The 57671-nt window shown below is 60.9% G+C and carries 44 protein-coding genes and 3 pseudogenes (2 of these 47 cut by a window edge); 22 read left to right on the forward strand and 25 right to left on the reverse strand.

Annotated features, from left to right (window positions below; all coding sequences use genetic code 11):
* The 6 genes and pseudogenes from ACZ0A4_RS13510 to ACZ0A4_RS13535 all read left to right on the forward strand — a co-directional run.
* Positions 1-451: the 3' end of an ABC transporter permease gene (locus ACZ0A4_RS13510; RefSeq protein ID WP_150731467.1), read on the forward strand. It extends 572 nt beyond the left edge of the window; 451 of the gene's 1023 nt are visible here — the last part of the coding sequence; its start codon lies beyond the left edge, outside the window; the stop codon is at positions 449-451.
* A 1-nt stretch (position 452) separates the two neighbouring features.
* The gene (locus ACZ0A4_RS13515; protein WP_463575121.1) at positions 453-2138 is read left to right on the forward strand and encodes an ABC transporter ATP-binding protein; all 1686 of its coding nucleotides are present in this window, start codon (positions 453-455) and stop codon (positions 2136-2138) included.
* 114 nt (positions 2139-2252) lie between these two features.
* Positions 2253-2774, forward strand: a complete 522-nt coding sequence (locus ACZ0A4_RS13520; protein WP_158953310.1) for a DUF3455 domain-containing protein — start codon at positions 2253-2255, stop codon at positions 2772-2774.
* Positions 2775-2939: 165 nt separating this feature from the next.
* Entirely contained in the window at positions 2940-3473 is a 534-nt protein-coding gene (locus ACZ0A4_RS13525; RefSeq protein ID WP_463575122.1) for a sigma-70 family RNA polymerase sigma factor, read from the forward strand.
* A complete protein-coding gene (locus ACZ0A4_RS13530) occupies positions 3470-4162 on the forward strand; it encodes an anti-sigma factor (protein ID WP_463575123.1) in 693 nt (230 codons plus the stop codon). Before ACZ0A4_RS13525 ends, ACZ0A4_RS13530 begins: the two co-directional genes overlap by 4 nt.
* Before the next feature lie 132 nt (positions 4163-4294).
* Positions 4295-4576: pseudogene (locus ACZ0A4_RS13535) on the forward strand (hypothetical protein); the annotation flags it as partial.
* 72 nt (positions 4577-4648) lie between these two features.
* On the opposite strand, the gene ACZ0A4_RS13540 reads toward ACZ0A4_RS13535, so the two are convergent.
* A complete protein-coding gene (locus ACZ0A4_RS13540) occupies positions 4649-5731 on the reverse strand; it encodes a DUF1615 domain-containing protein (protein ID WP_463575124.1) in 1083 nt (360 codons plus the stop codon).
* A gap of 219 nt (positions 5732-5950) precedes the next feature.
* On the opposite strand from ACZ0A4_RS13540, the gene ACZ0A4_RS13545 reads away from it, so the two are divergent.
* Positions 5951-8155: a TonB-dependent receptor gene (locus tag ACZ0A4_RS13545; protein ID WP_463575125.1), complete on the forward strand. Its 2205-nt coding sequence runs from the start codon at positions 5951-5953 to the stop codon at positions 8153-8155.
* 535 nt (positions 8156-8690) lie between these two features.
* Complete coding sequence (locus tag ACZ0A4_RS13550; protein ID WP_463575126.1) at positions 8691-10226, forward strand: FAD-dependent oxidoreductase; 1536 nt, start codon at positions 8691-8693, stop codon at positions 10224-10226.
* Positions 10227-10351: 125 nt separating this feature from the next.
* Here the strand turns inward: ACZ0A4_RS13550 and hemB are convergent, their stop codons facing one another.
* From hemB to ACZ0A4_RS13565, 3 genes are all read right to left on the reverse strand, one after another.
* Entirely contained in the window at positions 10352-11326 is a 975-nt protein-coding gene (gene hemB, locus ACZ0A4_RS13555) for a porphobilinogen synthase (protein WP_463575128.1), read from the reverse strand.
* Between the two features lie 254 nt (positions 11327-11580).
* Entirely contained in the window at positions 11581-12279 is a 699-nt protein-coding gene (locus ACZ0A4_RS13560) for a glutathione binding-like protein (RefSeq protein WP_463575129.1), read from the reverse strand.
* Positions 12280-12363: 84 nt separating this feature from the next.
* Positions 12364-13770: a hypothetical protein gene (locus ACZ0A4_RS13565; RefSeq protein ID WP_463575131.1), complete on the reverse strand. Its 1407-nt coding sequence runs from the start codon at positions 13768-13770 to the stop codon at positions 12364-12366.
* Between the two features lie 405 nt (positions 13771-14175).
* Between ACZ0A4_RS13565 and ACZ0A4_RS13570 the strand changes: the two genes are divergently transcribed.
* Positions 14176-14850, forward strand: coding sequence for a hypothetical protein (locus ACZ0A4_RS13570; RefSeq protein ID WP_016985322.1), 675 nt, complete (start codon positions 14176-14178; stop codon positions 14848-14850).
* A 119-nt stretch (positions 14851-14969) separates the two neighbouring features.
* On the opposite strand, the gene mnmH is transcribed toward ACZ0A4_RS13570, so the two are convergent.
* The 3 genes from mnmH to ACZ0A4_RS13585 form a co-directional block, all read right to left on the reverse strand.
* Positions 14970-16073 carry a tRNA 2-selenouridine(34) synthase MnmH gene (gene mnmH / locus ACZ0A4_RS13575; protein WP_463575134.1) on the reverse strand — a complete coding sequence of 368 codons (1104 nt, stop codon included), beginning with the start codon at positions 16071-16073 and terminating at the stop codon, positions 14970-14972.
* Positions 16073-17107, reverse strand: coding sequence for a selenide, water dikinase SelD (selD, locus tag ACZ0A4_RS13580; RefSeq protein WP_463575135.1), 1035 nt, complete (start codon positions 17105-17107; stop codon positions 16073-16075). Before selD ends, mnmH begins: the two co-directional genes overlap by 1 nt.
* A 244-nt stretch (positions 17108-17351) precedes the next feature.
* Complete coding sequence (locus ACZ0A4_RS13585; RefSeq protein WP_463575137.1) at positions 17352-27875, reverse strand: autotransporter-associated beta strand repeat-containing protein; 10524 nt, start codon at positions 27873-27875, stop codon at positions 17352-17354.
* A gap of 510 nt (positions 27876-28385) precedes the next feature.
* Here ACZ0A4_RS13585 and ACZ0A4_RS13590 point away from each other — a divergent pair.
* Together ACZ0A4_RS13590 and ACZ0A4_RS13595 are read left to right on the forward strand one after the other, a co-directional pair.
* Positions 28386-29345 carry a nucleoside-specific channel-forming protein Tsx gene (locus tag ACZ0A4_RS13590; RefSeq protein ID WP_463575138.1) on the forward strand — a complete coding sequence of 320 codons (960 nt, stop codon included), beginning with the start codon at positions 28386-28388 and terminating at the stop codon, positions 29343-29345.
* A gap of 15 nt (positions 29346-29360) precedes the next feature.
* Complete coding sequence (locus ACZ0A4_RS13595) at positions 29361-30383, forward strand: purine-nucleoside phosphorylase (protein ID WP_463575139.1); 1023 nt, start codon at positions 29361-29363, stop codon at positions 30381-30383.
* A gap of 138 nt (positions 30384-30521) precedes the next feature.
* Here the strand turns inward: ACZ0A4_RS13595 and ACZ0A4_RS13600 are convergent, their stop codons facing one another.
* From ACZ0A4_RS13600 to ACZ0A4_RS13610, 3 genes are all read right to left on the reverse strand, one after another.
* Positions 30522-31478, reverse strand: coding sequence for a quinone oxidoreductase family protein (locus ACZ0A4_RS13600; RefSeq protein ID WP_463575141.1), 957 nt, complete (start codon positions 31476-31478; stop codon positions 30522-30524).
* A 30-nt stretch (positions 31479-31508) separates the two neighbouring features.
* A complete protein-coding gene (locus ACZ0A4_RS13605) occupies positions 31509-31682 on the reverse strand; it encodes a DUF1427 family protein (protein ID WP_463575142.1) in 174 nt (57 codons plus the stop codon).
* Positions 31683-31906: 224 nt separating this feature from the next.
* A complete protein-coding gene (locus ACZ0A4_RS13610) occupies positions 31907-32689 on the reverse strand; it encodes an AraC family transcriptional regulator (RefSeq protein ID WP_463575143.1) in 783 nt (260 codons plus the stop codon).
* Between the two features lie 136 nt (positions 32690-32825).
* Between ACZ0A4_RS13610 and ACZ0A4_RS13615 the strand changes: the two genes are divergently transcribed.
* On the forward strand, positions 32826-33053 hold the full coding sequence (locus ACZ0A4_RS13615) for a DUF6555 family protein (protein ID WP_187677607.1): 228 nt from the start codon (positions 32826-32828) through the stop codon (positions 33051-33053).
* 38 nt (positions 33054-33091) lie between these two features.
* Complete coding sequence (locus ACZ0A4_RS13620) at positions 33092-33364, forward strand: hypothetical protein (protein ID WP_463575144.1); 273 nt, start codon at positions 33092-33094, stop codon at positions 33362-33364.
* A 25-nt stretch (positions 33365-33389) separates the two neighbouring features.
* Here the strand turns inward: ACZ0A4_RS13620 and ACZ0A4_RS13625 are convergent, their stop codons facing one another.
* The 3 genes from ACZ0A4_RS13625 to ACZ0A4_RS13635 form a co-directional block, all read right to left on the reverse strand.
* Complete coding sequence (locus tag ACZ0A4_RS13625; RefSeq protein WP_077573617.1) at positions 33390-33554, reverse strand: metallothionein; 165 nt, start codon at positions 33552-33554, stop codon at positions 33390-33392.
* 962 nt (positions 33555-34516) lie between these two features.
* Positions 34517-34972 carry a DMT family transporter gene (locus ACZ0A4_RS13630; protein WP_463575145.1) on the reverse strand — a complete coding sequence of 152 codons (456 nt, stop codon included), beginning with the start codon at positions 34970-34972 and terminating at the stop codon, positions 34517-34519.
* A 3-nt stretch (positions 34973-34975) separates the two neighbouring features.
* Positions 34976-35461 (reverse strand): DMT family transporter, encoded by a 486-nt coding sequence (locus tag ACZ0A4_RS13635; RefSeq protein ID WP_463575146.1) that lies wholly within the window; start codon positions 35459-35461, stop codon positions 34976-34978.
* 113 nt (positions 35462-35574) lie between these two features.
* Between ACZ0A4_RS13635 and ACZ0A4_RS13640 the strand changes: the two genes are divergently transcribed.
* Complete coding sequence (locus ACZ0A4_RS13640) at positions 35575-36510, forward strand: LysR family transcriptional regulator (RefSeq protein ID WP_463575147.1); 936 nt, start codon at positions 35575-35577, stop codon at positions 36508-36510.
* 207 nt (positions 36511-36717) lie between these two features.
* On the opposite strand, the gene ACZ0A4_RS13645 is transcribed toward ACZ0A4_RS13640, so the two are convergent.
* The 3 genes and pseudogenes from ACZ0A4_RS13645 to ACZ0A4_RS13655 form a co-directional block, all read right to left on the reverse strand.
* Positions 36718-37539: a methyl-accepting chemotaxis protein gene (locus ACZ0A4_RS13645; protein WP_409077500.1), complete on the reverse strand. Its 822-nt coding sequence runs from the start codon at positions 37537-37539 to the stop codon at positions 36718-36720.
* An 84-nt stretch (positions 37540-37623) separates the two neighbouring features.
* A pseudogene (locus ACZ0A4_RS13650) lies at positions 37624-38400 on the reverse strand (cache domain-containing protein); the annotation flags it as partial.
* Between the two features lie 198 nt (positions 38401-38598).
* Positions 38599-39915 carry a Na+/H+ antiporter family protein gene (locus tag ACZ0A4_RS13655; RefSeq protein WP_463575149.1) on the reverse strand — a complete coding sequence of 439 codons (1317 nt, stop codon included), beginning with the start codon at positions 39913-39915 and terminating at the stop codon, positions 38599-38601.
* 1398 nt (positions 39916-41313) lie between these two features.
* Between ACZ0A4_RS13655 and ACZ0A4_RS13660 the strand changes: the two are divergent.
* Positions 41314-41460 (forward strand): annotated as a pseudogene (locus ACZ0A4_RS13660) (HAMP domain-containing protein); the annotation flags it as partial.
* A gap of 102 nt (positions 41461-41562) precedes the next feature.
* Positions 41563-42318, forward strand: coding sequence for a methyl-accepting chemotaxis protein (locus ACZ0A4_RS13665; protein WP_430947413.1), 756 nt, complete (start codon positions 41563-41565; stop codon positions 42316-42318).
* Between the two features lie 249 nt (positions 42319-42567).
* On the opposite strand, the gene ACZ0A4_RS13670 is transcribed toward ACZ0A4_RS13665, so the two are convergent.
* Genes ACZ0A4_RS13670 through ACZ0A4_RS13685 form a run of 4 tightly spaced genes read right to left on the reverse strand, consistent with a single transcriptional unit; the run spans position 42568 to position 45169 of the window.
* A complete protein-coding gene (locus tag ACZ0A4_RS13670; protein ID WP_122597046.1) occupies positions 42568-43881 on the reverse strand; it encodes a sensor histidine kinase in 1314 nt (437 codons plus the stop codon).
* Positions 43878-44546, reverse strand: coding sequence for a response regulator transcription factor (locus ACZ0A4_RS13675; RefSeq protein ID WP_007915592.1), 669 nt, complete (start codon positions 44544-44546; stop codon positions 43878-43880). The genes ACZ0A4_RS13670 and ACZ0A4_RS13675 overlap by 4 nt, the downstream gene beginning before the upstream one ends.
* A gap of 3 nt (positions 44547-44549) precedes the next feature.
* On the reverse strand, positions 44550-44861 hold the full coding sequence (locus ACZ0A4_RS13680) for a PepSY domain-containing protein (protein ID WP_039770259.1): 312 nt from the start codon (positions 44859-44861) through the stop codon (positions 44550-44552).
* Positions 44861-45169: a PepSY domain-containing protein gene (locus tag ACZ0A4_RS13685; protein ID WP_463575150.1), complete on the reverse strand. Its 309-nt coding sequence runs from the start codon at positions 45167-45169 to the stop codon at positions 44861-44863. The genes ACZ0A4_RS13680 and ACZ0A4_RS13685 overlap by 1 nt, the downstream gene beginning before the upstream one ends.
* 246 nt (positions 45170-45415) lie before the next feature.
* Here ACZ0A4_RS13685 and ACZ0A4_RS13690 point away from each other — a divergent pair, with 246 nt between their 5' ends.
* From ACZ0A4_RS13690 to codA, 5 genes are all read left to right on the forward strand, one after another.
* Complete coding sequence (locus tag ACZ0A4_RS13690) at positions 45416-46495, forward strand: patatin-like phospholipase family protein (protein WP_463575151.1); 1080 nt, start codon at positions 45416-45418, stop codon at positions 46493-46495.
* Positions 46496-46580: 85 nt separating this feature from the next.
* The gene (gene queD, locus ACZ0A4_RS13695) at positions 46581-46937 is read left to right on the forward strand and encodes a 6-carboxytetrahydropterin synthase QueD (RefSeq protein ID WP_463575152.1); all 357 of its coding nucleotides are present in this window, start codon (positions 46581-46583) and stop codon (positions 46935-46937) included.
* Between the two features lie 207 nt (positions 46938-47144).
* Complete coding sequence (locus ACZ0A4_RS13700; protein ID WP_463575153.1) at positions 47145-47957, forward strand: alpha/beta fold hydrolase; 813 nt, start codon at positions 47145-47147, stop codon at positions 47955-47957.
* Between the two features lie 245 nt (positions 47958-48202).
* A complete protein-coding gene (codB, locus tag ACZ0A4_RS13705) occupies positions 48203-49474 on the forward strand; it encodes a cytosine permease (RefSeq protein WP_463575154.1) in 1272 nt (423 codons plus the stop codon).
* Positions 49475-49489: 15 nt separating this feature from the next.
* Complete coding sequence (codA, locus tag ACZ0A4_RS13710; protein ID WP_463575155.1) at positions 49490-50737, forward strand: cytosine deaminase; 1248 nt, start codon at positions 49490-49492, stop codon at positions 50735-50737.
* A gap of 190 nt (positions 50738-50927) precedes the next feature.
* On the opposite strand, the gene ACZ0A4_RS13715 is transcribed toward codA, so the two are convergent.
* Complete coding sequence (locus ACZ0A4_RS13715; RefSeq protein WP_463575157.1) at positions 50928-51908, reverse strand: diaminopimelate epimerase; 981 nt, start codon at positions 51906-51908, stop codon at positions 50928-50930.
* 244 nt (positions 51909-52152) lie between these two features.
* Here ACZ0A4_RS13715 and ACZ0A4_RS13720 point away from each other — a divergent pair, with 244 nt between their 5' ends.
* Positions 52153-53304 carry an MFS transporter gene (locus ACZ0A4_RS13720; protein ID WP_463575158.1) on the forward strand — a complete coding sequence of 384 codons (1152 nt, stop codon included), beginning with the start codon at positions 52153-52155 and terminating at the stop codon, positions 53302-53304.
* Between the two features lie 85 nt (positions 53305-53389).
* Here the strand turns inward: ACZ0A4_RS13720 and ACZ0A4_RS13725 are convergent, their stop codons facing one another.
* The 4 genes from ACZ0A4_RS13725 to ACZ0A4_RS13740 form a co-directional block, all read right to left on the reverse strand.
* Entirely contained in the window at positions 53390-55816 is a 2427-nt protein-coding gene (locus ACZ0A4_RS13725; protein WP_463575159.1) for a TonB-dependent siderophore receptor, read from the reverse strand.
* Between the two features lie 98 nt (positions 55817-55914).
* Positions 55915-56898, reverse strand: a complete 984-nt coding sequence (locus ACZ0A4_RS13730) for a FecR family protein (protein WP_463575161.1) — start codon at positions 56896-56898, stop codon at positions 55915-55917.
* A 40-nt stretch (positions 56899-56938) separates the two neighbouring features.
* Positions 56939-57430, reverse strand: coding sequence for a sigma-70 family RNA polymerase sigma factor (locus tag ACZ0A4_RS13735; RefSeq protein WP_141126365.1), 492 nt, complete (start codon positions 57428-57430; stop codon positions 56939-56941).
* Positions 57431-57535: 105 nt separating this feature from the next.
* Positions 57536-57671 carry the final stretch of a c-type cytochrome gene (locus ACZ0A4_RS13740; protein WP_463575163.1) on the reverse strand. It continues 242 nt past the right edge of the window, so only the last 136 of its 378 coding nucleotides appear in the window; its start codon lies off the right edge, out of view; its stop codon occupies positions 57536-57538.

The following is a 57671-nucleotide window of genomic DNA, read 5'->3' on the forward strand; positions in this document are numbered from 1 at the left end:
CCTGCTGATCATTTTGTCCGGGTTCGTCTCGCCGAGTTTCTGGTGGTTGCTGGGAATCATGGCGCTGTTTTCCTGGCTGGCGCTGGTTGATGTGGTGCGCGCCGAGTTCCTGCGGGGGCGCAATCTGGAATACGTCAAAGCCGCGCGAGCGCTGGGCCTGACCGACAACGAGCTGATGTGCCGGCACATCCTGCCCAACGCGATGACCTCCACCCTCACCTACCTGCCATTCATTCTGACTGGCGCGATTGCAACGCTAACTGCGCTGGATTTTCTTGGCTTCGGCATGCCGGCGGGCACCGCGTCGCTGGGCGAACTGATCGGTCAGGCCAAGCGCAATCTGCAAGCGCCGTGGCTGGGGCTGACGGCGTTTTTTGCCTTGGCGCTGATTTTGTCTTTGTTGGTTTTCATCGGTGAAGCTTGCCGTGATGCGTTTGATCCAAGGAGCTGAGATGAACGACAACCTGATTGAAATTCGCGATCTGCGCGTGGCCTTCGCCGGGCAGGCAGTCGTGCACGGTTTGAACCTGGATATCCGCCGTGGCGAGTGCCTGGCGCTGGTCGGTGAATCCGGCTCGGGCAAATCGGTGACGGCGCATTCGATTCTGCGTTTGTTGCCGGGCAAGAACGTCAGCAGCAGCGGCGCGATCCGCTACAACGGCGTGGATTTATTGCACGCCAGCGAGCAGCAGATGCGCGGCTTGCGCGGCAACCGCATTGCGATGATTTTTCAGGAGCCGATGACCTCGCTCAATCCGTTGCACACGGTGGAAAAGCAAGTCAGCGAAGTGTTGGAGATTCACAAAGGCCTGAAGGGCCGCGCCGCCCGCGAACGGACGTTGGAGTTGCTGGAACTGGTCGGTATTCGCCAGCCATTGCAGCGTTTGAAAGCCTATCCGCATCAGCTCTCTGGTGGGCAGCGGCAACGGGTGATGATTGCGATGGCGCTGGCCAACGAGCCGGAGTTGTTGATTGCCGATGAGCCGACCACGGCGCTGGATGTGACGGTGCAGCAGAAGATTCTTGAGCTGCTGATCGAATTGCAGCAACGGCTGGGCATGTCGCTGCTATTGATCAGTCATGACCTCAATCTGGTGCGGCGCATCGCGCAGCGGGTGTGCGTAATGCGCCATGGCGAGATTGTTGAGCAGGCGGATTGCGAAGCGCTGTTTCGGGCGCCGCAGCATCCTTACAGCCGTTTGTTGATCGAGGCGGAACCCAGTGGTGCGCCGGTGCCGAGTGAGTACGATCACAACCTGCTCGAAGTCGATGATTTGAAGGTGTGGTTTGCGCTGCCCAAAGCGTTGTTCAGCCGCCAGCAGGATTACATCAAAGCGGTGGACGGGGTCAGTTTCACCCTGCAACGGGGCAAGACCTTGGGGATCGTTGGCGAGTCGGGTTCGGGCAAATCAACGCTGGGTCAGGCGATCCTGCGACTGGTCGAATCCGAGGGCAATATCCGTTTCGGCAACAAGCAACTGAGCCTGCTCAATCAGCGTTTGATGCGGCCATTGCGCCGGCAGATTCAAGTGGTGTTTCAGGATCCGTTCGGCAGCCTCAGCCCACGGATGTCGGTGCAGCAGATCATTGCTGAAGGGTTGCTGACCCATGGCATTGGCACCGAGGCCGAGCGGGAGGCGGCGGTGATTCGGGTGCTGAAGGAAGTCGGCCTCGACCCGCAGAGTCGCCATCGTTATCCCCACGAGTTTTCCGGCGGTCAGCGCCAACGTATTTCCATCGCTCGCGCACTGGTGCTGGAACCGGCATTGATTCTGCTCGATGAACCGACGTCGGCGCTGGATCGTACGGTGCAGAAGCAAGTGGTGGAGTTGCTGCGGCAATTGCAGATCAGGCATGGGCTGACCTATTTGTTCATCAGCCATGATCTAGCGGTGGTGCACGCGCTGGCGCATGACTTGATGGTGATCAAGGATGGCAAAGTTGTTGAGCAGGGTTCTTCACGCGAGATTTTCGCCGCGCCGCAACATCCCTACACCCAGGAACTCCTGAAAGCCTCCGGCCTCAAGCCCGCTGAAAAACCCTGTGGGAGCTGGCTTGCCAGCGATGGCGCCGGGTCAGTCAACATCCCCTTCTCTGACCCAGCGCTATCGCTGGCAAGCCAGCTCCCACAGGTATAGAGGTGATCCAAAAAATATTCTTCAGGCACTGCATCCAAACACCTCCGTCACGGGTAGTCCCTGTAACAGCCTCTTCGGCTGTCAGCGATCTACCCTTTTCGGAGAAACATACTGATGAACATCACCCAGTTGATCTGCCTCACCGGTTTGCTCACCGCCAGCGCCTCAACCTTCGCCCAAAGCAGCTACCCCGACGCGATCAAAGTCCCGGATGGCCACAAGATCGCGATGGAAACCACCGGCGTCGGCGAGATCACTTACGAATGCCGCGACAAAGCCAATATGCCGGGGCAAACCGAGTGGACGTTTGTCGGACCGAAAGCGGTGCTCAATGATCGCAGCGGCAAACAGGTCGGCACTTACTTTGGTCCACCTGCCACCTGGCAGGCCAAGGACGGTTCGAAAGTCACCGGCACACAATTGGCCGTGGCGCCGTCGACTCCGGGCAACCTGCCCTATCAATTGGTCAAAGCCAACCCGGCAGAAGGCAAAGGCGCGATGACGGGCGTGAGTTACATCCAGCGTGTCGCGCTCAAGGGCGGCGTGGCGCCGGGCAGCGAATGCACGGCGGCGAACAAGGGCAAGCAGGAAGTGGTGAAGTATCAGGCTGATTACATCTTCTGGGCGGCGAACTGAATTCTGGCAACACTGATAAACCCTGTGGGAGCGAGCTTGCTCGCGAAGGCGGAGTGTCAGTCAACACAGTCTTCTCTGACCGGCCGCCTTCGCGAGCAAGCTCGCTCCCACAGGGGGCAACTCAACTGTCTGGATGTTTGGGGAATGTGAGCTAGATTGCACGACATGCCTTTAGCCGAATCCGCTTTCGATTACGAAGCCCGTCTCGCTGCCTGTGCCCGTGGCGAGCGCGCGGCCCTGCGCGATTTGTATGTGCAGGAAGGTCCGCGTCTGCTCGGCGTGGCCAAGCGTCTGGTGCGCGACACGGCGCTGGCGGAGGACATCGTTCATGAGGCGTTTATCAAGATCTGGAACGGCGCGGCGGGGTTTGATCCGGCGCGAGGTTCGGCGCGTGGCTGGATGTTCAGCGTGACCCGGCATCTGGCCCTGAACCTGTTGCGTGATCACGGCCGGGAAACGTCATTCGACGAAGCTCACGAAGTGGCTGCGGACGATGACGGCTTCGATGCCCACGCTCATTCGACGCGTATCCACCGTTGCCTTGAGCAACTCGAGCCACAACGCCGCCAATGCATCCTCCATGCCTATGTCGACGGCTACAGCCACGTGCAAATTGCCGCGCGTCTCGACACGCCGCTGGGCACCGTCAAAGCGTGGATCAAACGCAGCCTCAACGCCTTGCGGGAGTGCATGGGATGACCACTGAATCGGCGCAGGACCGCGATGAACTGGCCGGCGAATATGTGCTCGGTACGCTTTCTTTTGAGCAGCGGATCGAGGTGCAGCGACGCTTGCCCAATGATCCCGAATTGCGTGCAGCGGTAGATGCCTGGGAACGGCGTCTGCTGGAGCTGACGGATATGGCTGAAACGCAACAACCGTCGGCGCAGTTGTGGCAGCGCATTGAACGCAGTGTCGGGCGCCTGACGCGACAGGCACCTTCAACTTCATGGTGGAACCTGCTGCCGCTCTGGCGCGGCTTGAGTGCGGCCGGACTGGTCGCCACACTGATTTTGGGCTCGATCCTGCTGACCCAGACCACACCGAAACCGAGTTATCTGGTGGTGCTGGTCGCGCCGCAGGATAAAGCCCCGGGCTGGGTGATTCAGGCCAGCAACTCTCGCGAGATTCAGCTGATTCCGCTCGGTGTGGTCGAAGTGCCGGCCGACAAGGCGCTGGAGTTCTGGACCAAGGCTGACAGCTGGCAGGGGCCGGTGTCGCTGGGGTTGGTCAAACCCGGGCAAGCCTTGTCGGTACCGCTGGACAAGCTGCCGCCGCTTCAGCCGAACCAGTTGTTCGAGCTGACGCTGGAAGGCGCCAATGGCTCGCCAATCGGCAAACCGACCGGGCCGATTCAGGCGATCGGGCGTGCAGTGAAGGTGCTGTGAGGCTCTGATCTGCGGCTTCTGGCAACCATCATCGGCGTCGATGTTCACCATCACGGCAATGAAGTTCTCATAAAAAATCTCCGGCGTAACATCGGCTCCATACCAACCAACAACACCCCGGAGCACACCATCATGAAACGCCAAACCCTTCTCGGCATCGCTTTCTCGGTCTTCGCTATCAACGCTTTCGCCGCTACCCCGGCCCACACCATGATCGCTGAAGGCGGCTCGGACAAACTGATCGAAAGCCGTGTGGCTGAAGGTGGGTCGGATCGTCTGATCGAACGCCGCGTCGCTGAAGGTGGTTCAGATCGTCTGATCGAACGTCGCGTTGCCGAAGGTGGTGCGGATCGTATGATCGAACGTCGCGTTGCCGAAGGTGGTTCGGATCGTCTGATCGAACGCCGCGTTGCCTGATGATTGGCTGTAAGCGCAACACCCCAGAGAAACCCGGCTGCCCTGGCCGGGTTTTTTATGTCTGTGTGTTTATCTCGCCTTGGCCATGCAGCGCTTGTAGCGCTCGTCCACGCGCTTGGCGAACCATGCTGTGGTGAGTTTTCGGGTGATCTTCGGGCTCTGCAGCACGATCCCCGGCAACACCGCACGCGGCAGCTTTTTCCCCTCCGCTTGCTCCGCCAGTTCGAATACCCGCTGATAGAGTCTGGTCTCTTCGAACTCCAGGGTTTTGCCCTTCTCCAGCTGATCGCGAATGGTCGGGTTGCGCATGCCCAGCGACTTGCCGAGGGTGCGCACCGCCAGCTCCGTGCCGCCAGGCATGATCGCGTCGTAGCGGATCAGATCGCCATCGAGCGCCAAAGGAATACCGGAAGCACGGCTCACCGCGTTTTGAAATGCCGCGTTGCGACTGGCGTACCAGCCGGCGTTGAAATCGGCAAACCGGTACAACGGTGCGCGATAACTCACCGGATAGCCGAGCAAATGGGCGATACCGAAGTACATGCCACCGCGCCGGCTGAACACTTCACGGCGAATCGTGCCGTCCACCGGATACGGATAATCCTTGGCGTGCTGTTCGGCAAATTCGATGCTGACCTGCATCGGCCCGCCGGTGTGCACCGGGTTGAAGCCACCGAACAGCGTCCGGCCCATCGGCACCCGGCCGATGAAGTCGTCGAAAATGCCACTGAGTTCTTTTTCACTGCGCGCCGCACTCAGACGTTCGCTGTAGGTCTTGCCGTTGGTTGAGCGCACTTGCAACGCGCCGCTGACCAACAGGCTGGGGATGTGCACTTTAGCGGCACGTCGGTCGATTTCGTCGCGGGCGATTTTGCCCAGGCCGGGCACCGTGGGGTCGGCCTGGAAGGTCGATTCCTGCTCGGCCACAGCCAGCACCGAGCAAATATTCTGCGTGGTCGGGCTGATGTTCTGCGCGGCAAATGCGGCGTAGATATCGGTGGCCCAGCCTTGGCGATCAGCGGTTTTTGCCGGCATCAGCCGGACGATTTCGGCCTTCACTTCAGCGGGTGCACGAGGCACCGGCTCGGTACTGCGCTGCCCCGCGCAACCGGCGAGGGTCAGCACGGCGGCGAGGGTCATGAGTAATCGCATGTTGCTCCATCCAGTCCACTAAGCCAGAACAACCATACACAATCCGTGTAGGGGCTGCCGCAGGCTGCGATCTTTTGCCTTTGATTTTCGGGGTGATGACAAACTGATTGCAAAACGTTACTGAGAAAACCTATCATTTGCACCTGGAGTCGCATTTGCGCAAGGAGTTCCCGCGCCGCCCCTATTTTTCTCACCGGCCGCGTGCCTCCAGGTCCCTACATGCCCGCTCCAGCTCGACTCGCCGTCCCGTTTCGCCCGACGCTTCTCGCTTTGCTGTGCTCCCTGACTGTCACCGCTCACGCCGCTGAAGGCGATAACCAAGCGCTGGTGCTGGACGACGTCAACGTCAATGCTCAGGCCCCGACGCCGAACGCTCTGCCCCCGGTTTACTCAGGTGGTCAGGTCGCCCGTGGTGGCCAGCTCGGCGTGCTCGGCAATCAGGACATGATGGACGTGCCGTTCAGCGCCGCGTCCTACACCGAACAGCTGATTCAGGATCAACAGGCCGAAAACGTCGCCGACGTGCTGCTTAACGATTCTTCAGTACGTCAGGCCTCGGGTTTCTCCAACCAGGCACAGGTTTTCATGATCCGCGGCCTGCCGCTGAATGGCGACGACATTTCCTATAACGGCCTGTACGGCGTGTTGCCACGGCAGATCATTTCCACTGACGCCCTGGAGCGCGTGGAAGTGTTCAAAGGCCCGAACGCATTTATCAACGGCGTGACCCCGACCGGTTCCGGCATCGGCGGCGGCGTCAATCTGCAACCGAAACGTGCCGGTGACGTGCCGTTGCGTCGGTACACCACCGACATCAACAGCGAAGGCCGCATCGGTCATCACTTCGACATCGGCCAGCGCTTCGGTGAAGACAACCGCTTCGGCGCCCGGATCAACCTGTCCCAGCGCGAAGGTGACACCGGTATCGACCACGAGAACCAGCGCTCGAAACTGTTCGCCATCGGCCTCGACTATCGCGGTGATGCCCTGCGCATTTCCGGTGACTTCGCGTATCAAAAAGAACGCGTCAACGGTGGTCGCAACTCGGTCAACCTCGGCACTGCCACGCACATTCCCGACGCGCCATCGGCCGACACCAACTACGCGCCGAAGTGGGGTTACACCGACATCGAAGACACCTTCGGCATGCTTCGCGCCGAGTACGACCTGAACGACAACTGGACCGCCTATGCAGCCGGCGGGGCCAAGCACACCCGCGAAGTCGGGCGTTACAACTCGACCACGTTGGTTGGCAACAGCGGCACGTCGTTTACCACGGGTTCGTTCATCCCCCACGATGAAGACAACACCAGCGTGATGGCCGGCCTCAACGGTAAATTCAACACTGGCGCGGTCAGCCACAAGCTCAACTTCGGCCTGACGGGCATCTGGGCCGAACAGCGCAGCGCCTATGATTTCGACCTGACCAAATACGCCAACAACATCTACCACCCGGTGCAGACACCGTCGCCGGTCGGTAACTTCTCCGGTGGCGACTTGAATGATCCGGGTATCGTCGGCAAGACCTTCAACCGCAGCATCGCGATTTCCGACACCCTCGGTTTCTTCGATGATCGCCTGCTGGTCACCGCCGGCCTGCGTCGTCAGCAATTGGTCGTGCAAGGCTACAACTACGCCAGTTGGGGCAGCGGCGACCGCAAGTCGAGCTACGACGAATCGATCACCACGCCGGTGTATGGCGTGGTGTTCAAGCCGTGGGAACACGTGTCCTTCTACGCCAACCACATCGAGGGTCTGGCCCAGGGCCCGACATCGCCGACCAGCACCGGCGGCTTCCGCGTGACCAACGGCAACGAAGTCTATGCACCGGCGCGTTCCAAGCAGACCGAAGTCGGGGTGAAAGTCGACATGGGCACTTACGGCGCTAGCCTGGGCGTTTATCGCATCGAACAGCCAAGCGATGGTTACTGCGAAATCGACAGCGCCACCACCTGCACCTACGTACGTGAAGGCGAGCAGGTCAACAAAGGCGTGGAAATGAACGTGTTCGGCGAGCCGATCCAGGGCCTGCGCCTGATCAGCGGCCTGACCCTGATGGACACCGAACTGAAGAACACCCTCAACGGCGCCAACGACGGCAACCGTGCGATTGGTGTGCCGACCTTCCAGTTCAACGCTGGTGCGGATTGGGACGTGCCGGGTCTGCAAGGTGTCGCGTTGAATGCGCGGATGCTGCGCACCGGCGGTCAATACGCCGACGCGGCGAACAACCTCAGCCTGCCGACCTGGAACCGCTTCGATGCGGGCGCGCGTTATGCGTTCAAGGTGTCGGAGAAGGACGTGACCGTGCGTCTGGGCGTGGAAAATCTGGCGAACAAGAAGTACTGGGAATCGGCTCAGGGTGGTTATCTGACTCAGGGTGAACCACGGGTTGCCAAGTTGTCCGGCACTATTGATTTCTAACGCTGAAAAAAGCCCCTCACCCTAGCCCTCTCCCGGAGGGAGAGGGGACTGACTGGAGTGTTCTTTCGAGTTACGCCGACCTGAACCATCGTGTCGAACTCAGGTTTTGAACGGCCCCCAAATCGGCTCCCTCTCCCCTCACCTTTTATAGGAGAGGGGACTGACTGGAGTGTTCTTTCGAGTTACGCCGACCTAAACTTCGAGTCGAACTCAGGTTTTGAAAAGCCCCCAATCGGCTCCCTTTCCCCTCACCTTTTATAGGAGAGGGGACTGACTGGAGTGTTCTTTCGAGTTACGCCGACCTGAACCATCGTGTCGAACTCAGGTTTTGAACGGCCCCCAAATCGGCTCCCTCTCCCTCGGGAGAGGGCTGGGGTGAGGGGCCCGGATCTACGCCACGCAACAGCCTCCCAGCCGAACACCCAAAAAAGGCCCCACACCTCACCGCTGCGGGGCCTTTTTCCGTCTGGCCGATCAACTGGCCACCCTCTCCTTCTGATCCATACTTGCTGCACACCAAACGGAGGACAGGCCCATGAACCGCAGCGACGTTCTGATCATCGGCGCCGGCCCGACCGGACTGGTGCTGGCCCTGTGGCTGAGCAAACTCGGCGTACGCGTACGCATCATCGATAAAACCTCCGCGCCCGGCACCACTTCGCGAGCGCTGGCGGTGCAGGCGCGCACCCTTGAGTTGTATCGCCAACTGGATCTGGCTGACACCGTGGTACGCAACGGCCATCGTGTGGCGGCAGCAAATTTCTGGGTCAACGGCAAACCGGTCGCACAGTTGCCGCTGAACCGCATCGGCGAAGGTCTGACACCCTACGCGTTCGTCGAAATCTTCCCGCAGGATGAACATGAACGGCTGCTGATCGAGCGCCTCGAAGACTACGGCGTGACTGTTGAGCGCGATACGACACTGGAAAGCTTTGAAGAAACCGGTGACGGCCTCACCGCGCATTTGCGCCTGCCCGATGGCGAACAGGAAATCTGTCAGGCCTGTTATCTGGCCGGTTGTGACGGTGCCCGCTCAGTGGTGCGCAAAACCCTCGACAGCGGTTTTCCCGGCGGCACTTATCAGCAGATTTTCTACGTGGCGGACGTCAAGGCCAGCGGCCCGGCGATGAACGGCGAGCTGCACCTGGATCTCGATGAAGCGGACTTTCTCGCCGTGTTCCCGCTGGCCGGCGAAGGCCGCGCAAGGCTGATCGGCACCGTGCGTGACGAACGTGCGGATCGCGCCGAAAGCCTGGAGTTTTCCGATGTCAGCAGCCGTGCCATCGAACACCTGAAAGTGCATATCGAAGACGTCCACTGGTTCTCGACCTACCGCGTGCATCACCGCGTGGCCGAGCATTTTCGCAGTGGCCGCGCGTTTCTGCTCGGCGATGCCGCGCATGTGCACAGCCCGGCGGGCGGTCAGGGCATGAACACCGGCATTGGCGACGCGATCAATCTGGCATGGAAACTTGCCGCCGTGCTCAGCGGTGCCGCTGAACCGAGCCTGCTCGATAGCTACGAAACCGAACGCATTGCCTTCGCCCGCAGGCTGGTGTCGACCACCGACAAGGTCTTCAGTTTCGTCACCGCCGAAGGGCGGATGGCTGATCTGCTGCGCATGCGCGTGGCGCCGTTTCTGATCCCGAAAATGGCTTCGTTCGAGGCCAGTCGCGAGTTCCTCTTTCGCACCGTGTCGCAAGTCACCCTCAACTATCGCGGCATGCCGCTGAGCCAGGGCACAGCCGGCCATGTGCACGGCGGCGACCGCTTGCCGTGGGCGCATGATGGCGAGGGGGATAATTACGAACCGCTCAGACAGCCGTGCTGGCAGGTGCATGTGTACGGCGACACCAGCGACGAAATGATCGCCTGGTGCCAGGAACATCATTTGCCGCTGCATGTGTTTGACTGGCGCCCGGCGTTCGAAACGGCGGGGTTGGGGCGTAACGGTTTTTATCTGCTGCGCCCGGATACGTATGTGGCGATTGCCGAGAACAGCGCGGATCCAAAAGTGATCGAACGCTATTTCCGCGATCACGGCATCCGGACCTACTTCAACTGCCCCTGACACACCACAAATCAAATGTGGGAGCGAGCCTGCTCGCGAAAGCGTCGTGTCAGTCAACACTAATGTCAGCTGATAAACCGCTTTCGCGAGCAGGCTCGCTCCCACAGGGTGTAATGCGTTGGTTGTCAGATCCCGGCCAATGCCAGATCCATCGCAAAATAAGTGAAGATCAAATCCGCACCCGCACGCTTGATCGCGCCCAGGCTCTCACGCACCACACGATCCTCATCAATCGCCCCGGCCTGCGCGCCGAACTTGATCATCGCGTATTCACCACTGACCTGATACGCCGCCAGCGGCAGGTTCGAGGCTTCACGAATGTCGCGGATGATGTCGAGGTAAGCGCCGGCTGGTTTGACCATCAGCGCATCGGCACCTTCCTGCTCGTCGAGCAGCGATTCGCGCAGGGCTTCGCGGCGGTTCATCGGGTTCATCTGATAACTTTTGCGATCGCCTTTCAGCGCGCTGCCTCCAGCCTCGCGGAACGGGCCGTAGAGCGCGGAAGCAAATTTGGTCGAGTAGGCCATGATCGGGATCTGGGTGAAACCGGCGGCGTCCAGCGCTTGGCGAATCGCCCGTACCTGACCGTCCATCGCTGCCGATGGTGCGATCACATCTGCACCTGCGTGGGCTGCCGCCACGGCTTGTTTGCCGAGGTTGATCAGGGTCTGGTCGTTGTCGACCTCATGGTTGTGCATCACGCCGCAGTGACCGTGATCGGTGTATTCGCAGAAGCAGGTGTCGGACATCACGATCATGTCCGGCACGGCATCTTTGGCAATGCGCGACATGCGCGAGACCAGACCGTCTTCGCGCCAGGTGTCGCTGCCGTTGCTATCGAGATGGTGGGACACGCCGAAGGTCATCACCGACTTGACGCCGGCACGGGCATAACGCTCGATTTCGCTGGCCAGTTTGCGCTCGGGAATGCGCATCACACCCGGCATGCTTTTGATCGGCACGAAGTCATCGATTTCTTCCTCGACGAAAATCGGCAGCACCAGATCATTCAGGCTGAATTCGGTTTCCTGGAACAGGCTGCGCAGGCTCGCATTGCGGCGCAGACGGCGGGGACGTGCTTCGGGGAACTGACTGGACATGGGGCCTTTCCTGAAAACGGCAGATGAGACGAAAGTCGTAGGGGGCGAAGCTTATGCCTTGCGGGGGGTGGGGTACAAACCTGGATCAATCAAGAGTGCATTACCGGGGGTGCAATAATCCTCAAGCACACCCGAATCACCTGTGGGAGCGAGCTTGCTCGCGAATACGTCGAATCAGTCAACTTATCTGTTTTCTGATACACCGCATTCGCGAGCAAGCTCGCTCCCACAGGGTTATCTGGACATCCCGAAAATCATGAAGGAATGGTCAGGCCTCTAACCACGGCCGGGCGGGCGAGGAAGCGCTCCAGCACACGGGTGACATTCGGAAAGTTGCTGATGCCCACCAGATCACCGGCCTCATAAAACCCGATCAGGTTACGCACCCACGGAAACGTGGCGATATCGGCGATGGTGTAACGCTCGCCCATGATCCAGTCACGGCCATCGAGCCGGCCGTCGAGCACTTTAAGCAGACGTTTGCTTTCATCGACGTAACGATCACGCGGGCGCTTGTCCTCGTAGTCCTTGCCGGCAAACTTGTTGAAAAAGCCGAGCTGGCCGAACATCGGGCCGATGCCGCCCATCTGGAACATCAGCCACTGAATGGTTTCGTAACGCAGAGCGCCTTCCTGCGCGAGCAACTGGCCGCTTTTGTCGGCCAGGTAAATCAGGATCGCCCCCGACTCGAACAGCGGCAGCGGCTTATCTTCGGGACCATGGGGATCGAGGATCGCCGGGATCTTGTTGTTCGGGTTCAGCGACAGGAACTCGGCGGACAGCTGGTCATTGCTGTCGAAAGCGACCTTGTGCGGCTCGTACGGCAGGCCGATTTCTTCGAGCATGATCGAGACTTTGACGCCGTTGGGCGTCGGCAAGGAATAGAGCTGAATCCAGTCAGGGTACTGCGCCGGCCATTTCTGGGTGATCGGGAACGCGGACAGATCGGTCATGGGAAGCATCCAGTCACAATTTAAAGCCCGATCATAATTCAGAGCCGCCGCAGGCTGTGAGCTTTTGGCCAATGCTCGCCCGCATCATTCATCGATAAGACTATCCAGCCGCATGTATTCAATTTTGCTGCGATACCACGCTTGCAGGCTTTTGGCCGCAAAAAAAATACTGTCGGCATTGTTCGCGGCCATGTGCGCGCGTAGTTGCGAATTGGCATTGAAAAGCCCAACCGCCTCATCAAGCTCCACATCGTCGGCAATTCCCAGGTAATCGCTGACACCGAACAGGAAGCTGTCGTGATAGTCACTGGTGGCTTGCATGTATTCGACTGTCAGCCCACCGCGCATGATCGCGTCGGAAACGCTCCGTTCCGAGATGTCGTAGACAATCTGCGGGGCCGAATCCAGCAAAGTCTGCAGATTATCGTGCAGATAGAAAAAATCGGCAGCGTTCGGCCCGATGGCCTTGAATCGATCGACCCTGTTGGTGTGCAACATTTCATGGCCCAACGACACACTCAACATACCGCGCTTCATGAATTTGCGATTGATGAAGAACCGACCATGAAAATCCCTTTTGTACATCCATGCCGAGCTCTGGTTGTCGACATTGACGCCGATGAATTTATCGCCGCCCCAAACACCTTGATACTCCCTGGAAAGCGCCAGGCTGCGCGAGACTGAATCAGCGAATTGCGCGGCAATGGTTCGGTGGTCAGCACCAAAAAAGTTTTCGTAAACCGTATCGGCATCTGGCAGCTTCATTGCGATGACGTCGTTGGCATCAGCGAACACGGTTTCGACCACTCGCAACTCCGAGCGAATGAGTTCGGCCTGTCTGGGCGAAAAATGAGTCAACCCACGGGCAACCAGAGTGACATCCATTAACGTATCGCGCTCGATCGAGTCGTCGTTACCATCATGAGCCCGGTTTTTTTGCGGCGAATCACTACTGAAACCGCGAATCAGCTCATCAATATCGATATCAATGACATCGCCCTTGTCAGGGGGCGATTGAGCGCCTTCAAGCTTCCATAGCCTGTTTTGCGGATCATAGGCCAGCGCCGGCCCCGAAGCGGTCAACTCAGACGTCAATGTTGCCCGAAACTCGCCGGCTGTTCCGGTTCGCCGAACCAGAACGATCTCCCCCGGGGCGATATCTGCGTACAGGCGATCCTTGATCACCCTCAAACCCTGTGCATTGGCCGCAGGCAAACTGGCGGGCGCTTTCAAGCGATAGTCGTCAAGTGACTGGACCACGGAACGAATCGGCAAAACCTCGGCAGACTTCAATGGAGAAAGCCTGACACGGGCAAGCGATTCCGGTTGATTGGCAGCAGGCTCCTGCACTTGATTGTCATCAAAGTGAGAAGTCTTCCTCGCCGGCCCGTCACCGGGGAGCACGCCGCGGCCCCTTTTACGACCTGTGCTTGCGTCTCCCGGTCCGAGGCCGGGCGACGAGGAGGTGGCGGTTTTACGAACGATGACCATGAAAATCCTTATTCAAGAAAGTTGCCAAACGAATAGTCGGGCAGACGTCGCGATAAACGCCTATTGCACATACGCCATTGCAATCGATTACAAATCGCCACGTGCGGTACATATGTATTGCACCTGCGAGGTCGTTTTATGCGTTCTTGTGGATATGGATCAAAAGGTCGTCTACAGCCGCTTCGAACCGTAACATCCTGTCGCTAACCTGTGCCCAAGCCGTGGAAGTTTGCCGCTAAAGTGCGACGCACTCGCAAGGATCGAACCAATGGCCCTCAGGGGACTCTGAGCTATGCCTTTGTTGCAGAGGAAGCCGTTCATGACAGGGAAAACACCCGGTGCTGGGAGCCCGTGGTGTAAAGGTTTGTCAGCCTTAATTGAATCAGCTGAAGAACTTTCTATTTCATGACGAACCTTATGCGATTCGCCAAACGCTTCAAACACCGTGCGTATGTGGCCCTGCCTTCCCTGCTGGCCGTCAGTGCACTGTTCCTGTCGCTTGAGTCCAGCGAAAGCCGCGCGCAACCGGCGGATGGCACCCAGACGCTGGTGTTCCTGCGCCATGCGGAGAAGCCCGAGGGCGGTCTCGGCCAGCTCAACTGCCAGGGCCTGAACCGCGCCATCGACCTGTCGACGCTGCTGCCGGAAAAATTCGGCAAGGCCGATTACGTGTTCGCCGCCAACCCGACACGCAATGTCGAGGAAGGTGAGCTGGACAACTCCTACAGCTACATTCGCCCACTGATGACCATCAGCCCGGCGGCGATCAAGCTCGGCCTGCCGGTGAACATCGAATTCTCGGCCAACGACACCAGCGATCTGGCCCGCGAACTGCTTGAAGACAAGTATCACAACTCGACGATTTACACCGCGTGGTCCCACGGCTATCTGCCGGAGTTGATCAACAAGGTGGCTGGCAAAGCGGTCGGCGAAAAACAGAACATCACCGAGGACTGGGCGGGCAACGATTTTGACTCGCTGTATGTACTGACGCTGACCTGGCACAACGGCAAGGCCAGTCTGCAGAGCCACAGCTACAAGCAGGGGCTGGATCATGGCAAGGAAACCTGCCCGACCTGATTGCTGTGTAGTCTGACCAGGCCCTTTCGCGAGCAGGCTCGCTCCCACAGGGGATTTGTATTTCACGCAGATCCAATGTGGGAGCGAGCCTGCTCGCGAAGGGGCCAGCCGCTAAAACCTCAACCTTTCTGGCTGACCCGCTCACGCAAATACTCCAGCACTGCCCCACGCGCCCCGGCAAACTCGATCCGCCCGCCCTTCTTCTCACGCTGAAACACATACATCGGGTCGTAATACTCACGCAGCAACCCTTCGATCCAGCCCCGATGCAAGTCCACCGCCCCGCTTCGCCCCTGCTCGATCAACGCCTCTTCCATCAACAACAGCATCCGCCGATGACGCTCGCCACCGAGGCGTTTCTGCACATTATTGAGGCTTTCCAGCAGACGTTCAGAGAACAGCGTAAAGCCCTCCTCGCCATGCACCGTAGAGAACTCCGCCGACAGATCCACCACATAATCCCGCAGAATCCGCTCGACGCGATCGTCAAAACTGTCCTCCAGCCAGACCATCGGGTACTGCTGCATGCCCTGATACAGCGGCAGCGGCAAGGCGCAACTGCCCACCACCCGGCTCTCGTCTTCCAGTACAAACTGTGCGATACCCGCGTCGCGTTTCTTGAGAATGTCGATGGCCAGGCGATTCTCAAAATCGATGTTCGACGGCTGCCCGGTGGCGCGCTTGCCGAAGCTGGAGCCGCGATGGTTGGCGTGGCCTTCCAGGTCCAGACCATTGCGCAACTGCACCAGCACTTCGGTCTTGCCAGTGCCGGTCATGCCGCCGAGCAGGACGAAATCACACTGTGTGATGGCCTGTTCAAGGGTGTCGATGAGGAAGTTGCGCATTGCCTTGTAGCCGCCGCCGACACGCGGATAGTCGATACCGCCTTCGTCACGCAGCCATTGCTGGGTGATCTGCGAGCGCAGGCCACCGCGAAAACAATAGAGATAACCGTCAGGATGGGCGCGGGCAAAATCGGCCCAGGCCTGGATGCGCTCGGCTTTCACCGTGCCCGAGACCAACTGATGGCCCAATTCGATGGCAGCTTGCTGACCGTGCTGCTTGTAGCAGGTGCCAATCTTCTGCCGTTCGACGTCGTTCATCAGCGGCAGGTTGATCACACCGGGGAACGCGCCTTTGTGATACTCGACCGGCGCGCGGGCGTCCATCAGCGGCCGGTCGTTGAGGAAAATATCACGGTAGTCAGTGCAGTCGCGGAGCATCAAATCATCTCGACTGCGTTCGTCTGTCGCTCAACCAGTTCGCCGATTGGTGCAAGGCTCAGGCCCAGTTCGGCGGCGACGGCGAGGAATTCTTCATTGCCTTCAGGCGTCACCGCGATCAACAGACCACCGCTGGTTTGCGGGTCACAGAGCACGCGTTTATGCAGTTCCTGCACGCGGCCAACCTTGCTCGCATAGCTGTCAAAGTTGCGCAGCGTACCGCCGGGCACGCAGCCCTGATCGAGGTAATACTCGACGCTGTCCAGACGCGGCACGCGGTCATACGCGATGCGCGCGGTCAGCTTGCTGCCATCCGCCATTTCCACCAGATGCCCGAGCAGACCAAAACCGGTGACGTCGGTCATCGCCGTAACGCCAGCGAGTTTACCGAAACGACTGCCGGGTTTGTTCAGGGTGCACATCCAGTCGCGGGCCACGCCGACATCGGCGGCGCGCAATTTACCCTTCTTCTCGGCGGTGGTGAGGATGCCGATGCCCAGCGGTTTGGTCAGGTACAGCAGGCAGCCGGCGGTGGCGGTGTCGTTGCGCTTCATGTGGCGCTTCTCGACCAGACCGGTGACGGCGAGGCCGAAGATCGGTTCCGGCGCATCGATCGAGTGCCCGCCGGCCAGCGGAATGCCCGCCGCGTCGCACACCGAACGGCCGCCGCGAATCACTTCACGCGCCACTTCCGGCGCCAGCACATTGACCGGCCAGCCGAGAATGGCGATGGCCATCAACGGATCGCCGCCCATCGCATAGATGTCGCTGATCGCATTGGTCGCGGCGATGCGGCCGAAGTCGAACGGGTCGTCGACGATCGGCATGAAAAAGTCCGTGGTCGAGACCACACCGCGCTCGGCATCGATCTCGTACACCGCCGCGTCATCACGCGAGGCATTGCCGACCCACAGTTTCGGATCAAGGTTCTGCGCACCGCTGCCGGCCAGAATCACTTCCAGCACCTGCGGGGAAATTTTGCAGCCGCAACCGGCGCCGTGGCTGTATTGGGTCAGACGAATCGGCTCGCTCATGGGGGAGTCTCAGGCTGTTGATGGGGCCGATTCTAGCAGAGCGCAAGGCAGCAAATTTTTGCACCGACTGAGCGGCCCCTTCGCGAGCAGGCTCGCTCCCACATTTGGAACGCAATCCCCTGTGGGAGCGAGCCTGCTCGCGAAGGCAATAGAGCAGCCAACATAAGTATCAGGGTGTGTCCGACATGAATAGAGGGCAAAAAAAACCGCCCTTACGGGCGGCTAAAAGTGCTTCGACCCTAAATCAGAAGCCCAGGCTGAAGCTGATGGTCATCGCATGGTCGTTGCTGTCGTTCGACAGTTGCCCCGAGTAACCGACGCCGAGTTTTCCGGTCGGGCTGATCTGGAAGTCGACCCCTGCTTCGACGATGGCGCTGTCCTTGGCGATCGGCACACCCTGGGTGCTGAACGAAGCGCCGCCGTCGATGAAGGTCAGATCAGCATCAGGCTTGGTATCACCAAAGGCATGGCGCCAACCGATGGCCGCGCGCGGAGTGAATTGCCCGCCGTTGGCCAGGGTGATGACTTTGCCCGCGCGTACGCCGAGGGTCGAGAAGGTGATGTCTTGATCGGCATCGGCCTCCAGGCGCCCTACTCCACCTTTTTCCTTGGCCTTGTCGGTGTCGTAGTTGACGTAGGCCAGACCGGCGAACGGCTCGAGGGCAACGCCGCCTGCGTCGATGGCGTAACCGACTTCACCGAACACCTGCGCGCTGCGCGCATCGTAGTTGGCTTTCAGACGATCGTTGTAGCTGCCGACGCTGACGTTGCGCTTGGTTTCGATGTCGTGCCAGCTGTAAGCCGCGCCGAGGCGCACCGCCAAGGCATCGAACTGCGAGTTGAGGTACGCCGCCAAGTGGTAGCTTTCGACGGTGGCATCCGAGCGACGATCATGCGCATCGAGGTCGCTGCGGGTGTACCCGGCGGCCATGCCCACGCGCCACTGGTCATCGAGTTGCTTGTCGGTGCCGAGCATGAAGCCGCTGAGGTTGTGGTCGAGTTTCGCCGCGTTGCTGTCGCCATCCGACTCGCCCCACGCACCAAGTGCCCGCGCCCAGCCGACCATTTCGCCGTGGCAACCGTTGCTGCTCAGTTGATTGTCACTTGGCGCCAGAGCTCGGCGTGGATCATCCGCCGCACTGCACGACGGTTGGCGCATCCGATCGTTAACCGCGTCACGCACGTAGCGCGAATCCTCAAGGATGGCGCTGGCCGTGCTGGCGTGGATTTCACCGGACAGACTGTCGAAGGCATTACGCGCACCGGCAACACTGAGGTTGACGATCTCGTTCTGCAGCGCCGCACCCGCCGGACCATTGCTCGACAGCGCGGTGGCGGTCCTGAACTGGTTGCCGGTGGCGGCGACATCGGCGAACGAATTGCCGTTGCGGCTGACCACCAGATTCACGGCGTTGGCGTCATACACCAATGCCGAATCGAGGAAAGCATATTGCGGCAAGTCCGCAGCGCTGAAGGTGCCGATAACCCCACCACCCGCCGTGATCAGCGAATACGTGGTGCTGCCGGTGAACGGTGCCAGCGAGTTGACTTGCAAGCCGCCGCCCAACGTTGCCGTACCGCCGACCGCCAGTGGCGTTGCGGTGGGCGAACTGACCGTCAAGGCCAGCACACCGTCGCTGGCGTTGGTCAGGTTACCCGCAACGCTAAGGGTGCCCGCTTCAGAACCCGAGGCGACAACGCCATGGTTGACCACCGAGCCGACACTGCCATTACCACTCAGGCCGGCGCCGTTGGCCACGGTGACTTGCCCGCCCAGCGAAGCCCGCGCCGCACGGCTGCCGACTTGCAGCACGCCTTGGTCGACCGCGACCGTGCCGCTGAACGGATTATCACCGGTCAACAGCAAGGTACCGGTGCCGCGTTTGAGCATCGCGCCAAGTCCGCTCAGCGATCCGTTGAACTGACCGTTGAAGTTCTGCACGAAGAGCAGCGAAGCGTTGTTGAGGATATTGCCTTGCAGGCTGGTGGTGTTACCGATCAGCGTACCGCCGCTGACGGTGGTGCCACCGCTGTAGGTGTTGGCGCCACTGAGCACCAGCGTACCGGAATCAAGCTTTTCGATACCTCCCGTGCCCACCAGTGGCGTGGAAATTTCTGCACTCCCACCGGCATTCACCCGCACTGGCGCGAGGCTGCCGTCCGCACCATTGACCGGCGTCAACGTCCCGCCAGCCCCCGGAACCAGACTGTAGCCGCCGGAGAGGAATTGCAGGCCGGTGAAGTTCTGATTGCCCTGCACGGTAACCGCACCCGCCTGACCACCGAACACCGCGAACTGACCATTTGAAGCCAGGGCCTGAGTGCCGCTCGGATCGGTCCAGTTGGTGCCTGGCCCCCACACGCCGCTGCCGCCACCGATGCTGCCGTCCGGATTGGTGGTGCCACCGTTCCAGAACTGCACCTCACCCGGCGTGCCTTGCACCAGCAGGTTGATCTGGTTGGCGATTGCGGTTTGCAGGGTCAGATTGGCTGCCGAAACCGGCAGGCTGCCATACACCAGACCGTTGTCGGTCAGGCTGCCGCCGTAGCTGAACAGTTGATAGACGCCGGTGCCGAAACCGCCGGCATTGCTGATGTTCAGCGTACCGTCGAGGGTCAGGTTACCGGCGACATTGACCACAGTGGTCGAACTGGTCGCCGAGCCGAGGCTGAAGTCCAGTTGGGTCCCCGACGACAGTGCCAGCGAACCGACTGACAATGGCGTTGCCGTACCGCCACCCAGCAGCGTCGCGCCGCTGGCCAGTTGCACGGCACCGCCGAGCTGGCCGCCACCGCCAATGCCCGCGCCGCTGGCAACGTTGACGTTGGCGCTATTTAGCACGCCATTGACGATCAGGTTACCGGCCTGCACCGAGGTGTTGCCGGTGAAGGTGTTGTTGCCCGTCAGCAGCAATTCGCCGCTGCCGGTTTTGTTCAGCGTACCGGCGCCGGTGAGGTTGCCGGTGTAGCTGCCATCGGCGTTTTGTTCGAAGGTCAGCGTCGCGTTGTTGACGATCCCACCTTGCAGGCTGCTGGTGTCACCGCGCGTCGTGCCGCCGTTCAGCGTGGTGCCGCCGCTGTAGGTGTTGGCGCCACTGAGGACGAGATCGCCGCTACCGTTTTTCAGCAGACTGCCGGTGCCGGTCACCGCACCGATCAACGTGGTGTTCTGATTGCCGGCGAGGGTCAATTGCGCGCCAAGGTTGACGGCGTTGGCCAGTTGCAGCGCCGAGGTGCTGTCGAGGGTGCCATTGCCGGTGACGTTGAGCGCAGCGCTGCTGATCGCACTGTTGTTGCCGAGGACCAGCGTACCGCCGGCGAGTTGAGTGCCGCCGCTGTAAGTGTTGCTGCCGTTGAGGGTCAGGCTCGACGCGCCGGTCTTGATCAGGCTGCCACTGCCGCTGACCACGCCACCGAGGGTCAAGGCGTTGGAACCGGCTACGGTCAAACCACCGTTGACGACCACGTCGTTGCTCAGACTCACAGCCGCGTTGCTGTCCAGCGCCGTGCCGTCAGCAGCGGTCAACACGCCAGTGCCGAGCGCGGCGTTGTTGCCGACCACGATTTTGCCGCCGTTCAGCGCCGTGCCACCGGTGTAGCCGTTGGCCGCGTTGAGCACCAGCGTACCGCTGTCGTATTTACCCAGCGTGCCGCTGCCATTGAGTGCGACACCGATGGTTGCCGTGGCGTTCGGGTCAACCCGTACCGTGGCATTGCCCAGCGAACCGTTGACCAGATTCAGCGAGCCCGCCGTGCCATTCACCAGGCTGTAGCCGTCGGTGACGAACTGCATGCCGGTGATGGTTTGTGCGCCGTTGACGGTGACCGTGCCGGCCGCGCCCTGGAACACCGCGAAATTGTTGGTCCAGGCCTGATTGGTGGTGCCGTTGACGTCGGTCCAGTTGGTGGTGCCGGTGCCCCAGGTGCCGCTGCCGCCTTCGACCGATCCGTTGGCCACCAGTTGGTTGCCGTCCCAGAACTGCACGGTGACGCCCGGTGCGGTGACCAGCAGGTTGATCTGATTGGCCAGTGCGGTTTGCAGGGTCAGATCGCCCGGGCTGACGCTGCCCGGCAGTGTGCCGAAGAGCATGCCGTTGTCGGTCAGGCCGCCGGTGTAGTCGATCAGGCGATAGACGCCGCTGCCGAAACCACCGATGTCGCTGACATTGAGGGTGCCGTCGAGGGTCAGGTTACCGCCGACGCTGACCAGCGCATTGCCGCCACCGGACACCGGGGTGCCGAGGCCGACGTCGAAGTTGGAGTTACCGTTCAACACCAGCGAATTCACATTCAGCGTACTGCCGGTGGCGCCTGCCAAATGGCCGCCATCGGCCACCGTCACGGCACCGGTCAAGGTGCCGCTGCCACCGAGCGTGCCGCCGTTATTGACCAGCACGTTACCGCTGGCCAGCGAACCGTTGACCTGCAACGTGCCGGCATTGACGTTGGTGTCGCCCATCAGGTCGCTGATGCCGCTGAGGGTCAGGGTGCCGCTGCCGAGTTTGCTCAGGCTGCCGTCACCGCTGAGGATGCCGGCGAAGGTGCTGCTGACATTGTTGCCGCCGAGGCTCAGCGTATTGCCCGTGCCGATCAGCGCCGTGCCGCTGCCGGTGAGGCTGGCAAGGCTGCCCGAAGCACCGAGATTCAGCGCCGCGCCGCCCGCGAGATTGACCGTGGCGTTGTTGCCCAGCGCCGCGCCACTCAACGTGGTCAGGCTGCCGGCGAGCACATCGAAGGTGCCGCTGAAGGTGTTGCTGCCGCTCAGGGTCACGTCGGACAGACCGTTCTTGGTCAACGTGCCGGCGCCGGCGATGATGCCGCCGAGTGTCAGGTTGTTGTTGCCGGCCAGGGCCAGATTGGCATTGACGTTGAGGTTGTTGGCCAGCACCAGTGGCGCGGTGTTATCGAGGGTCGAAGCACCCGCCACGGTCAGCGCGCCACTGCCCAGAGACCCACCAGTGCCGAGAGTCAGCGTGCCGGCATTCAGCGTGGTACCGCCGGTGAAGGTGTTGATGCCGTTCAGCGTCAGGTTCGACGCGCCGTTCTTGATCAAGCCACCCGCGCCGCTGACCACGCCCGCGAGGGTCAGGTTGTTGCTGCCGGTGTTGCTCAGATTGGCGTTGAGCACGACGTTGTTGCCCACGCTCAGCGCACTGTTGCTGTCAAGCGCCGAGGCGCCCGCGACGGTCAGGTTGCCCAGGCCCAGCGCCGAGTTGCTACCGGCGGTCAGGGTGCCGGCGTTCAGGGTGGTGCCGCCCAAGAAGTTGTTGTTACCGCTGAGCGTCAGGTTGGCAGCACCGTTTTTGCTCAGGCTGCCGGCGCCATTGACCGTGCCGGCCAGAGTCAGATCCGCCGTACCGACGATGCCGAGATTGCCCGCAAGGTTGACCGCGTTGTTCAGCGCAACCGCGGTGCTGGCATCCAGCGTGGTGCCGCCCGCCGCGTTCAACGTGCCGGAGCCGAGCGCCGAGTTCGACGCCAGAATCAATCCGCCGGCGTTCAGCGCCACCGGCCCGAGGAAGGCGTTGTTGCCGCCGAGGGTCAGGTTCGCCGCGCCGTTTTTGATCAGGCCACCGGTGCCGCCGATCACGCCGTTGAGGGTCAGCGCATTGCTGCCGACCACGGTGAGGTTGCCGTTGAGCGTCGCGGCGTTGGCCAGTGTCACCGCCGCGTTGCTGTCCAGTTGCGTGCCGGCATTCGCCGTCAACGTGCCGGTGCCGAGTGCGGTGTTGCTGCCGACGATGATCTTGCCGCCGTCCAGTTGCGTGCCGCCGGTATAGGCGTTGGCACCACCGAGCACCAGGGTGCCGGCGTCGAGTTTATTGAGGATGCCGCTGCCATCGATATTGGCATTGATGGTCGCGGTCACGCCCGGATCAACGCGCAACGAAGTCGTGCCGCCGGTGCCGTTGACGGCCGTCAGTTGCCCCGCCGCGCCGTTGACCACGTTGTAGCCATCGGTGAGGAATTGCATGCCGGTGAACGCTTGCGTGCCGTTCACCGTCACCGTGCCGGCAGAGCCCTGGAACACCGCGAAGTCGCCGGCCCACGGTTGGTTGACGAGGCCGTTGGCATCGGTCCAGTTAGTGCCGACCGCATTCCACGTGCCGCTGCCACCATCGACCACGCCGTTGGCAATGGTCTGGCTGCCGTCCCAGTAACGGATGTTGACGTTCGGTGCCGACACTTGAATGTTGATCTGATTGGCCACGCCGGTCTGCACCACCAGATCACCGAGGCCATAACCGACCGGCACGCTGGCGACATCCAGACCCAGATTGGTCAGGGCGCCGGTGTAGTTGAACAGGCGATACACGCCGACGCCGAATCCACCGGCATCAGTAACGTTCAGATTGCCGTTGAGGGTGAGGTTGCCGCCGACGTTCATCAGCGAGGTGGTCGACGGTGTGCCCAGCGCGACATCGACGTTGCTACCGGCCGCCAGGGTCAGCGCACTTGCCGACAGTTGGTTGCCCGATGACAACGCCAGATGGCCGCCGCTGTTGATGTTGACGCTACCAATCGCCGAACCGGTGCCTGTGAGGGTACCGCCGGTGTTGACGTTGACCTGTGCACTGGCCAGCGAACCGCTGAGGTCGACGGTACCGCCGTTGATCGCGGTATTGCCGGTGATGCCGTTGATCCCGGTGAGGTTCAAGGTGCCGGTGCCGACTTTGACCAGACCGCCGCTGCCGCTGAGATCGCCGTCGAACGTACTGGTGACGTTGCCGCTGCCGACGGTCAGCAGGTTGCTGCCGGTCAGTTGCACACTGCCGCTGCCGGTCAGTGCACCGAGGCTGGCGTTGCTGCCCAGATTGAGCCCGGCGCCGGCGCTGATGTTGACGCCGGAGGTGTTGCCCAGCGCATTGGTGTTGAGCGTAGTGACGCTGCCGGACACGATGTTCAGCGCACCGGTGAAGGTGTTATTGCCCGCGAGGGTCAGGTCCGACAAACCGTTTTTGGTCAGGTTGCCAGCACCATCGATGACGCCGTTCAAGCTCAAATCGTTGTTGCCGGCGACGGTCAGCCCGGCGTTCAAGGTGATTGCGTTGCCGATGCCGAACGAGGCGCTGTTATCCAGCGTCGCCGCACCGCCGACGATCAATCCGCCACTGCCCAGACCGTTGGCATTGCCCAAGGTGAGCGTACCGGCATTGAGCGTGGTGCCGCCGCTGAAGGTGTTATTGCCGTTGAGGGTGAGATTGGCAGCGCCGTTCTTGATCAACTGGCCGGTGCCACTGGTGACGCCGCCAAGGGTCAGATTCTGCGTGCCGCCCACGGTCAGCGTGGCATTCAGGGCGACGGCATTGTTGAGGCTGACCAGCGGCGAATTGCTGTCCAGCGTTGCGGCGCCAGCGACGGTCAGTGCACCGGAACCCAATGCCGAACTGTTGCCGACGGTCAGGGTGCCGGCGTTCAGCGTGGTGCCGCCGAGGTAGTTGTTGGCGGCATTGAGAATCAGATTGGCCGCGCCGTTTTTTACCAGACTGCCGGCGCCGCTGACCAGACCGGTCAGGGTCATATTCGCTGTGCCGCCGATGTTCAAGGCACCGGCGAGTGCCACGGCGTTGTTCAGGCTGACCGCCGTGTTGGCGTCCAGCGTAGTGTTGGCCGCCGCGTTCAACGTACCGGAGCCCAACGCATTGTTGCTGCCGACAATCAGTTTGCCGGTGTTCAACGCGGTGTTGCCAAAATAAGTGTTGGCGCCGTTGAGAGTCAGGTCGGCAGTGCCGTTCTTGGTCAGTCCACCGATACCGGCGACCACGCCGCCGAGGGTCAGCGCATTGCTGCCGCCCAAGGTCAGGGTGCCGCCGAGGTTGACGTTGTTGGCCAGGGTGGCGGCGGTGCTGGCATCCAGGGTGGTGCCGTTCGAGGCGTTCAGTGTGCCGGTGCCGAGGGCCGTGTTGGAGCCGACAATCAGCGAACCGGCGTTCAGCGCGGTGGTGCCGTTGTAGGTGTTGTTCCCGGTAAGCGTGAGGCTCGATGCACCGGTCTTGATCAGGCCATTGCTGCCACTGATTACACCGCCGAGGGCCAGTGCATTGGCGCCGCCCGCCGTGAGGCTGGCGTTGAGAATCACATTATTGTTCAGGGTAACGGCAGAGCTGCTGTTCAGGGTGCCTGCGCCTTCCACCGTCAAAGCACCAGTGCCCAATGCTGCGCCATTGCCGACGGTCAGGCTGCCGGCATCGAGCACGACACCGCCGCTGTGAGTATTGACCCCATTGAGGGTGAGATTGGCAGTGCCGTTTTTCACCAATTGGCTGGTGCCACTGATGACGCCGCCGAGGGTCAGCGCGTTGCTGCCGCCAATCCTCAGCGTGTCGTTGACAATGATGTTGTTGTTCAGCGTTACCGCTGCATTGCTGTCGAGCGTCGCCACGCCGCCCACAGTAATGTTGCCACTACCCAGCGCCGCGTTGGCACCTGCGGTGATGGTGCCCGCGTTCAACGCGACGGCACCGAGGAAGGTGTTGGCGCCGTTGAGAATCAGATTGGCCGCGCCGTTTTTGGTCAATCCGCCGCTGCCGCTGACGATGCCGCCGAGGGTCAGGTTGGCGCTGCCACCGACGTTGAGGTTGCCGCCCAGGGAGACCGCGTTGGTCAGCGCCACTGCCGTGCTGGCGTCGAGGGTAGTGCCCGCCGCCGTGGTCAAGGCGCCAGTGCCCAGCGCAGTGTTGGAACCGACAATCAGCGTGCCGGCGTTGAGCGCAGTACCGCCGGAGAAAGTGTTGTTGCCGCTGAGGCTGAGATTCGCGGTGCCGTTTTTGATCAGGTTGCCAGCGCCGCTGACTATGCCACTCAGGCCCAATGCCTGCGTGCCGCCAATGGTCAGCCCCCCGGTCACTGCGACAGCGTTGGCCAGGGTCACTGCTGCCGTCGCATCCAGCGTGGTTCCGGCGGCTGTATTCAGTGCGCCGGTGCCCAGCGCGGTGTTGCTGCCCAACAGCAGACTGCCGGCGTTGAGCAGCGTGTTGCCGCTGTTGGTGTTGTTGCCGGTCAACGTCAGGCTGGCACTGCCTGATTTGGTGATGCCGCCGGTGCCGGACAGTACGCCGCCGAGCGTCAGGGCATTGCTGCCGAGCACGTTGAGCGCGCCGGTCATGCCGATGTTATTGGCCAGCGTGACGTTGGCGGTGCTGTCCAGACTGGTGCCGGCGGCGGTATTCAGCGCACCACTGCCCAGCGAGTTGTTGTTGGTCACCAGCAGGCTGCCGGCGCTCAGGGTGGTAGTGCCGGTGAAACCGCTGTTGGCGCCGCTGACGGTCAGGCTACCGGTGCCGGTTTTGGTCAGGCCACTGCTGCCGCTGATCAGGCCACCGAGGGTCAGTGCGCCGGTACCGCTGGCGGTCAAGGTGCCGCCAAGGCTGATGGCGTTGGCCAGGCTGATCGTGCCCGGTGCGCTTAGCGTCGTCGCACTGATCACGTTGAGCGTGCCGGTACTGAGCGCCTGATTGTTGCCCAACTGCACGGTGCCGCCATTGAGCGTGGTGTTGCCCAGATAGGTGTTGGCGGCACTGAGCGTCAACTGACCTGAACCGATTTTGCTCAAGCCGCCGCTGCCGGAAATCACCCCGCTGAGGGTGGTGGCGTTGGTGCCTTGGACGCTGACGCCGCCGGCACCGAGGGAGATCAGGTTGCTGATGTTCAACCCGGCGTTGCTGGCCTGCAAAATCCCGCCGTTGGAGGTGATTACCCCACTGCCGAAGGTGGCGTTGTTGTTGAACTGGGCGATACCGCCATTGAGCGTGGTGGCGCCGCTGACCAGTGGCCCCTGCAAGGTCCAGGTGCCGCTGTTGATCGTCAGGTTGTTGAAGTTGACGTAGGTCGCGCTCGACGCCGTACCGACACCGCTAGTGCCGCCGCCGACGCCAGCCGGGTTTTGCAGGATCAGGCTGTTGGTGCCACCCGCGCCGCCATCCACGGTACCTGTCGGGGCGAACGTCAGGTTGATATTGATCAACCCACCAAGGCCGACGCTGATCTGCACGCCATCACCAACCTGCACCGAAGAACCGGTCACCGCCGTAAAGGTGTTGGTGCTCGCCGCGCCCATCGACACACCGCCGGTAATCGCACCGGCGTTGGTGAAGGTGTTGCCCGCCGCCGACGTCTCGAACGCGATCCGGCCGTTGATGACGCCGGTACTGCTGTTGGTCATGTTGACCTGCGAGCCACCGTAGACGCCGATCACCGGCGTATCGGCGAGGGTAATGCCGCCGATCGAGAGTCCGGTCGAAGTGATGGTGCCGTTGTTGGTGATGCTGGTGGTACCGGCCGCCGCGTTGTTCACGCCAATTGCCAGACCGTCGATGCTGGTCAGGTTGAGTCCGAGCAGCATGCCCGTACCACGGATGATGCCGCTGGCGTTGTTGAGCACGCTGACGGTGCTCGTTGCGCCAGTGCCGATAAACGCACCGCCGCTCAACACCGAGACCAGGCCGAGCAGCGCCGGGTCGATCGTCCCGGAGTTGTTCAGGGAGATATTCACCCCGGTCAGGTCCATCACGTGGCCGCCGAGGGTCGCATTCATCTGCGCGCCGCTGTTGACGTTAACCGTCAGGCCGTTGGTGGCACTGTTGAAATTGTTGAGAAACAGCGGCAGCGACGGCACGCCGGTACAGGTCACTGTTGAACCGGCCGTGGAGCACGTGGCCAGCGCAGGTGCGCTGACGCCGCCGAACAACAGCCCGGCGACGCTCAGGTGCACAGCAAGGGAAAGTGGGGAAAAACGCGAAACGAGGGCGACACCAAACCTTGCTTCCACGGGCTACTCCTTGTCGTGGCCAATTTCTTCCTTGAGGGCGCGCAGAGCCGTGCTTATTCCACACGCGAATCAAGACTGCGACGGTCATCACAAAACCGTTGATTGGGGATAAAGCTAGTAGACGCCCCGCCATGGGGCACTGATTAAATGGTGTTAATACTTTAATACTAGAGGGGTCTGGAATCAGGGTTTCAGCCCGCATTCATTGACTGTGAAAAGGTTAAAACTGGGGGAGCGAGCTTGCTCGCGAATGCGTTGTTTCAGCTTGCGGATACTTTTCTGATTCCCCGCCTTCGCGAGCAAGCTCGCTCCCACAGGGAACGGTAGGGTCTGCAATCCCGCGCCTGACCGATCCATCAGGAAATACTGAAAAAGGACAGATCTTTCAGCCCATTGAAGGTTTTGGTACGCCTTGTGCAAACGTTTGCGTAACGTCGATACCAACGTTTTCGTAACAAAACCGTACAAGCCCACGGAACACGGGCCTTGATCTGCAAAAAAGGACTTTGAATGCCCATCGCATGCCCTGTTCGCGCACCTTTCTCGTGCACGTTTGCTGTTTCCTTGCTACTGACCGGCGTTACCGGACTTCTCAGCCAAAGCGCGCTGGCGCAACCGGCAAGCAAAGAAGAATCCGCCCAGGGCGAGGCGCTCAGCCCCGAAGCCAGCCCGCCAAAAAAAGGCGCCTACCTGTCGGACTGGTACAACCAGGACCTGATGTTGATCGGCAGCAAAGACATCAGCTTCGGCCCGCAACCGGCCGACGACATCTATCTGGAATACGAGTACTTCGGCCGCAAAGGTCCGTTCGAGTTGTACGGCTACATCGACATTCCGAAGATCTTCAACATCGGCAACAGCCACGACAAAGGCGTGTGGGATCACGGCTCACCAGTGTTCATGGAGCACGAACCGCGTATCTCCATCGACTACCTCGCCGGCCGCAGCCTGGCCATCGGACCGTTCAAGGAATGGTATGTAGCGTTCGACTGGATCTACGATCACGGCAGCCGCAAAGAGAACCGCGCCAACACCCTTTACAGTGGTTTCGGCACCGACATCGACACCCATTCGCGGGTCAATCTGTCGGCCAACCTGTACGGTCGCTATCAGTGGGAAAACTACGGTGCGAGCAATGAATATTCGTGGGACGGCTACCGCGCACAGCTCAAATACATCGTGCCGATCGACAAATTCAGCAACGGCGCCTCGCTGACTTACATCGGTTTTACCAACTTCGATTTCGGCTCGGACATCCACAAGGACAACCCTGCGCGCACGGCCAACGCGACGGTGGCGACCAACGTCCTGCTCTACTCGTTTACCCATTTGCGCTTCACGCTGGTGGGGCGTTATTTCCACAACGGCGGCAACTGGGAAGACGGCAGCGAGCTGAATTTTGGCGACGGCAATTTCCGTGCGCGTTCCAACGGCTGGGGTTACTACGCCGGCGTCGGTTATCAGTTCTGAATCAAGGAGTTTTCCATGCAAGCAATGATGCGTTTGACCCTGGCCGGTGCAGCCCTGCTCTCCTCTACCGCGTGGGCGGCAGAGGCACCGATACAACCGAAAGTCGTGCTGATCACCATGTTCGCCCCCGAGGCGCAGCACTGGATCGACCGCCTGGAACTGAAGCAGGAAATCCGCGTGCCGGGCCTGTCTGCCGAGTATCCGAGCATCCGCTGCAACGCGCAGCACGTGTGCCTGTTGACCACTGGCATGGGCCAGACCAACGCGGCCGCTTCGACATTGGCGTTGGCGCTGTCGCCGAAATTCGACCTGCGTAAAAGTTACTTCCTGATCGCCGGCATTGCCGGGATCAGCCCGAAACACGGAACCATCGGCACCGCTGCATGGGCGCACTATCTGGTGGAATTCGGCACGCAATGGGAGATCGATTCGCGCGATGCGCCATCGAGCTGGCCAACCGGGTATCTGGGCATCAATACCAAGGGTCCGAACGAAAAACCGCCGCTGGACTACAAGACCGAAGTCTTTGAACTCAACCCGAAACTGCAGGCCAAGGCCTTCGCCCTGAGCCACAAGATCGAGCTGAGTGAAAGCAAGGAATCGGCGGCGTGGCGCCTGAAATATCCGTCAGCCCCGGCCAATCAACCACCGGTGGTGACGCGCTGCGACACACTGGCCGGCAACACCTGGTTCTCCGGCACGCGTCTGAGCGAACGGGCCGAGGTCTGGACCAGGTTACTGAGCGACAACAAGGGCGAATACTGCACGACGCAGCAGGAAGACAACTCGACCTATGAGGCGCTGTTACGTGCCAGTCGCGAAGGTCTGGTCGACGTGCAACGTCTGGCCGTGGTGCGTGCCGGTTCCGACTTCGACCGTCCTGAGCCGGGCGGCAGTGAAGTGGACAACCTGCTCAAATACGCCGATCAGGGCGGCTTCGTGCCGGCGTTGGAGAACCTCTATCGCACGGGTAATCCGCTGGTGCAGGACATCCTGAAAAACTGGTCGACATGGGAAAACGGCGTCCCCGCCTCTTAAGAACAGCGAAAATCCCTGTGGGAGCTGGCTTGCCAGCGATGGCGGCGGAACAGGCAAAGAAGAAGTTGCCTGAACTGACGCTATCGCTGGCAAGCCAGCTCCCACAAATTGCTGGGTTTCAAGGAGATCTAAGGTGTATCAGGGGATAAGAATGACCTTGTCACCGCTGCCCTGATTCACATCCGAATAACGCTGAAGACCGTCAGCCAGCGGCGCCTCGACCAACCCCTGCGGCAACGGCAGCAACCCTTCATCGAAGAACCGCCCGAACTGCTCCAGCATCGCTGCACAGGCTTCAACGCCGTACAGCAACGAATTGATCCCGACCACCGAACCGCCCTTGCGATACAGCGCCAGTGCCGGCAGTTGCACATGCCCGTCCACTGGTGCGGCGATAATCGCGATCCGTCCGAACGTGGCCAATGCCGCCACCGACGCCGGCAACCAGAAACCGGTGGTGTCGAAGATCACATCGGCGCCGCCGCGATACACCGCGTTTACCTGCGCACCGAGATCTTCGGGCTTATCCAGCTGGATCGTCTGATACCCCTGTGCCTGCAAATCCGCGACCTGCTCCGGACGACGCGCCGCTGCCAGCAACTGCGCGCCACGCACTTTCGCCAGGGCCAATGCTGCCGTGGCCACCGCACCGCCGCCGATTACCAGCAAACGGGTTTCGGCCGTTACCAGACTGCGCTCCAACGCATCCCATGCCGTGGTGTATGGCACGCCGAGGCTGGCCGCCTGGGTGAAACTCAGGTGCGAGGGTTTGCGCGCCACACCATTGGCCGGCAGTCTGACGAACTCGGCGTGGGAGCCATCGGCGAAAAAGCCCAGCTCACGGCCAGTGCCCCAGACTTCCTGACCGATCAACGCCTGCGGGCCTTCGACGACGACACCGGCGAAATCCCGACCGGGAATTCGTGGCAGCGTGGTGTAGGGAAAACGGCCGAGGACGTTTTTCACATCGCTGGGATTCAGGCCGGCAGCCTTGATCTGCACCAGCACTTCGTCAGCGCCGGGTACCGGGGTCGGCACCTCGACGTAATGCAGGGAAGACAGGTCGCCGGTTTTATCGAACTGCAGTGCTTTCATGGGGACATCCACCGTAGGAAAAGAGGAAATTCAGGACAACCAACCCGCGACCAGCTGCCGGCCCATCGGCCACAACTGCTCACCGGCCAGCATGCCGAGCAAACCGATCAGCGCGATAGCCGGTGGCGCGGGAGAACGGAAATCCAGCGCGCCGTACAACAGGCCGACGCCCAGACCGATGGCCAGCGAAATCAGGTAGTTCATGGGGAGGAACTCCGCCGTTTGAAGGGAATGGGCAGAGTTTAGGGAACCGGCGGGGATGGCATCGGCCAAGGACTTCTGAATTTCGGACAAGTACCAGATGCACACCACAAAACCCTGTGGGAGCGAGCCTGCTCGCGAAAGCGGTGTGTCAGTGAAGGATGAGTCAGCTGATCCACCGCATTCGCGAGCAAGCTCGCTCCCACAGTGGATTCATGCAGGCTTGATTAATCGTGTTCCACAACAAATTGTGAAGGAGCGACACCCAATTCGCGGCGGAACATGTCGCTGAAACTGCTGGGTGAGTAGCCGAGTTCGCGGGCAATCACACTCACCGCCACGCCCTGAATCAGTTCCGCCACCGCCGTCGCCAGTTGCACCTGCCGCCGCCACTCGGCGAAGCCCATACCGAGGCTGTCCTTGAACAACCGCGCCAGGGTGCGCACGCTGGCCCCGGCATTTTCCGCGTGCTGCTCGAATGGAATCTCCAGCGACGGCGCCGCCATCACCGCTTGACACAGATTCATCAAGCGCCGGTCGGAGTCGTCCGGCATCGGGATTTTCAACTGCGAACGCCTTGCGCGTTTCAGCTCCAGCAACGCCAACCCGACCAGTGCCTCGTAATACGCCGGATCACCACTGTCACCCTGCTCCACCAGCCCGACAATCAACTCGCGCAGCAAACCGCCGACCTCGATCACCTGCACTGTCTGATCCAGCGTCGCCGCCAGCGCCGGGCGCAGGTACATATTGCGCATCTGCAGATCCGACACCACCCGAATCCCGTGCGGCACACCCGGCGGCAACCACACCGCCCGCTGCGGCGGCACCACCAGCGCTTCGTGCGGGGTCTCGACCCACATCACCCCGCTCATCGCATACAGCAACTGCCCCCAGACATGCTCGTGCGGCTCGATGAACAAGCCGCGCGGGTACGTGCGTGCCACACGTTGCACGGGCACATCGGTATCGCTGAGATCAGGGGGTGCGGCAAGGGCCATGGCGAGCATTCATTGGGCTTGGCGGAAACGCCATGGTAACCAGTGCGCCACGGCGTCGCCAACGATAGATACCGTCGGACAATCCGAGTGAATTTTCCCGGCGCACCGCGATCCCTCTATTACCACAGGGAGGAATACGGGCTTTATGAACAACGCAAAACTCTATGTCATCGAATACACCCTTCACGGCACGCCCAAGTCGTTCATTATCCGCTCGGACAAGATGGACAATGCCGAGGCGTGGCACTGGGCGAGCTGCGACGCCGGGGTGGGCCGCATTCCTCGTTTTGGCCGTGAGAAGGTGCAGAAGACCAGCAAACCGATGGCGGAAAAATTCGGCGTGGAAAACGTCATCTGGCGACCGACCAGCTAAGCTCAGCTGGCGATCGCCATCATTCGGGGGAATGCACCATGAGCAACCTCAGCAGCCCGGCGCATCTGGACTACGGCCTTGATACGCTGTTCGGGCGGATCACCAAAAGCGTGGACTGCCGCGTTGGGCTTGAGGCGGTCGAGAATGATCCGTTTCGCTTTGCCTTGCGTGTGCCGGCACCGCTGCCGGAGAACCTTGATCAGGCGAAAACCGTCGTGGTCAGGGTTGAGGGGCGAAGGCTGCAGGGTACGGTAAGGCATACAGAGCGGCTGGATGATGAAAGCCTGAAACTGGAAGTGGAGCCTGATTAGGCTCCACTTTTTTATGCGTCGTTCGTCATCCGTGGGCGCATTTACAGCCTTTGGTTGAACATTCCTCGCCACTCTTGTGGTGGTGAGCGCAGGCCTCGCAGCAATAGTGTTTGCCGTGGACGGCGTAGGCATGATCGCCTTCCTTGATGGTGCATTTGCAGTTGGGGCAATCGCATTTTCTATCGGGCATGGGACAGACTCCTTGGGTGGTGGTTGTCTGGGGCTTGAAGGGCAAGCCGTGATAACCAGTGTAGAAGCTGCCCGGGTTTTGGTTTTTTTGGGGGCATATCCGTTGCTGCGGTAACGGCTGCTTAGGGTTCCGCCCTTACGGCGGGTCACTTTTTCCAGACGCCCGGAATGCCGGCCCAGAAAAAAGTAACCAAAAAGGCTTGCCCCGGCGTACGGCACTTCGCTGAGGCTCAGTGTTCCCTCGCTACGGTGTCCATCCGGGGGCATCGCCTACGGTTTGCTTCGCTGCACCTCCTCTCGATGTATGCGGCTACGCCGCACGGCGCTGCGCGCCTACCCCCCGGATGAACACCTTCGCTCGGCCTGCCGAAGGGGCAAAAGATCAAAAGCCGAAGCAAGATCAAAAGCCGGATCAAAAGCCAGATCAAGAGCCCCTCACCCTAACCCTCTCCCGGAGGGAGAGGGGACTGACCGAGTGGTTTGGGAGATGTACGCCGACGTGCGATTCCGCGTTGAACTCAGGCTTTGAAAAGCCCAAAAATCGGCCCCCTCTCCCTCGGGAGAGGGCTGGGGTGAGGGGCGAATCCAACACAAAACCAAAGCCGAACACGCTGTGCTCTTCCACCACTCAACAGGATGAGCGTTAGCTCGGCTGCAGCTCTTGATCTGTAAGGCGACGTCGGAAGGCTTCGTTCCGGGATTGATCCGGGCGTGGGAGCGCAGCGACCGTTTGGCGCAGCCAAACACAGCGAGAGGAGGTGCAGCGAAGCAAACCGTAGGCGCTGCGCCCGGATCGATCCCGGAGCGAAGGAACCCCGAGCCCCAGCGAGCGGGCCGCACGCAGGAGCAAGCGTTTTTTTGCTTACTTTTTTTAGGCGTTTGTAAAAAAAGTGAGTCGCCGTAAGGGCGAAACCCTAAGCAGCCGTTACCGCAGCAACGGATATGTACTCAAATCAAATCAAATCAACCAACCCGACGCGAACTGCTCCGATACATAAACACCAAAGCCACCCCCAAACACACCATCGCCAAAATCCGCGAACCAGACAGCTCAATCGCCGGATTCCCCAACCAGCCAAAATTATCAATCAACATCCCCATCCCCAACTGCCCGACAATCACCGCCACCGTCGCCACAGCCGTCCCCACCACTGGCACCGCCCCCACCATCACCATCATGTACACCACGCCAAACAGCGCCCCGGTCAACTGCCACTTCGGCACATCCAAAAGACTCACCGCATGAGCCGGCTCAAAAAACAAAATCAACAACCCGGTCGAAACCGCGCCCACAACAAATGTCAGCAGACTACTGCGCAACACCCCAACGGTTTCCCCCAGACGCCCATTGATCGCCGCCTGCACACTCAACACCGCACCGGCCAACACCACCACCGCCAACAAAATAACCAGACTCATCACTCACCCCCGCGCAATCAAAACAAGTGCCACCACAATCAACCCCAACGCCAGCCAGCGCTCGGTGTTGACCTTCTTGCGCGTCGCCCCGAACCAGCCAAAATGGTCAATCAACACGCTCTTGCCGACCTGACCGGACAGAATCGCGATCATGGTCATGGCAATGCCGATATGCGGCGTCGCCAACGTCAGCACCACCACATACATCGGCCCGAGAAAACCACCGATCAATTGCCAACGCGGTAAATCAGTCAGTGCCGGGCCTTTTTGCGGGCCTGCGAACAACAACAGCAAAAACAGAATCGCCGAGCCGACACCAAAGATGCTCAAAGTCGCCCACAGATGCCCGACCTGAACACCCAACGGCCCTAGCAACCCCGCCTCCACCGATAGACCCATGCCTGCCAGGATCACCAGTGGCAGTAACAACAGTCGCAGCCCCGCTTTCTTCACCGGCGCCGTAACGGCGACCTCATCCAACGTCTGCATAAACAACATTCCACTCAAGTAAACGATGGCGCGGATTATCGGCTGGCTAAGCTGTGCGATAAATGGGAGCATCCGAACAACACTTTTGCGCAATTCGCACAGCAGGACACATCATGCACGGGCTCAACGAACTCGGATTCAAGGCACTCAGGCTGTTTGTGGCGGTGCTCGACCACGGCAGTTTTTCCGAAGTAGCCCGTCGCGAAGGCGTGGCGCCCTCCTCGATCTCGCGGCAGATCCAGTTGATGGAACAAGCGCTGAACCAGCAATTGCTCTACCGCCACACCCGCGCCGTCACGCCGACCGAAGCCGGGCGCATGCTCGGTCATCATGCGCGGCTGGTGCTGGTGCAACTGGAAGAAGCCGAGCAGGCGTTGCAAGAACAGCAAAGCGAACCCACCGGTCTGGTGCGCATCAACGCGCCGGTGGTGTTCGGTCAGCGGCATCTGACGCCATGGCTGGGCAAGTTGTGCGCGCGTTATCCGAAGCTGCAACTCGATATCCAGCAGACCGACCATTACGTCGACCCGTTGCAGGAAGGCGCGGATTTGCTGTTCCGCATTGGTTCGCTGCACGACTCGAGCATGCAGGCGCGGATTCTCGCGCCGCATCGCTTTCAGGTTGCGGCCAGCCCGGCGTATCTCAAGCGCCACGGTACGCCGCAACATCCTGACAATCTGGCGCAGCACCAATGCCTGGCCTACAAAGGCGCGACCGGCCAGCAGCGCTGGTTTTTCCGCCGCGATGGCGAGGACTGGACGCCCTATTCGGTCAAAGGCCCGATCACCGGCAACCACGCCGACACCCTCACCCAAGCCGCCGAGCAAGGCCTGGGGCTGGTGATGTTTCCGTCATGGTTGATTGGCGAAGCGGTGCGCGACGGCACGCTGGTGCCGGTACTGGGGGAATATCAGGTGTCGAACAGCCTGGAGCCGCAGCAGATTGCGGTGTTGTGGCCGGGGAGCCGACGGTTGTCGGTGAAGGTGCGGACGGTGATTGATTTCTTTATCGAATGCTTTGGTGAAGTGCCCTATTGGGATCGTCCCTGAAAGCTGAAAATCAAGAGCCCCTCACCCTAGCCCTCTCCCGGAGGGAGAGGGGACTGATTGGGGGATATTGCAGGCTTGCACCGACCTGAAAGCTCTGCTGGGAATCCATAATCGACTCGATTCCTCAGGTCGATGGATGACGCAAGACACCTCGGTCAGTCCCCTCTCCCTCTGGGAGAGGGTTAGGGTGAGGGGCTTTTCAAGCGGTCAAATACGGAACTGACCGACCAGTTTGCCCAGGCGCTGACCAAGCTCAGCCAGACTGCGCGACGTCTGCGCGCCCAACTGCGTTTCATCGGCCACGCTGTCCACCGCCACCGCAATCTGATGCACGCTGCGATTGATCTCTTCCGCCACCGCCGTCTGCTCTTCCGCCGCACTGGCAATCTGCGCGTTCATCGAGTTGATCGTCGCGATCAGCTCCGCCATCGCATCCAGCGAAGCCCCGGCCTGATTGGCTTGCTGTGAAGTGCCGTCACCCGCCTCGCTGGAACGGCGCATCGCCTCGACCGCCGATTGCGTGCCCGCCTGCAAGCGATCGATCATGCCCTGAATTTCCTGGGTGCTGATCTGGGTGCGACTGGCCAACGCACGCACCTCGTCCGCCACCACGGCAAACCCGCGCCCGGCCTCACCGGCGCGCGCCGCTTCAATCGCCGCGTTCAACGCCAGCAGGTTGGTCTGCTCGGCAATCGAGCGAATCACCCCGAGCACGCCGACAATCGACGTCACGTCCTGCTGCAGGCTGTCGAGCGACACGCCGCTGCTGCGGATGTCATCGACCAGCGCATGAATCTGTTTGATGCTGCCGGCCACCACACGCTTGGCGCTCTGGCCTTCTTCGTCGGTCTGCTGGGCAGCGACAGCGGCGTTCTGCGCGCTCTTCGCTACTTCTTGTGCGGCGGCGGACATTTCGTTGATCGCCGTGGCGACCTGATCGGTTTCGTGACGCTGACGCTCCATCGCCTGATCCGAACGCTGGGCCTGATCCGACACTTGGGTCACCAGCCCGGTCAATTGCGTGGTCATCTCGGTGATCTGCCGCACCAGGCCATGGATCTTGTCGACGAAGCGGTTGAACGAGCCGGCCAGTTCGCCGAGTTCGTCCTGGCTGGTGATGTTCAGGCGACGGGTCAGATCGCCCTCGCCTGCCGCGATGTCATCGAGGTTGGCTTTCATCAGGGTCAGCGGACGCAAAATGGTATTGGCCAGCAACATCCCCGCCGCCGCAATCACCAACAGCACCACCACTGCCACGCCGACGATGCTCAGCACCACGCCTTGCATGCGTTCCTGCACCTGCGCTTCAACCAGTGCCACTTGCGCCTCGATGCCGTCGAGGTTGACCGACGTACCGACCGCCATGTCCCACTTGGCCAGGTATTCGGTGTAACCGAGTTTCGGCACCAGCACCTGTGCGTTGCCCGGCAGCGGCGAGCTGTATTGCAGATAGTGCGTGCCGTCCTTCGCCACACTCACCAGGCCACGGTTGACGTAAACGCCGTTCGGGTCGCGGTTGTCCTTGAAGCTTTTGCCCACGCCTTCGGGGTCGTTGGCCTTGAACAGGCGCACGGTCTCGGAGTCGTAGCCGAAGAAGTAGCCGTCCTTGCCGTAGCGAATGCCGGAAAGCAACTTGATCGCTTGCGCCCGCGCCTCGTTATCACCGGGTGCGGCGGCGTCGTACAGCGGTTTGATCGTGGTCATGGCCACGGCGACGTAACTTTGCAGAGTGGCTTTGGCATCACCGAGCAGGCGCTCGCGGGTCTGTTCGACCTCTTTGTGCGCTTGTTCCTGAAGGATGAACAGCGTGGTCAGGCTGATGACCAGCGCAAAGAGCAACACCGGGAGAACGGCGAGGGAGAGGACTTTAGCCTTGAGGCTCAGGCGCATTGTGGGAGCTCACTCTTTTGGTTTTATTGGCGTGGTTAAAGGCTTTAACGGCACGTCATCACAAAAGTTGAGCAAAGGGATTACCCCATTCCCCCGTGGGAGCGAGCTTGCTCGCGAAGGCGTCGTGTCAGTCAACCATTACGTCGCTGATACACCGCTTTCGCGAGCAAGCTCGCTCCCACAGGAGATCGGCGGGGTTCAGAGGACCATTGCGGCCACCCAGCCGAATGCCAGCAACGGCAGGTTGTAGTGCAGGAACGTCGGCACCACGGTGTCCCAGATGTGGTGATGCTGACCGTCGATATTCAGGCCCGAGGTCGGGCCCAGCGTCGAATCCGAAGCAGGCGAACCGGCGTCGCCAAGTGCGCCGGCGGTACCAACGATGCAGACAATGGCGATCGGGCTGAAGCCCAGTTGCACGCACAGCGGCACGAAAATCGCTGCCAGAATCGGCACGGTGGAAAACGACGAACCGATGCCCATGGTCACCAGCAACCCGACCAGCAGCATCAATAGTGCACCGATGCCCTTGCTGTGATTGATCCACGACGCCGAGGATTCAACCAGCGTCTGCACTTCGCCAGTGGCCTTCATCACTTCGGCAAAACCAGACGCGGCAATCATGATGAAGCCGATCATCGCCATCATCTTCATGCCCTCGGTGAAGAGGTCATCGGTCTCGCGCCACTTGACGATGCCCGACACCGAGAAGATCAGAAAACCGACCAGCGCCCCGATAATCATCGAGTCCAGCAGCAACTGCACAATGAACGCGGCGGCAATCGCCACACCGGCAATCATCAGGCTGAGCGGGTTGTACTGCACCGCGACTTGCTCGACCTGCTCGATCTTCGCCAGGTCATACACGCGTTTCTTGCGGTAGCTGATAAACGCCATCGCCAGACCAAAGACCATGCCCAGCGCCGGAAGGCCCATGGCGTGGGTGACATTGATGCCGCTGATATCGACGCCGCTGCGCGCAACATTCGCCAACAGAATTTCATTAAGGAAGATGTTACCGAAGCCCACCGGCAGGAACATGTACGGCGTGATCAGACCGAACGTCATGACGCAGGCGATCAAGCGGCGGTCGAGTTGCAGCTTGGTCAGTACATATAAAAGCGGCGGCACCAGCAGCGGAATGAACGCGATGTGGATCGGCAGGATGTTCTGCGAAGCGATCGCCACCACCCACAACAGGCCGATCAGCAGCCATTTGACGCTGCCACCTCCGGTCGTATGCTGGCGATCAACCATGGCCAGCGCCTTGTCGGCCAAGGCGTGAGCCAGGCCAGACTTGGCAATCGCCACGGCGAAAGCGCCGAGCAACGCGTAGGACAACGCCACCGTCGCCCCGCCGCCCAAGCCGCTGTTGAACGCCTTGAGCGTGGCGTCGATGCCCAAGCCACCGGTGAGACCGCCGACCAGCGCGCCAACGATCAAGGCGATCACTACGTGCACGCGGGACAGGCTGAGGATCAGCATGACGCCGACTGCCGCTATGACTGCATTCATTTCACTTCCTCGAAAAACACTGCGGTGGAAAACCGACCGCCAGACAGAATGAGTCCGCCAAAGCTTAACCGGCGGATTTGCAAAGAGGGTCTTATTAGAAGGGCGCGCACTGTGCCGCAGAGTGGCCGCAGTGTCAAAGCGAGCCGGCGATTTCGGGTGCGGCAATCCGCCATATTGTGTTTCAAGGATAAAGAAAGCTGAAAAGCAGCCGTTACAGTGCAAAGTCTCAGATATTTATCGAATAAGGACGTCTCCATGTCGCTCAGACAACTTTCCATCCAATGGAAAATCACCCTGCTCGCCGGCCTGTGCCTGGCCGGTATCGTGACCCTGTTGGTCGGTCTTTCGCTGTATCGCATGGAGCACAGTTCTGAACTGGTGAAAGCTTCGAGCATGGAAATGCTCACTGAGTCGGCGCAGGCGCGTATCGAGTCGCAAGGTGAAGTGCAAGCCGCCGGCATCCGCCAGCAGTTCATGGACGCCTATCAATACGGCCACGGCTTTTCGCGGCAGGTGCTGTTCCTGCGCGAACAGGCCGAGAAACGCTTTCTCGATGCCTTCGACCTGCGCGAAGACATGACCCGTCAGGTCAAATCGGCGCTGCAAGCCAACCCGGACCTGCTCGGCCTGTCGCTGGTGTTCGAAGCCAACGCGCTGGACGGCAAAGACGAACTGTTCGCCGGTCAGGCTGAACTGGGTAGCAACGACAAGGGCCGTTTCGCCCTGTACTGGTCGCAACCAACGCCAGGCAAAGTCACCTCGATGGCCCTGCCGGAAAGCGACATGGCCGACACCAGCACCGGCCCTAGCGGTCAAGCGGCCAATGCCTGGTTCACTTGCCCGCGCACCACGCTCAAACCGTGCGTGATCGAACCCTACTTCTATGTGATCGACGGGCAGAAGGTGCTGATGACCAGCATCGTCTTCCCGCTGATGGTCAACGGCAAAGTCATCGCTTCGCTGTCGGTCGACATCAACCTCAACAGCCTGCAAGCGATCAGCCAAGGCGCGAGCAAAAAGCTCTACGACGGCCAGACCGCCGTGAGCATCATCAGCCCTGCCGGCCTGCTCGCCGGTTACAGCCCGGATGCTGGAAAACTCAGCCAGCGTCTGGATGCCGTAGATAAAACCAGCGGCGCCGAACTGCTGAGCAAACTCGCTTCCAGCACAACCGTCAGCAGCCTGCACAGCAACGGCCAGTTGAAAGTACTGTCGCCGTTCCCGCCAATTCCAGGCGGCCCGTCGTGGGGCGTGCTACTTGATGTGCCGGAAAAAGTCCTGGTCAGCCGCGCCGAAGCGCTCAAGCAACAGCTGGACGCGAGCAACAACTCTGGCACTCTGATCGAGCTGGGCCTCGGCGTGCTGGCCGCGTTGATCGGCCTGCTGCTGGTGTGGCTGATGGCGCGCAGCGTGACCAGACCGATCCTCGGCGTGGCGCACATGCTTGAAGACATCGCCAGCGGCGAAGGTGATCTGACCCGCCGTCTGGCCTACGACAAAAAGGACGAACTCGGTCAATTGGCCGGTTGGTTCAACCGCTTCCTCGACAAGTTGCAGCCGATCATCGCCGAGGTGAAACGCTCGGTGCAGGACGCGCGCAACACCGCCGATCAGTCCTCAGCGATTGCGACCCAGACCAGCGCAGGCATGGAACAGCAATACCGTCAGGTCGATCAGGTCGCCACCGCGTCCCACGAAATGAGCGCCACCGCGCAAGACGTCGCCCGCAGCGCCGCGCAGGCTGCCGAGGCCGCCAAGGATGCCGATCGCGCGACCCGTCAGGGCCTGACCGTGATCGACCGCACCACTGCAAGCATCGACACCCTCGCCGCCGACATGAGCGCAGCCATGGTGCAAGTTGAAGGTCTGGCCGCTAACAGCGAGAAAATCGGCGCGGTGCTGGAAACCATCCGCGCGATTGCCGAACAAACCAACCTGCTGGCACTCAACGCCGCGATCGAAGCGGCCCGTGCCGGTGAGGCTGGCCGCGGTTTTGCTGTGGTCGCTGATGAGGTACGCAACCTCGCTCGCCGCACACAGGAATCGGTGGAAGAAACCCGTCAGGTCATCGAACAGTTGCAGAGCGGCACCCAAGACGTGGTCGGGTCGATGGGCAACAGCCATCGTCAGGCTCAGGGCAGTGTCGAACAGGTTGGCCAAGCCGTGACCGCGTTGCGCCAGATCGGCGAGGCGGTGACGGTGATCAGCGACATGAACCTGCAGATTGCCAGCGCCGCTGAAGAGCAAAGCGCGGTGGCGGAAGAGATCAATAACAACGTGGCGACGATCCGCGATGTGACGGAGTCGCTGTCCGGGCAGGCGAATGAGTCGGCGCGGGTGAGTCAGTCGCTCAATAGTCTGGCGAATCAGCAGCAGAGTTTGATGGATCAGTTTCGGGTTTGATTTGAAGGTTGTGGGGTGTCAGCTGGATTCCCCCCTCACCCCAGCCCTCTCCCCCAAGGGGGCGAGGGGGAAAGGGAGCTGATCTCCATGTCATTCAAAACCTGAGTTCGGCTCGGTATTTCAGATCACGCTGATGCTTTCAAACCCTGAGTTCGGCTCGGTATCTCACGTCGGTGTACCTCTCCCAAACAACGCGGTCAGTCCCCTCTCCCTCCGGGAGAGGGTTAGGGTGAGGGGCTTTTTAGCGGCTCACCGTCGAGGCAATTCGATCACCACCTTCAACCCGCCCCACTCACTCTCGCCCAACACCAGCAACCCGCCCCAGGTCTCGACAATATCGCGGACAATTCCCAGCCCCAGGCCATGCCCGTGAGTCTGTTCATCCAGTCGCGTGCCACGACTGAACACCTCAGTGCGCTGTTCTTCGGGAATCCCCGGGCCGTCATCTTCCACGCTCAGGGCAAAGCCGTCCGTACGCTCGATCACGCTCAGGCGTACTTCGGCATCCGCCCACTTGCAAGCGTTGTCCAAAAGATTGCCGAGCAACTCGAGCAAATCCTCACGATCCCACGGCAGTTGCAATCCCGCCGGGGCAACATAGCTCAGCGCCAGATGCTCGCCATGAATCATGTTCAACGTCGCCAGCAATCCGGGCAATTCCGCATCGCAATCAAACAGCGCTCCCGGCAGTGCATCACCGGACAGCCGTGCCCGGTTCAATTCACGATTGAGCCGCTGCTGCACCTGCTCCAGTTGTTCCTTGAGGACCTTGCGCAACTCGGGATGGGCATCGAGTTTTTCGCTGGATGCCAGGCTCAACAACACCGCCAACGGCGTTTTCAACGCATGCCCGAGATTGCCCAAGGCATTGCGTGAACGCTTGAGACTGTCTTCGGTGTGCGCGAGCAAATGGTTGATCTGCGCCACCAGCGGTTCCAGCTCCACCGGCACCTGATCATCGAGTTGTGAACGCTGGCCCTGCTGCAATTGCGCGATCTGCTCGCGCGCCCTTTCCAGCGGCTTCAACGCGCGGCGCACGGTCAAGCGCTGCAAGAACAGAATCAGCAACAACGCCGCCAACCCAAGGCCCAGACCGATCTGGCGCATGCGCTGAAAGCTCTCGCGCACCGGCGTGTAATCCTGCGCGACGCTGATTGAAATCGATTGGCCCAGGCGTCGATAGTCTGAACGCAGCACCAGCAATTGCTGACCGTCCGGGCCCAGTTGCAGATTGCTGTGCAGACCGGGATGGTCAAGCAGCGGCAGGTCCTGATCCCACAACGAACGCGAGCGCCAATGGCTGTCGGCAAAATCAATGCGGAAATAGTGCCCGGAAAACGGCCGCTGATAGGCCGGCGACAGATGCCGCTCATCCAGTTGCAGGCCTTGCGGGCCGCGCACCAATGCCACCAGCAGACTTTCGCTGTCGTTGCGCAAACCGGCTTCGAGATAACGCTGCAAACCCACTTCGAACAACCACAGACTGGTTTGCGCCACCACCACGCCGACGACCACCATCACGCTGATCAAACCCAGGCTCAAGCGGCGCTGGATCGACCTCACGAAGCTTGCCCGCCGAACAGGTAACCCTGGCCGCGACGGGTTTCGATCACACTTTTGCCGAGCTTGCGCCGCAGGTGATTGACGTGCACTTCGAGGACGTTGGAATCGCGCTCGGTTTCACCGTCGTAGAGGTGTTCGGCGAGGTGGCTTTTGGAAAGGATCTGCTCAGGGTGCAGCATGAAATACCGCAGCAGGCGGAATTCGGCAGCGGTCAGTTGAATGTCGGCACCATCGCGCACCACGCACTGACGGCCCTCATCCAGATGCAGCCCGGCGGCTTGCAATGTCGGCTGATTGGCCTGGCCTTTGGAGCGGCGCAACAGCGACTGAATGCGCAGTTGCAGCTCTTCAGGGTGGAACGGTTTGGTCAGGTAATCGTCAGCGCCGGCCTTCAGGCCCTCAATGCGTTCGGCCCAGGAATCGCGCGCCGTAAGGATCAGCACTGGAATCGCCAGACCACCGGCGCGCCATTGCGCCAGCACTTCAAGCCCCGGCACGCCGGGCAGGCCGAGGTCGAGAATGATCAGGTCATACGGTTCGCTGCTGCCCTGATACAACGCATCACGACCGTCCGCCAGCCAATCGACCGCATAGCCTTGGCGTTGCAGGCCGGCGAGCAATTCATCGGCCAGCGGTACGTGGTCTTCCACCAATAGCAAACGCATCGATCAATCTTCCTTGTCTTTCACAAGTTCACCGGTATCGGCCTTCAAATGCAGCTCACGGGCGACACCTTCGACGGTGAGCAACTCGACTTCATAAATGTAGACGTCGTGTTTTTCTTCCAGCTCGACTTCCAGCAACTTTGCGCCGGGATAACGATCCATCGCCTGCTGCAGCACTTGCTCCAGCGGCAGGATCACGCCCTGCTTGCGCAGATTCAGCGCTTCGTCCGGACCGAGGTCGCGGGCCATGGCCGTCGAGCAAAACATCACCAGCGCCAACGCCGTGCGGCGGGTGGCGCGAACATTAACCTTCATTACGTATCCTGATGATCCTTGAGAACCTGCCCAGTCACCGCGTCTAATTCCAGATCCCACTCCAGCCCCTGCGGATCACGCATTTCGATCTGGTAGATGTACTTGCCGTACTGCTCTTCCAGCTCGGTGTCGGTGATCGTCGAACCCGGATGTTTGGTCAACGCGGTGGCGTTGAGCTTCTCGAAGGAGACGATAGTACCAGCGTCGCGCAGACGCAGGGCTTCGTCAGGGCCGAGATCGCGGGCGTGAACAGTGCTGGCAGTGAGACCGATGATCGAGGCAATGGACAGGGCAGTCAGGGTTTTCATGGTGTCTCCGTATTTTTATGTGTTGCTTAACGGTGGGCACCTTAGCGGGATGAACTTAACTGAAACTGAATTGCCATCATTGCTCCCGCTCATCACATTACCCCCTTGTTGGAGCGAGCCTGCTCGCAAATGCGGTGTGTCAGTCAGTAATGATGTGTCTGACCCACCGCATTCGCGAGCAGGCTCGCTCCCACAGGGGGCCGCAGTGGTTCTATAATCCTTCGCTTGCTAACGATCGAGACCGGTATGACCGCCATCCACATCAAATTCCCCGCCCTCACCCTCAAGGCCGGCCCGCGTGCCATGGCGCGTATTCGTGCCCAGGGCCTGAACGCCGCCGACGTCGGCACCCTGCCCGGCGCCGCCGGTGGGCCGAAGGCGTTGGGCATTCAGGGACTGGATCTGGCGCTGTTCGCTGAATGGCTGCCGAGTGCGCCGCGCGAGCGTTCGCTGATCGGCGCCTCGGTCGGTTCCTGGCGCTTCGCCAGTGCCTGCCTGCCCGACGCCGCCGATGGCATCCGCCGCCTCGGTCAGCTGTACACCGAGCAGAACTTCAATAAAGGCGTGACCATGGCCGAGATCAGTCAGAGCTCGCAGCGCATGCTCAACGACCTGCTCGACGGCCGCGACGCAAGCATCCTCGACAACGCCCATTACCGGCTGAACATCATGGTGGTGAAAAGTCAGGGGCGTCTGGCCGATGACCATCGTGGTCGTCTCGGTCTGGCGCTTGGCTCGGTCATCGCCGACAACCTGCGTGGCCGCGCACGGCTGTCGCGGCACTTCGAGCGCCTGATCATCCACGACCCGCGCCTCGCCCCGCCGGTGAATACGCTGAACGATTTCCCGTCGCGCTTCGTCGCGCTGAATGCCGGCAACCTGCGCCAGGCCTTGCTCGCTTCGGGCTCGATCCCGATGGTCATGGAAGGTGTGCGTGACTTGCCGGGTGCTGGCGCCGGCACCTTCCGCGACGGCGGTTTGCTCGACTATCACCTCGACCTGCCCTACAGCGGTGACGGCATCGTGCTCTATCCGCACTTCACCGACCGGGTGATTCCGGGCTGGTTCGACAAGACCCTGCCGTGGCGCAAGGCCTCGGTGGAACGCTTGCAGGACGTGCTGCTGCTCGCGCCGTCGAAGGAATATCTGGCGCGCCTGCCCTACGGCAAACTGCCCGACCGTAACGACTTCAAACGCTTTATGGGCGATGCGCCGAGCCGGCAGAAATACTGGCACGCGGCGATGGACGAGAGCCGCCGTCTGGGTGACGAATTCCTTGAACTGACTGCCAATGGTCGCCTCGCCGAGCGCTTGCTGACCCTTTAGTCAGCACGGCCAAACACAAGCTGGTAAACTCGCCGCCTGCCCGAATCGCTGCGGCGAACACCATCTGAACAGAGCCGAAAATACCGTGGAAATCTTCAAGGAATTTACTTTCGAATCCGCCCACCGCCTGCCGCACGTCCCGGACGGCCACAAGTGTGGACGTCTGCACGGTCACTCGTTCAAAGTGGCGCTTCACCTCAGCGGCGACCTCGATCCGCACACTGGCTGGATCCGTGATTTCTCCGAAATCAAGGCAATCTTCAAGCCGCTGTACGACCGTCTGGATCACAACTACCTGAACGACATTCCCGGCCTGGAAAACCCGACCAGCGAAGTGCTGGCCAAATTCATCTGGAATGAAATGAAGCCGTTGCTGCCGGAACTGAGCGCGATCCGTATTCACGAGACGTGCACCAGCGGTTGCATCTATCGCGGTGAGTAATGTAGAGATCACTGAAGACCATTGTGGGAGCGAGCTTGCTCGCGAATGCGGTTTACCAGTGAAGTAAATATTGACTGACACAATGCCTTCGCGAGCAAGCTCGCTCCCACAGGGATAGGCGGCGTGTCAGTGAATAAATAAACAGCCTTCACGGCTGTTTTTTTACGCCTATGCTTTTTGGCTCCCACCCGCCAAGAGGACAGGCCCATGACAGACTGGCTGCTGGATCAGGTCTTTGACTTCAACGGCCGACAGGTACGTTACGCCATACACGGCGACGGCCCGCCACTGGTGTTCGTGCATGGCACGCCGTTTTCGTCGTATGTGTGGCACCGGATTGCGCCGCATTTTTTTGCCACACATCGCGTGCATTACTTTGATCTGCTGGGTTACGGGCGCTCCGAACAACCCGACGCCGATGTCTCCCTCGGCGTGCAAAACCAACTCCTGGCGCAACTGCTGGACCACTGGAATCTACAACACCCGGACGTTGTCGCCCACGACTTCGGCGGCGCCACCGTACTGCGTGCACACCTGCTCAACGGCAAGGATTATCGCAGCCTGACCCTGATCGATCCGGTGGCATTGTCGCCCTGGGGTTCGCCGTTCGTGCAACATGTCCGCCTGCATGAAGCAGCGTTCAGTGGCCTGCCCGACTACATCCAGCGCGCCATCGTGCCGACCTATATTCGCGGGGCGATCCACCGGGATATTCCTGATGATCAACTCGCGCCCTACGTTGAGCCATGGCTGGGCGATTCGGGGCAAGCGGCGTTCTACCGGCAGATTGCACAAATGGATGAGCGCTACACCCGTGAGGCTGAAAACCTGTACCCGACGATCCGTTGTCCGGTACAGATTCTCTGGGGTGAAGACGATCAGTGGATTCCCATCGAGCGTGGCCGCGCATTGCACCAAATGATCCCCGGCTCGCAATTCCACGCCATCCCTAACGCAGGCCACCTCGTCCAGGAAGACGCCCCCGAAGCCATCGTCGCCGCCCTGCTGCGCTTTCTCTAAACCAACACAAATCCCCTGTGGGAGCGAGCCTGCTCGCGAAAGCGGTTCATCAGTCACAGCAGATATCGTCTGACACACCGCCTTCGCGAGCAGGCTCGCTCCCACATTGGGCTTGGGTGTATTCGGGTGCACCGCTTTCGCGCCAATCCACACGACTCGTCTATACATAACCCGCGCCACCCGGCATTTGGCACGACCACTGCAACCCTTCCCCGCGTCTCTCCCTTTCCAGCAAGGACCGCCTCATGACGCAGCACGCTCCCGGCAACGATTACCCCCTCAGCGAAGTCCCCATGCACGCGCGCAAAGGCCTGGCCTCGACGGCGATGGTGTTACTGGGCTTCACGTTTTTCACCGCGACCATGTTCGCCGGCGGCAAGCTCGGCGTGGCGTTTGGTTTCGCCGAGATGATGGCGGTGATCATCGTCGGCAACTTGCTGCTAGGCCTGTACGCGGCGGGCCTGGGCTACATCGCTTTCAAAAGCGGCCTCAATTCGGTGTTGATGGGCCGTTTCTGCTTCGGTGAAGTGGGCAGCAAGCTCAGCGACCTGATCCTCGGTTTCACCCAGATCGGCTGGTACGCCTGGGGCACGGCGACCGCTGCGGTGGTGATCGGCAAATACTTTGATTTGAACGAAGGCGCGGTGCTTGGCCTGATGGTGTTGTTCGGTTTGATGTTCTGCGCCACCGCTTACGTCGGTTATCGCGGACTGGAAATTCTATCGTACATCGCGGTGCCGGCGATGATGTTGCTGCTGATGCTGTCGATGTGGGTGGCGACGGTAAAAGTCGGCGGGTTCGAGGGGTTGCTCAGCGTGGTGCCGAGCGGTTCGCTGGACTGGTCGACCGCGATCACCCTGGTGTTCGGCACCTTCGTCAGTGGCGCAACGCAGGCGACCAACTGGACGCGCTTCTCGCGTTCGGCCCGGGTGGCGGTGCTGGCCAGCCTGATCGGTTTTTTCATCGGCAACGGCTTGATGGTGCTGATCGGCGCGTACGGCGCGATCGTTTATCAGCAACCGGACGTGGTGGAAGTGCTGCTGTTGCAGGGCTTCGCCATGGCCGCGATGGCCATGCTGCTACTGAACATCTGGAGCACTCAGGACAACACCATCTACAACTTCGCCGTCGCTGGTTGCAACCTGCTGCGCACCGGCCGACGCAAGACCGTGACCCTCGCCGGTGCGGTGATCGGCACGCTGCTGGCCTTGCTCGGCATGTACGACATGCTGGTGCCCTATCTGATTCTGCTCGGCACAGTGATTCCACCGATTGGCGGGGTGATCATGGCGGACTTTTTCTTCCGCTGGCGCGGGCGTTATCCGCGCCTGGTCGACGCGCGGTTGCCGGCGTTCAACTGGCCGGGCCTCGGGGCTTACGCGGTCGGCACCGTCGCCGCGTTCAGCTCGCCGTGGGTCGCGCCGCTGGTAGGGATCGCCGCTGCCGCGCTAACGTATGTCATCGTTACCGGCATGCTCGGCGCTCGCAGCGCGACCGCGCCACTACAAGACCTATAAAAAAGGATTCGCCTGATGCACATCATCAACGCCCGTTTGCGCAACCAGGAAGGTTTGCACGAATTGCACCTTGAAGACGGTCTGATCCGCAACATCGCCCGGCAGACCGAAGCACCGACCCTCGGCCCGGATGACCTCGACGCCGGCGGCAATCTGGTGGTGCCGCCCTTCGTCGAGCCGCACATTCACCTCGACGCCACGCTGACCGCTGGCGAGCCGCGCTGGAACATGAGCGGCACGTTGTTCGAAGGCATCGAATGCTGGGGCGAGCGCAAAGTCACCATCACCGAAGAAGACACCAAGACCCGCGCCAAGAAAACCATTCAGACGCTGGCCGCCCACGGCATTCAGCACGTGCGCACCCACGTCGACGTCACCGACCCGCAACTCACCGCGCTCAAAGCCATGCTCGAAGTCCGCGAGGAAAGCCGCCACCTGATCGACCTGCAAATCGTCGCGTTTCCACAGGAAGGCATCGAGTCGTTTCGCAACGGTCGCGAGTTGATGGAAGAAGCGATCCGCATGGGCGCGGATGTGGTCGGCGGCATTCCGCATTTCGAGTACACCCGCGACCAGGGTGTCAGTTCGGTGAAATTCCTGATGGACCTGGCCGAGCGCACCGGTTGCCTGGTCGACGTACATTGCGACGAGACCGACGACCCGCATTCACGCTTCCTCGAAGTGCTCGCCGAAGAGGCGCGCAGCCGCGACATGGGCGCCCTCGTCACCGCCAGCCACACCACGGCGATGGGCTCTTACGACAATGCCTACTGCGCCAAACTGTTCCGTTTGCTCGGGCATTCCGGGATCAGTTTTGTCTCGTGCCCGACCGAAAGCATTCACCTGCAAGGGCGCTTCGACAACTTCCCCAAACGCCGTGGCGTCACCCGCGTCAACGAACTGCTCGAAGCCGGGATGAACGTGTGTTTCGGCCAGGATTCCATCGTCGATCCGTGGTACCCGCTGGGCAACGGCAACATCCTGCGCGTGCTTGAGGCCGGGCTGCACATCTGCCACATGCTTGGTTACCGCAACCTGCAAAGTGCGCTGGACCTGGTCACCGACAACAGCGCCAAAGCCATGCACCTGGGTGAGCGTTATGGGCTGGAACAGGGGCGACCGGCGAACCTGCTGATTCTGTCGGCGGACAGCGATTACGAGGTGATCCGTAGTCAGGGCTTGCCGTTGTTTTCGATTCGCGGTGGCAAGGTGTTGATGAAGCGGCAGATGCCGGTGGTGGAGTTCAGTAGTGAGCTGAGCTGAGAGACGCACCGTAAATCCAATGTGGGAGCGAGCCTGCTCGCGAAGAGGTTGGCGCATTCAACATCAATGTGACTGACCTACCGCTTTCGCGAGCAGGCTCGCTCCCACAGGGGTCGGTGTTTGAACATGATATTGATGTTCAGCACAAAACCCGTGGGAGCCTGGCTTGCCAGCGATGGCGTCTTCGAACTCAGCCCATCAATTGCGCCGTACCAAACAACCTGATCCGCAGCAATTCAGCGTCTGCTGCTTCGAGCAAAATCGGTGCCGTGCCGCCGGGCATGACCACCTGCACTTCACCGGCCGCCACCCAACCCACACGCCATGCCGCGCAGGCCACCGCACTGGCACTGGTGCCGGAAGATGCTGTCGGCCCCTCGCCGCGTTCGAACACTCGGGCCAGGATTTTCTGCGGTGACTTCAGCACCGCCCATTGCAGATTGACGCCCGCCGGGCATGGATCTCCGGCCCCGGTGGGGATGGCGTAGGCGATTTCGGTCAGTCCCTCGTTCAGCGGTGATTCACGCATTTGCTCGTTGCCTGGTAAAGCGGCTGCAGCGCTGAGCAGCGTTACACAATGCGGGTTTCCGATGCGCACGAATTGGCTGTGCGCCCAATCGGGATCAAGTTGTGCCAAGGGCTGGACATGGCTCACGACCCGACCGTTGAACTCGATGCCTTGAACATTCTGCGCAGCGACGGCATCCGGCCCGAAATCCGCTTGCCCGAGGTCAAGCCAGAAACCGTGAACGCCGTCGACTTCAGCCGGTTTCACCGAGGTTTCCACGACATCACCCTTGTCGTGATGCACGCACAACAACGCGCCCTCCTCTGGCATCAAGCCTTGATCGGTCAGCGCCTGAGAGAAAATCGTCAGGCCATTGCCACTGCGCTCGGCGAGGGTGCCGTCGGTGTTGACGATCAATACGTCGAACGGCGGTGATGTCTGGAACGGGCCGATCAGCAGGCCATCGCTGCGGTGGGATTTGCTGTTCACCGGGCGCTGGCCTTCGGGCCAGTCACAGCAGAGTTTGATTGCTGCTGCGCTCCACGACTGACGCGACGAGGCGCATTCGGTGGCGCTGGCGGGCAAGGCAATGCCCCCGGCGCGCAGTGCCTGCGGCGAAATCACCCCGTAGATATTGCCCCGAGCATCGTAGAACTGCGTCATCACCGCCCCTTGCTGTTAAATCGCCTGAAGCCTCCACTGTAAAACGCAATCCCTTGTGGGAGCGAGCCTGCTCGCGAAAGCGGTGGGTCAGCCGATATTTTTTTCAGCTGACACTGCGCCTTCGCGAGCAAGCTCGCTCCCACAGGGTAGGATGTCGGCTGTACTTCCTCGAATGATCGGCGATCGAACCTCGTCGCTGAATCACTGTCCTTCGGGGACGCGACGTTTTTTGCCAAGGATCGATATGACCAGCCTCAACCCCCAAGACACCTTCGTCCCCGGACGCCTGCAACAGATATCCACGCGCATCGCCTTTTTCATTGCCGGCCTCGGCATTGCCGCGTGGGCCCCTTTGGTGCCGTACGCCAAGGCGCGCGCCGGACTGGATGAAGGCACGTTGGGCTTGCTGTTGTTGTGCTTGGGAGTCGGTTCGATTCTGGCGATGCCGCTGGCGGGGATTCTGGCCACGCGCTTCGGCTGTCGGCGCGTCGCCACCGGTGGCACCTTGCTGATCTGCGCGGCGCTGCCATTGCTGGCCACGGTGTCGTCGATACCGGCGCTGATCGCCACGCTGTTCATGTTCGGCGCCGGCCTCGGTACGGTGGATTCGACGGTGAACCTGCAAGCGGTGATCGTCGAGCGCGCCAGCGGCAAGAACATGATGTCGGGCTTTCACGGCTTGTTCAGTCTCGGCGGGATTGTCGGGGCGGCGGGGGTCAGTGCCTTGCTCGGCCTCGGACTGACGCCGCTCGCCGCGATGCTGGTGGTGGTCGTCGTGCTGATCGCGGCGCTGTTCAAATGTGTGCCACACATGTTGCCCTATGGCAGTGAAAGCTCGGGCCCGGCATTCGCCATCCCCCACGGTATCGTGCTGTTTATCGGCGGGATGTGCTTCATCGTGTTCCTGACCGAAGGCGCGGCGCTGGACTGGAGTGCGGTGTTTCTGGCACAGGAACGCGGGATCGACACCGCCTACGCGGGATTGGGCTACGCAGCGTTTGCCCTGACCATGACAGCCGGACGCTTGATGGGGGATCGCATCGTCCGGCGCGTGGGTGCGACGCGGATCATTTTGTTGGGTGGCCTATTGGCGGCTGCCGGTCTGTTTCTGGCGACGTTCGCGCCGAGCTGGGAAGCAGCGCTGGTGGGTTATGCGCTGGTCGGCGCTGGCTGCTCGAACATCGTACCGGTGCTGTACACGGCGGTGGGCAAGCAGACGGTGATGCCGGAGAGCATCGCCGTGCCGGCCATTACCACGCTCGGTTATGCAGGGATTCTGGCGGGGCCGGCGGTGATCGGCTTTGTCGCCCATGCCAGCAGTTTGAGTTTCGCCTTTGGCTTGATGGCGGTGCTGTTGGTGGCAGTGGCCATCGGCGGGAAAGTCCTTAAAGTCTAAAAGCTTCGCGAGCAGGCTCGCTCCCACAGGATCTCAGTGATCCATGTGGGAGCGAGCCTGCTCGCGAAAAAGCTGATGCGGTCTATCAGAAACCGACGCTGGCCTGCACAAAGAACGTGCGCGGTGCGCCGACATACATCCCCGAGTTGTTGTCGCTGGAGCGGGTGAAGTACTGCTTGTCGAAGATGTTTTTCACCCCGGCACCCAACTTCAGGTTCGACACCTGCGGTCCGAAGTCATAACCCCCACGCACGTTCCAGGTCACGTAACCCGGGATGTCGCCGTACTGCCCGTCTGCGGTGCCGTCAGTGATGTAGTTGCCGTTGAAGCTGCCATCAGCGTTAACACCGGTGCCCGGCGAGCGCTGTTTCGACTGGGCAAAACCGTCAATGTTGTAGGTCCAGCGATTGATGTCATAACGCAAACCGACGGTCGCCACCTGCCGCGAATAGAACGGCAGATCACGACCCTTGAAGCCCGGAATCTCGCCTTCATAAGTAGCGCGGGTGTAGGTGAAACCCGCATTGGCGGTCAAGCCGTCGAGGCGCGGATCCAGCGCCGCCATGTCGTAGTGCACCGAGGCTTCGATGCCCTGGTGCTTGGTCGCGCCGAGGTTGGTCCAGCCAACGTCATTGCTGATGTATTGCAGCTCGTCATCGAAGTCGATGTAGAACAGCGTCACTTCACCGCCCCACACATCATCGTTGTAGCGTGTGCCGATCTCGTAGGTCTTGGCCTTTTCCGGCTCCAGGCCATTGGCGGTCTGATCACCCGAGCCGCCCTGACCGAGCTGGAAATACTGCAGGCTGCCGAACGAGGTTTCGTAGTTGGCGAACAGCTTCCACGCATCCGACAGGTGATACATGACGCTCAGCGCCGGCAACGGTTCGTTGCTTTCGATGCTGCGGTTTTTCGCCTGTACCGGTTTGCCGGCCGTGTCGAGCACCGCGCGGTCATGCCAGTCGGTGCTGATGTGTTCGAAGCGAATGCCCGGGGTGAGGGTCCAGTTGCCGACGTCGATTTTGTTGTCGATGTAGACCGAGTTGGCCTCGGTGCCGCCCGTGCGGTCCTGGAACACATGGCCGTCGGAGGTCGGCGTGAGCACCGGCTGATTGTTGACCAGCGCCACACGGCTCGACGACTCGTGCATCGCCTCTTTCAGGTAGCGATAACCGACGCTGACTTCCTGGGTGGTCGGGCCGACATCGAAAACCCGCGACACCCGTGGCTCGATGCCCAGCGTGTAATACGAACGCGGGTATGAGCTGAGGGTTTTCTGGTCGCGGGCGGCGATGGTGCTGCCACGGAAACTGTCGGTGTAGTAGGTGAGGATTTCCGCTTGGGTGCGCTCGTCGATCTGGCGGATCCACTTGAACGAAACGTCTTTACGCCGACCGGTGAATTGGTCGTAGTCGCGCACCGAATCGTACGGTTTGGCGTCGTACTGTTTTTGTGTCAGACCGCCGGGCATATCGGCCGTGGCGTCGTAGTAGTGAAAGTTGAGGCTGAAGTCGTCCTGATCGGTCGGCGCCCAGTGCGTCTTGAGCAGCACGTCATCGATGTCATTGCCGTTGTTGCGCTCGCGGTAACCGTTACCGTTGACGCCGGAATACAGCAACGCCACGCCCATGCCGTTGTCGGCGGTGCCTCCGAGGAACGCGGTGTCAATGTGTTTCCAGCCCCCGTACTGAGTGGTTTCCAGCGTGGTGCCGATTTCGCCGGTGGCTTTTTCCGGGATCGCTCGGGTGACGAAGTTGATCACACCGCCGACGTTTTGCGGCCCATAACGCACGGAACCGGCGCCACGCACCACGTCGATGCTGTCGAGGTTGCCCGAGGAAATCGGCGCCATCGACAGTTGCGGCTGACCGTACGGCGCGAACGCTGCCGGTACACCATCGATCAACACGGTGGAGCGCGGCGACAGACGCGAAGTCAGACCGCGCACGCCGACGTTGAGGGAAATGTCACTGCCGCCGGTGCCGTTGGAATCCTGCACCTGCACGCCCGGCACACGCTTGAGCACGTCGCTGACGTTCATCGCGCCCTGCTCGACCATCGCTTCGCGGCGGATCACCGTGCGCGCGCCGGGGTGGTTCTGCACAACGGCGGCGTTGGCATCACCGAGCCAGTCGCCGACCACTTTGATGTCGGTCACGCCCAATTCCAGTGGACCATTGCCGGCGGCGGAAGTCGCGGCCGGCGACAGCGTTACCGAACCTTCGTTGATCTGGTAATCCAGACCGCTGCCCTGCAGCAATTGGCGCAAGGCCTGCTCCGGCGAGATATCACCGTCGACTGCGGGCGCCTGTTTGCCGGCGACCAGGTCCGGGCTGAAAAACACTTGCAGCGAAGTTTGCTGGCCCAGTTCGCTGAGGGCCTGACCCAATGGCTGCGCGCGGATATGGATCGCTTCGCCAGCGAAGGCCAGTGGCATGGCTGCGTTGACCGCCAGCGCAAGGGCCAGCGGCAGCCAAGGGGATTTTTTGTTGTTGGCAGGGGTGTTTTTCACGTCGTACGTAGTCCTGTGGATCGCAAGAGTGTGCGGCTGTTAATGCAAACCAGTTGCAGTTGAACAGGAAGACGATGAACTCGAAAAAAACCTGAATTTTATTTTGCGATTATTTCCTGACTGCCATCGGCGAGGGTGCGAACGGCCACCGGCAGGATGCTCGGCAAGGCTTTGAGCAAGGCGTCGGTGTTGTCGGATTTGAACACGCTGGTCAGGCGCAGACTGGCCACGGCCGGGTTGGCAACGGTCAGCGGCTTCTCACGATAACGCGACACTTCGGCCGCGACTTCACTGAGGCTGGCGTTGTTGAACACCAGTTTGCCGCCGCGCCACGCTGTCAGCTCCGCCGGGTTGACCGCATAGGCGGCGGCGACTTTGCCTTGTGCATCGACATGGCTGCCGAGGCCGGCAGTCAGGCTGATGAATTGATTATCCGGCGCATCGCGCCCCTGCACTTTCACCGTGCCCTGCTCCACCGCCACGCGGGTTTGCGCGATATCGCGGCGCACATCAAAACGGGTACCGGTGACCGTGATCCTGCCGCTGCCCGCCTCGACCACGAACGGTCTCGCAGTATCGTGCGCAACGCTGAACATCGCCTCGCCTTCGCTCAACTCGATGACTCGGCGATCCTTTTCATAGCGCACCTGCAAGCGACTGCGACTGTTCAAATCGATCACCGAACCGTCCGGCAGCGCCACGTGTTTACGTTCGCCCAGCGCCGTGGCGAACTCGGCGCGGTAGCCGCCTGGATGATTCAAACCACTGAACAGTCCCAGCCCAACGGCGACCGCCAGCACACTCGCAGCCACGGCATAACGCAACATCGGACGGCGTTCGCGGCGGGTTGGCGGTGTTTCAACGAGAGCTTTGAGGCGCGGCGTCGGCAGCAAATCCGCCGCCGACCACAAGCCCTGGAGCAACTGGAATTCGTCACGGTGCTGCGAATGCTCATTCAGCCAGGCGTCGAAGCGCTGCTGCTCGTCAGCATCAACGGCCGGCTCCTGCAAACGCACAAACCAGCGAGCCGCGTCGTCGCGCACCGTTGTTTGCCCGCACGCGCAATCACGAGTATCCATCATGGAATGTCCTGTTGGGCTGGGGATGAAAAGCTGCGGCGGTTCATGACTGCAACCCGTCGAGGCGATCACGCAGATGCCGCAGGGTGCGGATCATATACTTTTCGACCATGTTCTTGGACAGCCCCAGGCGTTCGGCGATTTCCGCCTGGGTCAGGCCTTCGATCTTTTGCCAGACGAAGATCTTGCGGCAATTGACCGGCAGCTCGGCGAGCGCTCGTTCAATAGAGTCGGCCAACTGGATCGCATGCATGTAATGCTCCGGGTCGCCGATTGACGACTCACTGTGATCGATGGCCTGTGACTCCATGGCACCGCGCCGATCCTCACGCCGATAACCGTCGACCGCAATATTGCGCGCGGTCTGGTGCAAATACGCCCGAGGCTGCTGCACCGCCGCCGAATCCGACTCGAGCACCCGCACAAAGGTGTCGTGCGCCAGATCCTCGGCCTGCGCGCGGTTGCGCAGGCGACGAGTCCAGGTGCCGATCAACTCTTCGTAATGCTCGAAAAAGCCGGGTCTGCGGGGACGCATTGGGGGTTTTAGCGGCGTGCTGAGGAAAGGGACGTGAATAGTAATGGTTACCATTAAGCCGAAGCAATGGATTCCTCGACCGACTGTCCGGGCCGTAACTCGCGATCAGCGTTTTATCGAAATCACACCACTCATGTAGTCATGCAGATCGCGCAGATCCTTAACGCTCCAGGCATGCGGCGGTATTTTTACGCCGTTGTCTTGCAGCGTTTTCGGGATCAGGTTGCCGTTCGGGCGAAGG

This window comes from Pseudomonas sp. AC172, from assembly GCF_979258595.1.

Bases quoted from the DNA above. Each gene is read 5' to 3' on its own strand.
- ACZ0A4_RS13625 (WP_077573617.1), bottom strand. From the start codon at position 33,554: ATGCCCGATAGAAAATGCGATTGCCCCAACTGCAAATGCACCATCAAG.
- ACZ0A4_RS13595 (WP_463575139.1), top strand. From the start codon at position 29,361: ATGCAAGCAATGATGCGTTTGACCCTGGCCGGTGCAGCCCTGCTCTCC.
- ACZ0A4_RS13735 (WP_141126365.1), bottom strand. From the start codon at position 57,430: ATGCGTCCCCGCAGACCCGGCTTTTTCGAGCATTACGAAGAGTTGATC.
- ACZ0A4_RS13570 (WP_016985322.1), top strand. From the start codon at position 14,176: ATGACGAACCTTATGCGATTCGCCAAACGCTTCAAACACCGTGCGTAT.
- ACZ0A4_RS13680 (WP_039770259.1), bottom strand. From the start codon at position 44,861: ATGAAGGTTAATGTTCGCGCCACCCGCCGCACGGCGTTGGCGCTGGTG.
- ACZ0A4_RS13525 (WP_463575122.1), top strand. From the start codon at position 2,940: ATGCCTTTAGCCGAATCCGCTTTCGATTACGAAGCCCGTCTCGCTGCC.
- ACZ0A4_RS13630 (WP_463575145.1), bottom strand. From the start codon at position 34,972: ATGAGTCTGGTTATTTTGTTGGCGGTGGTGGTGTTGGCCGGTGCGGTG.
- ACZ0A4_RS13565 (WP_463575131.1), bottom strand. From the start codon at position 13,770: ATGGTCATCGTTCGTAAAACCGCCACCTCCTCGTCGCCCGGCCTCGGA.
- ACZ0A4_RS13590 (WP_463575138.1), top strand. From the start codon at position 28,386: ATGCCCATCGCATGCCCTGTTCGCGCACCTTTCTCGTGCACGTTTGCT.
- ACZ0A4_RS13515 (WP_463575121.1), top strand. From the start codon at position 453: ATGAACGACAACCTGATTGAAATTCGCGATCTGCGCGTGGCCTTCGCC.
- ACZ0A4_RS13715 (WP_463575157.1), bottom strand. From the start codon at position 51,908: ATGACGCAGTTCTACGATGCTCGGGGCAATATCTACGGGGTGATTTCG.
- ACZ0A4_RS13685 (WP_463575150.1), bottom strand. From the start codon at position 45,169: ATGAAAACCCTGACTGCCCTGTCCATTGCCTCGATCATCGGTCTCACT.
- ACZ0A4_RS13605 (WP_463575142.1), bottom strand. From the start codon at position 31,682: ATGAACTACCTGATTTCGCTGGCCATCGGTCTGGGCGTCGGCCTGTTG.
- ACZ0A4_RS13635 (WP_463575146.1), bottom strand. From the start codon at position 35,461: ATGCAGACGTTGGATGAGGTCGCCGTTACGGCGCCGGTGAAGAAAGCG.
- ACZ0A4_RS13690 (WP_463575151.1), top strand. From the start codon at position 45,416: ATGACCGCCATCCACATCAAATTCCCCGCCCTCACCCTCAAGGCCGGC.
- ACZ0A4_RS13550 (WP_463575126.1), top strand. From the start codon at position 8,691: ATGAACCGCAGCGACGTTCTGATCATCGGCGCCGGCCCGACCGGACTG.
- ACZ0A4_RS13620 (WP_463575144.1), top strand. From the start codon at position 33,092: ATGAGCAACCTCAGCAGCCCGGCGCATCTGGACTACGGCCTTGATACG.
- hemB (WP_463575128.1), bottom strand. From the start codon at position 11,326: ATGTCCAGTCAGTTCCCCGAAGCACGTCCCCGCCGTCTGCGCCGCAAT.
- selD (WP_463575135.1), bottom strand. From the start codon at position 17,107: ATGAGCGAGCCGATTCGTCTGACCCAATACAGCCACGGCGCCGGTTGC.
- ACZ0A4_RS13610 (WP_463575143.1), bottom strand. From the start codon at position 32,689: ATGCTCGCCATGGCCCTTGCCGCACCCCCTGATCTCAGCGATACCGAT.
- ACZ0A4_RS13675 (WP_007915592.1), bottom strand. From the start codon at position 44,546: ATGCGTTTGCTATTGGTGGAAGACCACGTACCGCTGGCCGATGAATTG.
- mnmH (WP_463575134.1), bottom strand. From the start codon at position 16,073: ATGCTCCGCGACTGCACTGACTACCGTGATATTTTCCTCAACGACCGG.
- ACZ0A4_RS13640 (WP_463575147.1), top strand. From the start codon at position 35,575: ATGCACGGGCTCAACGAACTCGGATTCAAGGCACTCAGGCTGTTTGTG.
- ACZ0A4_RS13540 (WP_463575124.1), bottom strand. From the start codon at position 5,731: ATGCGATTACTCATGACCCTCGCCGCCGTGCTGACCCTCGCCGGTTGC.
- ACZ0A4_RS13560 (WP_463575129.1), bottom strand. From the start codon at position 12,279: ATGACCGATCTGTCCGCGTTCCCGATCACCCAGAAATGGCCGGCGCAG.
- ACZ0A4_RS13615 (WP_187677607.1), top strand. From the start codon at position 32,826: ATGAACAACGCAAAACTCTATGTCATCGAATACACCCTTCACGGCACG.
- ACZ0A4_RS13730 (WP_463575161.1), bottom strand. From the start codon at position 56,898: ATGATGGATACTCGTGATTGCGCGTGCGGGCAAACAACGGTGCGCGAC.
- ACZ0A4_RS13665 (WP_430947413.1), top strand. From the start codon at position 41,563: ATGGAACAGCAATACCGTCAGGTCGATCAGGTCGCCACCGCGTCCCAC.
- codA (WP_463575155.1), top strand. From the start codon at position 49,490: ATGCACATCATCAACGCCCGTTTGCGCAACCAGGAAGGTTTGCACGAA.
- ACZ0A4_RS13600 (WP_463575141.1), bottom strand. From the start codon at position 31,478: ATGAAAGCACTGCAGTTCGATAAAACCGGCGACCTGTCTTCCCTGCAT.
- ACZ0A4_RS13545 (WP_463575125.1), top strand. From the start codon at position 5,951: ATGCCCGCTCCAGCTCGACTCGCCGTCCCGTTTCGCCCGACGCTTCTC.
- ACZ0A4_RS13720 (WP_463575158.1), top strand. From the start codon at position 52,153: ATGACCAGCCTCAACCCCCAAGACACCTTCGTCCCCGGACGCCTGCAA.
- ACZ0A4_RS13700 (WP_463575153.1), top strand. From the start codon at position 47,145: ATGACAGACTGGCTGCTGGATCAGGTCTTTGACTTCAACGGCCGACAG.
- ACZ0A4_RS13530 (WP_463575123.1), top strand. From the start codon at position 3,470: ATGACCACTGAATCGGCGCAGGACCGCGATGAACTGGCCGGCGAATAT.
- ACZ0A4_RS13655 (WP_463575149.1), bottom strand. From the start codon at position 39,915: ATGAATGCAGTCATAGCGGCAGTCGGCGTCATGCTGATCCTCAGCCTG.
- ACZ0A4_RS13645 (WP_409077500.1), bottom strand. From the start codon at position 37,539: ATGACCACGCAATTGACCGGGCTGGTGACCCAAGTGTCGGATCAGGCC.
- ACZ0A4_RS13520 (WP_158953310.1), top strand. From the start codon at position 2,253: ATGAACATCACCCAGTTGATCTGCCTCACCGGTTTGCTCACCGCCAGC.
- codB (WP_463575154.1), top strand. From the start codon at position 48,203: ATGACGCAGCACGCTCCCGGCAACGATTACCCCCTCAGCGAAGTCCCC.